Origin of the sequence: Mycobacterium sp. 5-140-3-2 (genome assembly GCF_035666375.1) — a bacterium.
Classification (GTDB): domain Bacteria; phylum Actinomycetota; class Actinomycetes; order Mycobacteriales; family Mycobacteriaceae; genus Mycobacterium; species Mycobacterium intracellulare.
The window spans coordinates 3,943,770-4,000,508 of record NZ_CP142025.1 but is presented as its reverse complement, the minus strand read 5'-3'; the positions used below and the strand labels follow the sequence as shown (position 1 = coordinate 4,000,508).

Below are 56,739 nucleotides of genomic sequence, written 5' to 3'. Positions count from 1 at the left end.
GCCACCGTGCGCCAAGTGCTCGACGTCCTCGACCCGGTGCCCGATCCCCTGCCCGAGGACCTGCGCGCGAAATTCGGCCTGGTCTCCGAGGATCAGGCGTTGCGCGACATCCACCTCGCCGAAAGCGAGCCCCGCCGTCAGCGGGCACGCGAGCGCCTGACCTTCGACGAGGCCGTCGGGCTGCAGTGGGCCCTGGTGGCCCGCCGGCACGGCGAGCTTTCGGAATCGGGGCCCCCGGCGCCGCCGCGTTCGGACGGTTTGGCCGCGGAACTGTTGGGGCGGTTGCCTTTCGAGCTGACCGCGGGGCAGCGTGACGTGCTCGGCGTGCTGTCCGAGGGGCTGGCGTCCAACCGCCCGCTGAACCGCCTGCTGCAGGGGGAGGTGGGCTCGGGTAAGACGATCGTGTCGGTGCTGGCGATGCTGCAGATGGTGGACGCCGGTTATCAGTGCGCGCTGCTGGCCCCGACGGAAGTGCTTGCCGCGCAACATCTTCGATCCATCCGCGACGTGCTCGGCCCGCTGGCGATGGCGGGACAGCTGGGCGGCGCCGATCGGGCCACCCGGGTGGCGCTACTCAGCGGTTCCATGACCGCCGCGCAGAAGAAGCAGATCCGGTCCGAGATCGCCGGCGGTGAGGTGGGCATCGTCGTCGGCACCCACGCGCTGCTGCAAGACGCGGTGGAGTTCGACAACCTGGGCATGGTGGTGGTCGACGAGCAGCACCGCTTCGGGGTCGAACAGCGAGATCAGTTGCGGGCCAAGGCCCGTCCCGGTGTCACCCCGCACCTGCTGGTGATGACGGCGACGCCGATCCCGCGCACCGTCGCGCTCACCGTCTACGGGGACCTGGAAACGTCGACGCTGCGCGAACTTCCGCGTGGACGCCAGCCGATCACCAGCAACGTCATCTTCGTCAAGGACAAGCCCACCTGGCTCGGCCGCGCCTGGCAGCGCATCAGCGAAGAGGTCGCCGCCGGCCGGCAGGCCTACGTGGTGGCGCCCCGCATCGACGAGGACGACGATCCGGGCGCGCAGGAACAGAACGCCAAGGCCCCCGAGACCGCCGAAGGCCTCTACGCCCGACTGCGTTCCGGCGAGCTGGCGCACCTGCGGCTGGGGCTGATGCACGGGCGGCTGTCCGGCGACGAGAAGGACGCGGTGATGGCGGCCTTCCGCGCCGGCGAGATCGACGTGCTGGTGTGCACCACCGTCATCGAGGTCGGCGTCGACGTCCCCAACGCCACCGTGATGCTGGTGATGGACGCCGACCGGTTCGGGATCAGCCAGTTGCATCAGCTGCGCGGCCGGATCGGCCGCGGCCGGCACCCGAGCCTGTGCCTGTTCGCCAGCTGGTCCGCGCCCGACTCGCCGGCCGGCCGACGGCTGCGCGCGGTGGCCGGGACGCTGGACGGCTTCGCCCTGGCCGACCTGGACCTCAAGGAGCGCCGCGAGGGAGATGTCTTGGGCCGCAACCAGTCCGGGCGGGCGATCACGCTGCGGTTGCTGTCCCTGGCCGACCACCTGGAGTACATCGAGGCGGCGCGGGAATTCTGCGTCCGAACCTATTCCGAGGACCCCTCCGATCCCGGATTGGCCGTGCTGGCGGCGCGATTCACCGACACCGACCGCATCGAATACCTGGACAAGAGTTGAACCGCAAGGTGCTGTTGTGGTTGGCCGCGGCGGCCGCGCTCGCGGTGGTGGTGGCCTACCAGACTGTCGGGACCTCGGCCTCCCGGCACTCCGCGGAATACGCTGCGCGCGCGGACGTTCCGACGGTGCTGCCCGGCGTCGACGTGCTCGCGGGCATCCCGGTCGTGCCGGTGCGGCTGCACCGCTACGACTACCTGCGGGCGGCGTTCGGCGACGCCTGGGATGACGACAACGACGCGCCGTTGGGGCACAACGGGTGCGACACCCGCGACGACATCCTCAACCGCGATCTCGTCGACAAGACGTACGTGTCGATCAAGCGGTGCCCGGACGCCGTGGCCACCGGCACGCTGCACGACCCGTACACCAACAAGACGATCGCCTTTGCGCGCGGCCCCAAGGTCGGCGAATCGGTGCAGATCGACCACATCGTGCCGCTCGCGTACGCCTGGGACATGGGCGCGTACGGCTGGCCGGCGCCCGAGCGGCTGCGCTTCGCCAACGATCCGGCCAACCTGCTGGCCGTCGACGGGCCGGCCAATCAGGACAAGGGCGATTCGGCGCCGGGCCAATGGATGCCACCCAACGGGGCGTTCGCCTGCCAGTACGCCATGCAATTCATCGCCGTGCTGCGCGGCTATGCGCTGCCGGTGGATGCGGCGTCGACCGGTGTTTTGCGTCAGGCCGCCGCGAGCTGCCCCGCGGGGTAGCCGTCGCTTATGAACCCTCGTAGGTGTCGGGGTCCGGGCGCAGCCGGGTGCCGTCGTTGAGCCCGTTGATCGCATCCATGTGCTCGGCGGCCAACTCGAAATCGAACACGTCCATGTTGGTCGCGATGTGCTCTTCCTTGGCCGAGCGGAAGACGACCGCGTTGCCCAGCTGCAGGTTCCACCGCAGCAGCACCTGCGAGGCGGTCTTGCCGTATTCGCCGGCGATCGAGCTCACGGTCGGGTTGTCGATCAACTTGCCCAGCGCCAGCGGCGTGTAGGACTGCGTGACGACGTTGTGCTCGGCGTTGGTCTTGCGCAACGCCTCCTGGTTGAGCAGCGGGTGCAGCTCGATCTGGTTGACCGCGGGAGTGACGAACGTGAGGTCGATGACCGTCGTCAGGTGTTCCTCGGTGAAGTTGGAGACGCCGATCGAGCGGGCCTGCCCGTCCCCGCGGGACTGGATCATTCCGCCGAAGGAGTTCACGTAGTTGCCCAGCGACGGGGCCGGCCAGTGAATCAGGTACAGGTCGACGTAATCCAGGCCCAGCCGTTCCAGGCTGGCGGTGCAGGCGTCCATCGCCCCCTTGAAACCCTGATCGGAGGTGGCCAGCTTGGTGGTCACGAACAGCTCGGCGCGCGGAATCCCGGAGGCGGCGATGGCGCGCCCGACGGCGGCCTCGTTGCCATAGGCCGCGGCGGTGTCGATGAGCCGGCAACCGATTTCCAGCGCCGCCGATACCGCGCGTTCGGTCTCGTCGTCCGACAATTCCGCGACGCCCAGGCCCAGGGCCGGCATCGTGTTTTCGTCGTTGAGAGCAATTGAGGGTGCGGCGGAGCCCGACTCGCCAGTCAATTCATTCACCTGCCTGTGAAATTAATGGTCCGAGATTGTGCACCGAGCCGGGTTCCGCCATCGCGCGAGAAGATCAACGGCGTTCGGCGCCGAGTTCGAGGCGCTGCGTTCGAAATCGAACACGTCGAAGTTGCTCGCAATCCGTGAGGCTTCATCGGCTTGGGGATCACGATATTACCGAGGGAGCAAATGCAACCTAATCAACACCTGGGCAGGTGTCCATCCGCGGCCTCCGGTACCCGGCGCGCCACCACGTACAGTTGGTCGCGCGGCACACCGGAATCGGCGGCCGCTCAGGGGTGAAATCACTTTCGTCGTCAAGCGGTGCCACGTTGTTTGAAAAGGGGGTTGCCCATGACCAAGCCTCTGTCTGCCGCGCCAGACGTGCACACCGCAGCGCAGCGCGCGTCGGTGCCCCTGGCCAGTCGCATCCAGGGCGCCGTCACCAGCGCCGGGGTCAAGGTCATCCCGTGGATCCCGACCGCGGTGCGACGAGGGCTGGTTCGCGGCCGATCGGTCATCATCGACGGCAACACCCTCGATCCCACCTTGCAGCTGATGTTGTCGGGCCTGCGCGCCGTCGGCATCGACGGGCTGGTCGTCGGCGACGACCCGGCGGCGTCCCGGGCGCAGATGCACGACTCGACCGTGGGTTTCCCCGGTCCGCAGATCCACGTCGAGGTCACCGAGTTGTCGCTGCCCGGCCCGGCCGGGGACATCGGCGCCCGGCACTATCGTCCGGCCGACGGCGCGGCGGCCCCGTTGCTGGTCTTCTACCACGGCGGCGGCTGGTCGATCGGTGACCTGGACACCCACGACGCGCTGTGCCGGCTGACCTGCCGTGACGCGGGCGTCCACGTGTTGTCGATCGACTACAGGCTGGCCCCCGAGCACCCGGCGCCGGCCGCGATCGAGGACGCGTACGCGGCGTTCACGTGGGCATACGAGCACGCCGGCGAGCTGGGCGCCGCGCCCGGCCGTATCGCGGTCGGCGGCGACAGTGCCGGGGGCAACCTCGCCGCCGTCGTCAGCCAACTGGCGCGCGACGAGGGCGGCCCCGCGCCGGTGTTGCAGTGGCTGATCTATCCGCGGACCGACTTCACCGCGAAGACCCGGTCTCTGAGCCTTTTCTCGCGGGGCTTCCTGCTGACCAAACGCGACATCGACTGGTTCGAGTCCCAATACCTGCGAAGTTCGGAGCTGGACCGCACGGACCCGCGCGTCTCGCCGGCCCTGGCCGAATCGCTGGCCGGACTGGCGCCGGCGCTGATCGCGGTTGCGGGCTTCGACCCGCTGCGCGACGAGGGCAAGGCCTACGCCGAGGCGCTGCGGGCCGCCGGGACGGCGGTCGACCTGCGTTACCTGGGCTCGCTGACCCACGGCTTCGCCAACATGTTCCAGCTGGGCGGCGACAGCATGGTCGCGACCAGCGAGCTGATCTCGGCCCTGCGCGCACACCTCAGCCGGGTCTGAGTCGCCCGGCGGCCCGCGCCGGTAATCTAGAGGCGCCTTGTCCGATCGCTTTGTCGGCAGACCGACAACTCGCCTACCGAAAGATCAGGGAACCTGTGGCCGACAAACCCAAACGCCCCCCACGATTCGACATGAAGTCGGCCTCCGGCGGTAAGTCCGGCCGGCTCGTCCAGATCGGCGGTACCGCGTTCGTCGTGATCTTCGCGGTCGTCCTCGTCTTCTACATCGTGACGTCGAACCACAAGAAGCCCGCCGCCACCGGCGCGGGCGACACGGTGCGGGTGACGTCGAGCAAGCTGGTCACCCAGCCCGGCACCAACAACCCCAAGGCCGTGGTGACGTTCTACGAGGACTTCCTGTGCCCGGCCTGCGGCAACTTCGAACGCACCTTCGGGCCGACGGTGTCGCGGCTCATCGACGTCGGGGCCATCGCGGCCGATTACTCCATGGTGTCGATCCTGGACAGCTCGCGGAACCACAACTATTCGTCGCGCGCGGCCAACGCGGCCCGCTGCGTCGCCGACGAATCCCTCGACGCCTTCCGCCGTTTCCATACCGCGCTGTTCACCACCGACATTCAGCCCAGCGAAACCGGCAAGAGCTTCCCGGACAACGCGCGGTTGATCGAACTCGCCCGTGAGGCCGGCGCCGCGGGCAAGGTGCCCGACTGCATCAACAGCGGCAAATACCTCGACAAGGTCACCGGCGAGGCCGCGGCCGCACAGATCAAGGCCACGCCGACGATCAAGATCAACGGCGAGGACTACGACCCGTCGACGCCCGACGCGCTGGTCAGCAAGATCAAAGAGATCGTGGGCAACATCCCGGGCATCGACGGCGCGGTCGCGCCGGCCGCCATGTGACCGGCGCGGTGTCGACCGAATCGGCCGATCCCAGCGCCGATCCCACCCCGGCCCCGGTGCCGGCGCCCAGCGCGTGGTGGCTGCTGATCGCCGGGGCGATCGGCCTGGTCGCGTCGATGACGCTGACGGTCGAGAAGATCGACATCCTGCTCGACCCGTCGTACGTGCCGTCCTGCAACATCAACCCGATCCTGTCGTGCGGCTCGGTGATGATGACGCCGCAGGCGTCGCTGCTGGGGTTCCCCAACCCGTTGCTCGGCCTGGTGGCCTTCACCGTGGTGATCGTCACCGGACTGCTGGCGTTGACGAAAGTTGTTCTGCCCCAATGGTATTGGCTGGGACTGACGGCCGGGGTGCTGGCCGGTGCGATGTTCGTGCACTGGCTGATCTTCCAGAGCCTGTATCGCATCGGCGCGTTGTGCCCGTACTGCATGGTGGTGTGGGTCATCACCATGTCGCTGCTGGTGGTGGTCGCCTCGATCGCGTATCGCCCTGCGCTGCAGGCCCGCCAAGCCGGCCCGGCGTGGGTGGTGTACCAATGGCGATGGTCGATCGCCGCGCTGTGGTTCACCGCGGTGTTTCTGCTGTGCATGGCGCGGTTCTGGGACTATTGGTCGACGCTGCTGTAGGAATCTGGACGTGACCCGGATCATCGGCGGCGTGGCCGGGGGCCGGCGCATCGCGGTCCCGCCGCGGGGCACGCGGCCCACTACCGACCGGGTCCGCGAGTCGCTGTTCAACATCCTGACCGCGCGCCGCGAGCTGCGCGGCCTGGCGGTTTTGGACCTCTACGCCGGCTCGGGCGCCCTGGGATTGGAGGCGCTCTCCCGCGGCGCCGCCAGCGCGCTCTTCGTGGAGTCCGACCCGCGCACCGCGTCGGTCATCGCGCGCAACATCGACACCCTGGGGCTGCCGGGCGCGACGCTGCGCCGGGGCGCGGTGGCGGCCGTGCTGTCGGCCGGGACCGCCTCTCCCGTCGACCTCGTCCTGGCCGACCCGCCGTACGACGTCGCCGCCGCCGAGGTCGAGGCCGTGCTGGCGGCGCTGATCGCGCACGGGTGGGTGCGCGAGGGCGCCGTCGCGGTCGTCGAGCGCGCGGCCGGCGGCGCGCCGCTGCGCTGGCCGGCCGGCTGGTCGGTGTGGCCGCAACGCGTTTACGGCGACACCCGTTTGGAGCTCGCCGAGCGGGTATGAGCGGGCGTGTACCGTCATTTGCCATGGCGCCGCTCCTCCGCATCGCTTCGCTCTGCATCGTCTCGGCGCGCGCCATGGCGCCGCTCCTCATTGCTTGCTCTGCATCGTCGCCGGCGCACCACGTGGGCGCCGCTCCTCCGCATCGCTTCGCTCTGCATCGTCGTCGGCGCGGGCTATGAGCGGCGCGGTATGCCCGGGCTCGTTTGACCCGGTGACGTTGGGCCACATCGACGTCTTCGAGCGCGCGTCGGCTCAGTTCGACGAGGTGGTGGTGGCGATCCTGACCAACCCCGCCAAGAAGGGCATGTTCGACCTCGACGAGCGGATCGCGATGATCAACGAATCGACGACGCACCTGCCCAATCTGCGGGTGGAGGCCGGGCAGGGCCTGGTGGTCGATTTCGTGCGGTCGCGGGGGATGACCGCCATCGTGAAGGGGCTGCGCACCGGCACCGACTTCGAATACGAGCTGCAGATGGCGCAGATGAACAAGCACGTCGCCGGTGTCGACACCTTTTTCGTCGCGACCGCGCCCCGGTATTCGTTCGTGTCGTCGTCGTTGGCCAAGGAGGTCGCCATGCTCGGTGGCGACGTGTCGGAGCTGCTGCCCGAAGCGGTCAACCGTCGCTTGCGCGAAAAGCGTGCCGGTCGGTCCTGAGCGACACCGTCTGCCGCCGAAGGCGTTGGGCGGCAACGTCGTTGACGAGACGGCAACGGTGTGGAGTAGCCGGGCGCTGCGCGGGTACCCGATGGCTCCGAGCGCGCAACGCCACGCCCAGCGAGCGGAACGGGTCAATTACGCCACGGCGGAACGTATCTTGAAGATCTGATCCGAAGAAGAGGGGGGTTCGCGCGGTCGCCGACGTCAAAGGAGAACGGCAGCCATGACGGTAGACAATCTTTTCGACGTTCCCGAGGCCGCGACCAACCTGATCGCCCTGCTGGCCGACGAGGGAGTCGCGCACTTCTTCATCAACCCCGGAACCGACTCCGCCCCGATCCAGGAAGCGCTGGCGGCGGCGCGCGCGGCCGGCACGCCGAGCCCGCGGGCGGTGCTGTGTGTCCACGAGAGCGTCGCGTTGGCGGCGGCTATCGGACACCACATGGCCAGCGGCCGTCCGCAGGCGGTCATGGTGCACGTCGATGCCGGGACGCTGAACCTGGGCTGCCAGCTGCACAACGCCCAGCGCAACGGGACGCCGGTGGTGATGTTCGCCGGGCGCACCCCCTACAGTTCGGCGCCGGAGGTCCGCGGCCACCGCGACGCCTACATCCATTGGCAGCAGGAGCAACTCGACCAGCCGGCCGTCGTGCGCAACTACGCCAAATGGCACATGGAGGTTCCCCGCGGGCGAGAGTTGGCCCCCATCGTCCGGCGGGCATTCCAGGTCGCCCAGTCCAGCCCGTCCGGACCCGCCTACGTCATGCTGCCGCGAGAAGCCCTGATGGAGCCCGGCAGCCGTGTGTTGCCGCGCCGGCTGCCGCCGGCCATACCGCCCGGCCCGGACCCCGGGGCCCTGGGCCGGCTGGCCGGGATCCTGGTCGCCGGGCAGCGGGTCGTCATCGTCGCGTGCCGGACCGCGGCGGAACCCGGGGCCGCGGTCGTGTTGGCCCGCATCGCCGAGCTGCTCGGTGCGCCGGTGATCGACCAGGGCGACCGCGCCAACCTGCCGTTCGGGCACCCCCTGCACGTGGTGGGCGACGCGGGCCCGCTGGAAACCGCCGACACCGTGCTGCTGCTGGACTCCGAAGTGCCCTGGGTGCCCGCACAGCTGGCCCCGCCCGCGGATGCCCACGTGGTGCAGATCGACGCGGACCCCGTCAAGGCCGGCATGCCGCTGTGGTCCTATCCGGTCGAGATCGCGCTGACCGCCGACACGCGGGTGACGCTGGTGCTGCTCGAGCAGACCCTGCTGCGGCTGGCCACCGACGAGCTGCGCGAGAAGTGGAGCGCGCGGCGGCGGGCGGCCGAATCCGATGTCGCGCAACGCCGCCGGGAGGCGGCGCGCCGTGCCGCGTCCGACCGGCCGGCCGATGCGCCCGACGCGATGCTGGCCGCGCTGGGCGCCGCGCTGCCGCACGACGCCGTGGTGGTCCAGGAGGCGGTGACCAACCGGCCCGCCGTGGCCCGGCAGGTCCAGCGGCCGCCGGGGCAGTTCTTCGACACGGGCGCACCGGCGTTGGGCTGGGCGCTCGGCGGGGCCTTCGGGGTCAAACTGGCCAGGCCGCAGGCGCCCGTCGTCGCGATCTGCGGTGACGGTTCGTTCAACTTCGGTGTGCCCACGGCCGCGTTGTGGTCGGCGCATCGCCATGACGCGCCGTTCGTGACGGTGGTCTTGAACAACCACTCGTACCTGGCCTCGAAGCTGCCGGTGATGGAGCTCTATCGGCCGGGAATATCGATGCGGGAGAACGACTTTCCCGAGACCCGGCTCACGCCGGACACCGACTACGCCGCCCTGGCGCGCGCGTGCGGGGGAAGCGGACGCAGCGTGACCACGCCGGCGGAGATGCGCGAGGCCATCGGGTGGGCGCTCGCCGAGGCGGACGAGGGCCGGTGCACGGTGCTCGATGTGCAGTTGCCGCAACCGTGACGCGGATCAATGCGCGTGGCCGGAGCGGTCGGCGTCGGGGGAGCCGCCCATCATGCGCAGCATCGGCAGGCCCCCTGAGGTGATGAACCGGGCGACGAGGACGATCGCGAGCACGCCGAAGGCGATGTTGAGCAAGGTCGTGTAGTTCCACGAGATAGAGGCCTCCAGCACGGTCGCGTTGCGTTGCGCCGGGATGAGATGCGTTGTGCCGAAGATCAATTCGACCAGGTATCCGGCGACCACCATCGCGGCGTAGAAGGTGCCCAGCAGGGTCAGCATCATCTTGGTGCCGTAGTACTTGCGGTAGATGTTCAGGATCGGGAGGATCAACAGGTCGGCGTAGATGAACGCGATGACGCCCCCGAAGCTGATCCCCCCGTTCCACAACACCGCGGCCAGCGGGACGTTGCCGATCGAGCACACGAAGGACACGATCGCCACGACGGGGCCCACGAGCGGACCCCACAGCGCCGACCAGACCGGGTGATCCACCAAAAAGAAGCTCTGCCAGAACTTCTCGGGAACCCACGCCGCGACGGCCCCCGCGATCAACAGGCCCAGGATAAGGTCGCGCAGGATCGCCAGCCACTCCATCACGAACACGTGCGAGACCGAGGTGAAGCCGGCCGGGGAGAACAGCCGCCGCCAGAACGAGCCTTCTCCTTTGACCGACATGTCCATGGCGGCATGGCCTTCCATCGATCCGGCGATTCCCTTTTCGGCCTGCTCGCGGGCGGCGTCGACGAGTCGCGAGCGCACGAACAGCCGGAACAAGGCGGCGAGCACCACGATCATCAACGGGCCGCCGACGAATTCGGCGGCGGTGAACTGCCAGCCCATCAGCAGCGCCAGGATGATGCCCAACTCCGCCACGAGGTTGGTCGAACCGATCTCGAACGCCATCGCGGCGGTGAAGTCGGCGCCCTTGCGGAACAGCGATCGCGCCAGGGCCACCGCGGCGTACGAGCACGACGACGACGCCGCCCCCAGCCCGGCGGACACCGCCAGGGTGCGGGGGCGGTCATCGCCCATCAGCGCCACGATCGTCGAGCGCCGCACCACCGCCTGCACCACCGCCGAGAGGGTGAAGCCGACGATCAGCGCCCACAGGATTTCCCATGTCATCGAACCCGCGAGCGTCAGGGCGTGCCCGATCGCCGATAGCACCGTCATCACTGAAACCTCCTGCGGTGAGCCGCCGGCGCGAGGTGAGTCTGTTCCGACGGATCGGACTATACCCCTTGGGGGTATAAGGGCACAGGGCCCGATCGTCCGGCGGTTCCTCGGACCCTAGAATCGCTGGCAAATAGCCGGGTCCGGGCGCGTCGACGCAAAACCCACACCGGGGCAAAGGCCGCAGCGGCGCGGCCCGGCGACGAATATGGACGAACCACCGCGCGCGGCCGTCGCCGCCGCGAAAACAGCGTGAACGGGCGCTTTCGCATGAAACTCACTGACCACGCCCACGCCGGCACCGGCTCGCCGGGGCGTTTAGGACACCGGGAACGGGCAAATACCCGACACACCGGTGTCGCCACCGCTGTCACAGAGACAACACCAGGCACACTGGTAACAACAGTTTTGCAGACGCCAGGAGGGTACGGCCGTGTATCGAGTGTTTGAAGCGCTGGATGAATTGAGCGCCATCGTCGAAGAAGCCCGCGGCGTCCCGATGACGGCCGGCTGCGTGGTGCCCCGCGGCGACGTGCTGGAGCTGATCGATGACATCAAGGACGCGATTCCGGGCGAGCTGGACGACGCCCAGGACGTGCTGGACGCGCGCGATTCCATGCTGCAGGACGCCAAGACGCACTCCGAGTCCATGGTCGAATCGGCGACCACCGAGTCGGAGTCCATGCTCAACCACGCCCGCGCGGAGGCCGACCGGCTGCTGTCGGACGCGAAGGCGCAGGCCGACCGGATGGTGAGCGAAGCCCGCCAGCACAGCGAGCGCATGGTCGGCGAGGCCCGCGAGGAGTCGATGCGCATCGCCACCGCGGCCAAACGCGACTACGAGGCCAGCGTCGGGCGCGCCCAGGCCGAGGCCGACCGGCTGCTCGAAAACGGCAACATCTCCTACGAGAAGGCCGTGCAAGAGGGCATCAAGGAACAGCAGCGCCTGGTGTCGCAGAACAGCGTGGTCGAGGCGGCCAACGCCGAGGCCACCCGGCTCATCGACTCGGCGCACGCCGAGGCCGACCGGCTGCGGGGCGAATGCGACATCTACGTCGACAACAAGCTCGCCGAGTTCGAGGAATTTCTCAACGGCACCCTGCGGTCGGTGGGCCGCGGCCGCCACCAACTGCGGACGGCGGCCGGGACGCACGACTACGCCGTGCGCTAGCGTTTCGCCGCCCGCCCAGCGGGCGGGCGAGCCCTGGAATTGTGCGGCCGGCGCCGTAGGATTTCCGATATGACGCGCCAGCACACCACCTCATCGACGCGCGGCGGTGCGCCTCGGCTATCTGGGCCGATGACGTTCGACATCACCCGGCTCGGGCGGCGGCCCGGCGCGATGGTGACCGTGCGCAACACCGTGCCTAGCCGGGCCCGCATCGGGCTGGACATGATCGCGATCGAGGCCGGCGCCCCCCTGGAACTGGACCTACAGGTCCAGTCGGTGTCCGAGGGCGTCCTGGTGACCGGGACGGTGACCGCGCCCACCGCCGGCGAATGCGCGCGGTGCCTGACCCCGCTCGACGGGACCGTGCAGGTGCGGTTGACCGAACTGTTCGCCTACCCGGACAGCACCACGGAGGCGACCACCGAGGAGGACGAGGTCGGCCACATCGTCGACGACACCATCGACCTCGAGCAGTCCATCGTCGACGCGGTGGGGCTCGAACTCCCGTTCTCGCCGGTGTGCACGCCGGATTGCCCGGGGCTGTGCCCCGAATGCGGGGTGCCGCTGGCCGCCGAGCCGGGCCATCAGCACGACCGCATCGACCCGCGCTGGGCCAAGCTGGCGGGCATGTTCGACCCCGAGGCGGACGAATCGCGGGGTGAGCGGTGAGCTCACGGCAGGCTCTGCTCGACGCCCTCGGGGTTGAGCTGCCCGACGAACTGCTGTCCTTGGCGCTGACGCACCGCAGCTACGCCTACGAACACGGCGGGCTGCCGACCAACGAGCGGCTGGAGTTTCTCGGCGACGCCGTGCTGGGCCTGACCATCACCGACGAGCTCTACCACCGCCATCCCGATCGCAGCGAGGGGGACCTGGCCAAGCTGCGGGCCAGCGTCGTCAACACCCAGGCGCTGGCCGACGTCGGGCGAAAGCTCTGCGACGGGGGCCTCGGGGTGCACCTGCTGCTGGGGCGCGGGGAGGCGAACACGGGCGGGGCGGACAAGTCGAGCATCCTGGCCGACGGCATGGAATCGCTGCTGGGTGCGATCTACCTCGAGCACGGGATCGACGTTGCGCGCGAGGTGATCCTGCGGTTGTTCGGCCCGCTGCTGGACGCCGCGCCGACGCTGGGGGCCGGGCTGGACTGGAAGACCAGCCTGCAGGAGCTGACCGCGGCCCGCAGCATGGGCGCGCCGTCCTACGTCGTCACCTCGACCGGCCCCGACCACGACAAGGAATTCACCGCCGTGGTCGTGGTGGCCGACACCGAATACGGCTCGGGCGTGGGCCGCTCCAAGAAGGAAGCCGAACAGAAGGCCGCGGCGGCGACCTGGAAGGCGCTGGAAGCGCTGGACACCGTTCCCGGCAGCTGAATCGATGCCCGAACTGCCCGAAGTCGAGGTGGTGCGCCGCGGCCTGCACGCCCATGTGGTGGGAAAGACGATCACGGCCGTCCGGGTGCACCACCCGCGCGCGGTCCGACGCCACGAGGCGGGGGCCGCGGACCTGACCGCCCGGCTCCTCACCGACCGGATCACCGGCACCGACCGGCGCGGTAAGTACCTGTGGCTGCTGCTCGACAGCGACGCGGCGCTCGTCGTGCACCTCGGCATGAGCGGGCAGATGCTGCTCGGCGCGGTGCCGCGCGCCGACCACGTCCGGATCTCCGCCCTGCTCGACGACGGGACCGTGCTGAGCTTCGCCGATCAGCGCACCTTCGGCGGGTGGATGCTCGCCGACCTGGTCGAGGTGGACGGCAGCGTGGTGCCCGAACCCGTCGCGCACCTGGCGCGTGACCCGCTGGACCCCCGGTTCGACGCCGACGCCGTCGTAAAGGTCTTGCGGCGCAAGCACTCCGAAATCAAGCGCCAGCTGCTCGACCAGCAGGTGGTGTCGGGCATCGGCAACATCTATGCCGACGAGGCGCTGTGGCGGGCCAAGGTGCACGGGGCGCGGATCGCCGACGCGCTGACCCGCAAGCAGTTGACCGCCGTGCTCGACGCGGCCGCCGACGTGATGCGTGACGCGCTGGCCAAGGGCGGGACCTCGTTCGATTCGCTGTACGTCAACGTCAACGGCGAATCCGGATACTTCGACCGCTCACTGGACGCCTACGGCCGCGAAGGCCAGGGCTGCCGCCGCTGCGGCGCGGTGATGCGCAGGGAGAAGTTCATGAACCGCTCGTCGTTCTATTGCCCGAAATGCCAACCGCGCCCGCGTGTTTGAGTGTGAAGACTTGGCTTTGACGGTGACCACACGGTTGCGACACGCCGAGGGTGGGTGACCGGCTTTCACACGGGACGCCCCGCGTTCACACTCGACTACGCAAAAGGTGCATCACTCGAAGATGTCACGGCGCAGCGTCCCCGTGGGCAGCGCCGGATCCACAAACCACTCGTGGCTGAACAGCGCGCCGAACACCTGGGGCGGCAACCGCATCAGGAGCCCGAACAGGCGCGCGCCCAGGCCCGAACTGCCGATCTGGGAACGGTGCGCGGCAAAAGCGTCCCGCTTCTGGCGGGCGAAGCGGAACACGTTGACCCGGTGGGTGATGGTCGCGCGCGGGGCATACGCGCCCCGGACGATGTCACGTTCGTACGGTCCGGGCAGCCGCAGCAGGTGCGCGAGATCGCTGACGCGAAGCAGCATTTCGCGCGGCATCGTCACCTCGAGCACCCGGGGAATCGCGGCGAGCTCGGCGGCTCGCTTGCCGACGTGGTGCACCTGCACATGATCGCGGTGGCCGTAGCCGCCGTTGGGCTGGTAGCTGAGCAGCAGATCGGCGCGCTCATCGCGAAGGATGGTGGCCAGCCGCCCCGCCGCCTCGTCGAGGTCCGCCCGCCCGAATCGGGTGCGCCCGGGCGGATCGGGGTAGAACAGCGGGCCGTAGCCGCTGTCGGCGTAGCCGAGGCACTCCACCCGCTGGGCCCCGAGAATGCTTGCGCTCGACCGCAATTCGCCCAGCCTGTTGCCGTCCTCGTTGTGCACTCGCCCGTCGGTCGCCGTGACCACGACGACGCGATGCCCGGCCGCGGACGCGCGCGCAAGCGTGCCGCCGGTGAGGACCACCTCGTCGTCGGGGTGCGCGTGGAACGCGACGACGGTGGCCATGCCAAACAGTATGCCCGCGCGTCACGGCGCGGCCGGCCGGTAGAAATGAGCCATGGCCGAACTATGGGTGGAACGCACCGGAACTCGCCGCTACACGGGATACAGCTCGCGGGGAGCGCAGGTGCTCGTCGGCTCCGAGGACGTCGACGGCGTGTTCACTCCCGGCGAGCTGCTCAAGATCGCGCTCGCGGCCTGCAGCGGGATGTCCAGCGATATGCCGCTGGCCCGCCGGCTGGGCGACGACTACAAGGCGGTCGTCAGGGTCTCCGGCGCGGCCGACCGCGAGCAGGAACGCTATCCGCTGCTCGAGGAGACGCTGGAGCTGGATCTGTCGGGGTTGGCCGAGGACGAGAAGGAGCGCCTGCGCGTCGTGGTCAACCGGGCCATCGACCAGGTCTGCACGGTCGGGCGCACCCTGCAGTCCGGCACCACCGTCAACTTCGAGGTGAGCGATGTCGGATCCTGACGCCCGGCTCACCGCCTGGGTGCACGGGAACGTCCAGGGGGTGGGTTTCCGCTGGTGGACGCGGTGCCGGGCGTTGGAGCTGGGCCTCACCGGCTACGCCGCGAACCAGGCCGACGGCCGGGTGCTGGTGGTCGCCCAGGGGCCGCGGGAGGCCGGCGAGAAGCTGCTGGAGCTGCTGCGGGGCGGCGCGTCCTGGCCCGCCCAGCCCGGACGCGTCGACAAGGTCGTCGCCGACTGGTCGCAGCCCCAGGAGCGTTTCGAGGGGTTCGTCGAGCGGTGACGGCGCCTGCTTCTCGTGGCTGATGTGACCACTGTGACCAGTGCGTCGCCCCGCGACGCCGCCGGCAGATTTCGGCCCGGCCGACACCCCTCGGTGAGCCTGTCCGGGATGGTTTGAGCGGTAGTCTGGCTCGCCGTGTACCTCAAGAGTCTGACGCTGAAGGGCTTCAAGTCCTTTGCCTCGCCGACGACTCTGCGTTTCGAGCCGGGCATCACCGCGGTGGTCGGGCCCAACGGTTCGGGCAAGTCCAACGTCGTCGACGCGCTGGCCTGGGTCATGGGCGAGCAGGGCGCCAAGACGCTGCGCGGCGGGAAGATGGAGGACGTCATCTTCGCCGGGACCTCGTCGCGCGCCCCGCTGGGCCGCGCCGAGGTCACCGTCACCATCGACAACTCCGACAACGCGCTGCCCATCGAGTACTCCGAGGTCTCGATCACCCGGCGGATGTTCCGCGACGGCGCCAGCGAATACGAAATCAACGGCAGCAGTTGCCGTTTGATGGACGTTCAGGAACTGCTGAGCGACTCCGGGATCGGCCGGGAGATGCACGTCATCGTCGGGCAGGGCAAGCTCGACGAGATCCTGCAGTCGCGGCCCGAGGACCGTCGCGCGTTCATCGAGGAAGCCGCGGGCGTGCTCAAGCACCGCAAGCGCAAGGAGAAGGCCCTCCGCAAGCTCGACGCGATGTCGGCGAACCTGGCCCGGCTCACCGACCTGACCACCGAGCTGCGCCGCCAGCTCAAACCGTTGGGCCGCCAGGCCGAGGTGGCCCGCCGCGCCCAGACGATCCAGGCCGACCTGCGTGACGCGCGGCTGCGGCTGGCCGCCGACGACCTGGTCAACCGCAAGGGCGAGCGCGAGGCCATCTTCGAGGCCGAGGCCGCCATGCGGCGCGAGCACGACGAGGCCTCCGCGCGGCTGGCCGTCGCGTCCGAGGAGCTCACCGCGCACGAGACCGCCGTCGGCGAGCTCTCCGGGCGCGCCGAATCGGTGCAGCACACCTGGTTCGCGCTGTCCGCGCTGGCCGAACGGGTGGCCGCCACGGTGCGCATCGCCAGCGAGCGGGCCCAGCACCTCGACGTGGAGCCGGTGGCGGCGGGCGACACCGACCCCGACGCTTTGGAAGCCGAGGCCGAGCAGGTCGCGATCGCCGAGCAGCGGCTGCTGGCGGAGTTGGCCGCGGCGCGCACCCGGCTCGACGGCGCGCGCGCCGAGTTGGCCGAGCGCGAGCGCGAGGCCGCCGAGGCCGACCGGGCGCACATGGCGGCGGTGCGCGCCGAGGCGGATCGGCGCGAAGGGCTGGCGCGGCTGGCCGGTCAGGTGGAGACGATGCGGGCGCGTGTCGAGTCGATCGACGACAGCGTCGCGCGGCTGTCCGAACGCATCGAAGCCGCCGCCGCCCGCGCCCAGCAGGCCAAGGCCGAATTCGAAACCGTGCAGGGTCGCGTCGGGGAACTCGACCAGGGCGAGATGGGACTCGACGAGCACCACGAGCGCACCGTGGCCGCGCTGCGGTTGGCCGACGCGCGGGTCGCCGAACTGCAGTCCGCCGAGCGGGACGCCGAACGCCAGGTGGCCTCGCTGCGCGCCCGCATCGACGCGCTCGCCGTCGGCCTCGAACGCAAGGACGGCGCCGCCTGGCTTACCCAAAACCATTCCGGCACAGGTCTTTTGGGTCCGATGGCCAAGCTGGTCAAGGTCCGCTCCGGCTACGAGGCGGCGCTGGCCGCGGTGCTGGGATCGGCGGCCGACGCGCTGGCCGCCGAGAGCTTCGGCGCGGCCCGGTCCGCGGTCGCCGCGCTCAAACAGGCCGACGGCGGCCGGGCCGCGCTGGTGCTCGGAGACTGGCCCGCCGATCACCCCGCCCCGCAGGCCGCCCCGGCGGGCGCGCTGTGGGCGCTCGACCTGATCGACGCTCCCGAGCGGCTGCGCGGCGCGATCACGGCGATGCTCTCGGGCGTCGCGGTGGTCGACGACCTGGACCGGGCGCTGGCCCTGGTGGCCGAGCATCCCCGGTTGCGCGCGGTCACCCTCGACGGCGACCTGGTGGGCGCCGGCTGGGTGAGTGGGGGCTCCGATCGCAAGCTGTCCACGCTCGAGGTGACCTCCGAGATCGACAAGGCCGGCGACGAGCTGACCGCCGCGGAGGCCCAGGTGGCCCAGCTGAGCGCGGCGCTGTCCGGCGCGCTGACCGAGCAGGCCGCCCGCCAGGACTCCGCCGAGCAGGCGCTGGCCGCCCTCAACGAATCCGACAGCGCCATCTCGGGAATGTACGAACAGCTCGGCCGGCTCGGCCAGGAAGCCCGCACGTCCGAGGACGAGTGGAGCAGGCTGCTGCGGCAACGCGAGGAGCTCGAAGCGGGCCGGACCCAGACCGTCGCCGAAGTCACCGAACTGGAAACCCGGCTGCGCAACGCCCAGGAGACCCAGCAGGCGCCGGCGGAGGAACCGGTGGACCGCCAGCAGATCGCCGCCGCCACCGAGAACGCGCGCAGCGTCGAAGTGGAGGCCCGGCTCGCGGTGCGCACCGCCGAGGAGCGCGCGAACGCGGTGCGCGGGCGGGCGGATTCGTTGCGCCGCGCGGCCGCCGCCGAACGCGAAGCCCGGGTGCGGGCCCAGCAAGCACGTGAGGCGCGGCTGCGGGCGGCCGCGGTGGCCGCGGCGGTGGCCGACTCCGGCCGGCTGCTGGCGCAGCGGTTGAACGGGGTCGTCGACTCGGCGTCCAAGATCCGCGACGCCCTGGCCGCCGAACGCCAGCAGCGCGCGACGGCGATGGCGGCGGTGCGCGACGAGGTGAACGCGCTGGGCGCCCGGGTGGCCGCCCTGACCGACTCGCTGCACCGCGACGAGGTGGCCAACGCCCAGGCTGCGCTGCGGATCGAGCAGCTCGAGCAGATGGTGCTCGAGCAGTTCGGCATGGCGCCCGAGGATTTGATCGCCGAGTACGGCCCGCAGAACGAGCTGCCGCCGACCGACCTGGAAATGGCCGAATACGAGCAGGCCAAGGAGCGCGGCGAGCAGGTCTTCGCGCCGGCCCCCATTCCCTACGACCGCGCCACCCAGGAGCGCCGGGCCAAGCGGGCCGAGCGCGAACTGGCCGAACTCGGCAGGGTCAACCCGCTGGCGCTGGAGGAGTTCGCCGCGCTCGAGGAGCGCTACAACTTCCTGTCCACCCAGCTCGAGGACGTCAAGGCCGCCCGCAAGGACCTGCTCGGGGTGGTCGACGAGGTCGACGCCCGCATCCTGCAGGTGTTCAGCGAGGCCTATGCCGACGTGGAGCGCGAATTCACCGAGGTCTTCACCGTGCTGTTCCCCGGCGGCGAGGGCCGGCTGCGGCTGACCGATCCGGGCGACATGCTCACCACGGGCATCGAGGTGGAGGCCCGTCCGCCGGGCAAGAAGGTCACCCGGCTCTCCCTGCTGTCCGGTGGCGAGAAGGCGCTGACCGCGGTGGCGATGCTGGTGGCGATCTTCCGGGCCCGCCCGTCGCCGTTCTACATCATGGACGAGGTGGAGGCCGCCCTCGACGACACCAACCTGCGGCGCCTGATCTCGCTGTTCGAGCTGCTGCGGGCGCGCTCGCAGCTCATCATCATCACCCACCAGAAGCCGACCATGGAGGTCGCCGACGCGCTCTACGGCGTGACCATGCAGGGCGACGGCATCACCGCGGTGATCTCCCAGCGGATGCGCGGCCAGCAGGTGGAGCAGTTGGTCACGACCTGATCGGCGGGCCGGGGCACGCCCCGGTGACCGACCGGCACCGGACCGCTTGAAACAATGTCAGCGTGTCCCAAGGTCTTTGGATCGCGCTCGCGGTCCTGATAGCTCTCGTCGTCCTGGTCGCGCTGGTCTTGGGCCTGCTGCGGTATCGCCGGCGGCGGATCAGCTTCTCGACGCGCGCCGAACCCGGGGCGATCGACCGCTCCGGCGGATACACCGCGTCGTCCGGGATCACCTTCAGCCAGACTCCGACCGTGGCGCCGCCCGAGCGGCTCGACACCACCGGGCTGCCCGGGGTGGGCGACGACGCCACCATCCCGCGCGACGCGCCGCGGCGCACCATCTCCGACGTCGACCTCCCCGAACCGGAGACCGTCGCGCCGCCACCGATCCCCGCCGCGCCACCCGAACCCGCAACCCCGGCGCCCGAGACCCCGGCGCCCGAAACGCCGGCCGCCCCCGAGATCGAGGAGATCGCGCCGCCCGAGGGCCGCCTGGAACGGCTGCGCGGCCGGCTGGCCCGTTCGCAAAGCGCCTTCGGCCGCAGCATGCTGGGCCTGATCGGCGGCGGCGACCTCGACGAAGACGCCTGGCAGGACGTCGAGGACACGCTGCTCGTCGCCGACCTGGGCCCCGTGGTCGCCGAATCGGTCATCGCCCAGCTGCGCGCCCGGCTGGCCGGCAGCGACGTGCGCACCGAGGCCGACGCGAAGGCCGTGCTGCGCGACGTGCTGATCAAGGAGCTGCAGCCCGGCATGGACCGGTCGATCCGGGCGCTGCCGCACGCCGACCATCCCTCGGTGCTGCTGGTCGTCGGCGTGAACGGCACCGGGAAGACCACCACGGTCGGCAAGCTGGCCCGCGTCCTGGTCGCCGACGGGCGGCGCGTCGTCCTGGGCGCCGCCGACACCTTCCGGGCCGCGGCCGCCGATCAGCTGCAGACCTGGGCGTCGCGGGTGGGCGCCGAGGTGGTGCGCGGGGCCGAAGGCGCCGACCCGGCGTCGGTGGCGTTCGACGCCGTCGACAAGGGCATCGCCGCCGGCGTCGACGTCGTGCTCATCGACACCGCGGGCCGGTTGCACACCAAGGTCGGGCTGATGGACGAACTCGACAAGGTCAAGCGCGTGGTGACCCGGCGCGCCGCGGTCGACGAGGTGCTGCTGGTGCTCGACGCCACCATCGGGCAGAACGGCCTGGCCCAGGCCCGGGTGTTCGCCGAGGTCGTCGAGATCACCGGGGCCGTCCTGACCAAGCTGGACGGAACGGCCAAGGGCGGCATCGTCTTTAGGGTCCAGCAGGAGCTCGGCGTGCCGGTCAAGCTGGTCGGGCTCGGTGAGGGCCCCGACGACCTCGCGCCATTCGAACCGGCCGCGTTCGTCGACGCGCTGCTCGGCTGACACCACCGCAGCGGCGCGCGCGACGTTAATCCCGCCGAAACACGACGGCACCATCGCCGAAACAACCATTGCGCAATCTTCTCGCAGGTCATCGGACGCATGTCCGACGTCCCATTGCGGCCCGACCGGAGGAGATTGCGAGTGACATACCCGATGCTGGGCCAGCCCAACACCGGCGATACCGCCTGGATGCTGGCCAGTTCCGCGCTGGTGCTGTTGATGACGCCGGGTCTGGCGTTCTTCTACGGCGGTATGGTGCGCGCCCGAAGCGTGCTGAACATGCTCATGATGAGCATCAGCGCGATGGGCGTGGTCACCGTGCTGTGGGTGCTCTACGGCTATTCGATCGCCTTCGGCGACGACGTCGGCAACTTCATGGGCAAGCCGACGTCCTATTGGGGCCTCAAGGGCCTCATCGGCGTCAACGCGGTGGCCGCCGACCCCAGCAAAGGCACTGCGGCAACGGACATTCCGCTCGCCGGCACCCTGCCCGCCACGGTGTTCGTGGCGTTCCAGCTGATGTTCGCGATCATCACCGTCGCGCTGATCTCCGGCGCGGTGTCCGACCGCCTGAAGTTCGGCGCCTGGCTGGTGTTCGCCGGCCTGTGGGCCACGTTCGTCTACTTCCCGGTCGCCCACTGGGTTTTCGCGTTCGACGGCTTCGCCTCCGAGCACGGCGGCTGGATCGCCAACAAGCTGCACGCGATCGACTTCGCCGGCGGGACCGCCGTCCACATCAACTCCGGTGTGGCGGGCCTGATGCTGGCCATCGTGCTGGGGAAGCGGCGCGGCTGGCCCACCACGTTGTTCCGCCCGCACAACCTGCCGTTCGTGATGCTCGGCGCCGGGTTGCTGTGGTTCGGCTGGTACGGGTTCAACGCCGGGTCGGCCACCAGCTCCAACGGCGTCGCCGGGACGACGTTCGTCACCACCACGGTCGCGACGGCCACCGCGATGCTGGGCTGGATGCTGACCGAACGCATCCGCGACGGCAAGGCGACGACGCTGGGGGCCGCGTCGGGCATCGTCGCGGGCCTGGTCGCCATCACCCCGTCCTGCTCGTCGGTCAACGTCCTGGGCGCGCTGGTCGTGGGCCTGGTCGCCGGGGTGCTGTGCGCGCTGGCCGTCGGCCTGAAATTCAAACTCGGCTTCGACGACTCGCTCGACGTGGTCGGGGTGCACCTTGTCGGCGGCCTGGCCGGCACGCTGCTGGTGGGCCTGCTCGCCGCCCCGGAAAGCCCGGCGATCAACGGCGTGGTCGGGGTGTCGAAGGGATTGTTCTACGGCGGCGGCTGGGCTCAGCTCGAGCGGCAGGCGATCGGCGCGTTCAGCGTCCTCGCCTACTCCGGTGTGGTTACGCTGATTCTGGCTTTGATCCTGAAGTACACCATCGGGCTTCGCCTCAACCCGGAAGCGGAAGCCACGGGTATCGACGAGGCCGAGCACGCCGAGAGTGGTTACGATTTCGCGGTGGCTACCGGCTCGGTGCTCCCGCCCCGGGTCGCTGTCGCGGACACCCGCAACGGCGTGAAGGAGGACCGAGTGGGCGACAAAGTGGAGGCAGAGCAGTCATGAAGCTGATCACCGCGATCGTGAAGCCGTTCACGCTCGATGACGTGAAGACCAGTCTCGAGGACGCGGGCGTCCTGGGGATGACGGTCAGCGAAATCCAGGGCTACGGGCGGCAGAAGGGGCACACCGAGGTCTACCGCGGTGCCGAATACTCCGTCGACTTCGTGCCCAAGGTGCGGATCGAGGTCGTCGTCGACGACTCCATCGTCGACAAGGTCGTGGACAGCATCGTCCGGGCGGCGCGCACCGGCAAGATCGGCGACGGCAAAGTGTGGGTCAGTCCCGTGGAAACCATTGTGCGCGTGCGCACCGGCGAGCGCGGAACCGATGCGCTATGACGCATTCCGTCAATTGCTGATTCGCCCCGGGCGGGCCGCGAGGGCATGACCCCGAACGGCTCCGATCCGCCCGGGCACCAAGCGGGGACAGGAAGCGCCGGCGGGGCAGTCGATTTGGCCGCCTCGCGGCGCCAACTGCTGTCCGAGGGCAGCAAGCTACACGCCGCCGAACTGCGGCACGCCTGGCTGGATCTGCACGAATCATGGTTGATGGCCAAGGCCGCCGAGATCGGGATCGACGACGACAGCGGCTTCGCGATCGTCGGCATCGGCGGGTTGGGCCGCCACGAGCTGCTGCCATATTCCGACCTGGACCTGATGCTGTTGCACGACAACAAGTCCGACGACGTGCTGGGCAAGGTCGCCGACGGGTTGTGGTATCCGTTGTGGGACGCCAACGTTCGCCTCGACCACAGCGTGCGGACCGTGTCCGGCGCCCTGGGTGTGGCCAATGCCGACATGATCGCGGCCCTGGGCATGCTGGACGCACGCCACATCGCCGGCGACGCGCGGCTGTCCGAGGAACTGATCGCGGGCGCGCGACGCCAGTGGCGCAGCGCAATTCGCTCCCGGATGGACGAGCTCGTCGCGATGACGCAGGCCCGCTGGGAGCGCTGCGGGCGGATCGCGCAGCGGGCCGAACCGGACCTGAAATCGGGCCGTGGCGCCCTGCGCGATGTGCAGTTGCTCGACGCGCTCGGCGTGGCCCAGCTCATCGACCGCCACGGCATGGCCCGCCCGGAGTCGCCGGGCGGCTCGCTGGACGACGCCCACCTGACGCTGCTCGACGTGCGCACCGAGCTGCACCGCGTGTCCGGGCGCGGACGCGATCAGCTGCTGGCCCAATACGGCGACGAACTCAGCGCCGCGCTGCACATCGGTGACCGATTCGACTTGGCCCGCAAGCTATCCGACGCCGGGCGCACCATCGCCTACCACGCCGAGACGGGGCTGCGCACCGCCGAGAACGCCCTGCCGCGCCGCGGCGTCTCGGCGTTGGTGCGCCGGCCCAAGCGCCGCCCCCTCGACGAGGGCGTCGTCGAATACGGCGGAGAGATCGTGCTCGCCCGCGACGCGCGACCCGACACCGACGTGGGCTTGGTGCTGCGGGTGGCCGCCGCGTCCGCCGACACCGGGTTGCCGATCGGCGCCGCCACGCTGAGCCGCCTGGCCGCCGGCGCGCCCGAGATGCCGGTGCCCTGGCCGCGGGAAGCGTTGGACGACTTACTGGTTGTGCTGTCCGCCGGCCCGACGACCGTGGCCACCATCGAGGCGCTCGACCGCACCGGGCTGTGGGGCCGGCTGCTGCCCGAATGGGACGCGATCCGCGACCTGCCGCCGCGCGACGTCGCGCACAAATGGACGGTGGACCGGCACGTCATCGAGACGGCCGTCAACGCCGCGCCGCTGGCGACGCGCGTGGCGCGGCCCGACCTGCTCGCGCTCGGCGCGCTGCTGCACGACATCGGCAAGGGCCGCGGCGTCGACCACAGCGTGCTCGGCGCGGGCCTGGCCCTGGATATCGGGCCGCGACTGGGGATCTCGCCCGCCGACTCCGAGACGCTCGCGCAGCTGGTCCGCCACCACCTGCTGCTGCCGGTCGTGGCGACCCGCAGCGACCTGAACGACCCCAAAACCATTGAGCGCGTGTCGAAGTCGCTCGGCGGCGATCCGCTGCTGCTCGAAGTGCTGCATGCGCTCACCGAAGCCGACTCCAAGGCCACCGGGCCGGGGGTGTGGAGCGAATGGAAGGCGTCCCTGATCGAGGAGTTGGTTCGGCGCTGCCGGCTGGTGATGGCGGGGGAGCCGCTTCCGGAGGCCGAACCGACTGCACCCCAATATCTTTCGTTGGCCGCTCAACGCGCGGTCCACGTGGAGATCAAGCCCAGTGGCGGTGAGCGGCTGGACGTGGTGATGGCCGCCCCGGATCAGCGGGGGCTCGTGTCCAAGGCCGCGGCGGTGCTGGCGCTGAACTCGCTGCGCATCCATTCGGCGTCGGCCAGCACCGACGCGGGTTTCGCGGTCGTCGAATTCGTGGTGTCGCCGCTGTTCGGTTCGCCGCCGGAGGCGGGCCTGCTGCGCCAGCAGTTCACCGGCGCGCTCGCCGGTGACGTCGACGTGCTGGGCACGCTGGAGAAACGCGATAGCGACGCCGCCGGCGCGGCGTCCACGCGGGCCGGTGAGGTTCAGGTCGGGGTGCCGGTGACGCGCTCGACCGCCCCGCCGCGCATCCTGTGGGTCGATACGGGCACCGCCGGCCAGCTGATCGTCGAGGTCCGCGCCATGGATCGCCTGGGGCTGCTCGCGATGCTGACCCGGGCGCTGGAGCGGGCCGGAACCGACATCGTCTGGGCCAAGGTCAACACGTTCGGGTCGACGGCGGCCGACGTCTTTTGCGTGACGGCCGCCTCCGGCGGGCAAGCCGGGCGGGACGCGGTCGAGCAGAGCCTGCTCGCCGCGCTCGGCGGGCCGGCGGTCGAGGTGCTCGAGGAACCCGTCGGCGACTAACCCCGATGACGCCGGCGATCACCGCAACTTCTGGGCGAATTCGATGACGTGGCCGTCCGGGTCGGCGATGTGGAGCGTCCTTTCACGCCAGGGCCGGTCCACCGGTCCGGTGAGGATCTCGGCACCGAGGTGCCGCAACCGTTCCGCCTCGCTGTCCACGTCGTCAACCAGGAAACCGATCTCGCCGCACGGCGGGTTGCCGCCCTCGCGGCCGATGAGCTCCGGCAGCTTCGACCGCTCGAAAAGCGAGAACTTGGTGTTGGCCGTCTCGAACTCGACGTAGCCGTCGCCTTCGATCCGTACCTGCAGCCCGATCACGTCGCGGTAGAACGTCACCGACCTCGTGAGCGACTCCACGTAGTGGATGACGTAGTCCACGCGACGCATGAAACACCTCGGCGCGTGCTAGCTCACCGGTCGCCGTCGGCCCGAGCCGTATCGAGGCGAACGACGCGCAATTCGCCGTGCGCGAGGCAGGCAGCATAACCGTGGTGCTTGCTGTAGAGCTCCCACGCGATGGCGTTGTCGTTGGACGGCACGTCGATCTGGTGATAGTCGGAGAACTCGAGATGGAGATCTCCGGTGTCGGACCAGACGGCACTCGTGCAGCTCGATCCGGCGAAATCGAAGAGCGGACGCAGTTGACCCGCCGGGTGGTTCGGGTCGATGGCGATCACTTCGGCGGGTGAGGTTTCGATGGCCGGCAGGGTCAGACGCATCGGTGCCGTGATCACCAGCTCGTTGTAGTCCTCGAAATTCAGCACCAGACCGTCGCGGAACATGATCCGCTGAACCGCACAGCCCTCGAGCCACTGCTCGATCACTTTCTGTTCGGTCATAGATTCCACTCTGGCCCCAATTTGGCACATGCACAACCGTGGTGGGCCATGCCGTACCGGCTCACGACGTCTCGGCGTTGAGCCGGCGGACGGCGTCGATGCGCGCCCGCAGCTGTTCGCGGCTCGCGGCGGCGATCGGGGGGCCGCCGCAGCGGCGCCGCAATTCGTTGTGGATCCAGCCGTGCGGCTTGCCCGTCCGGTGATGGGCGATCGAGACGAGCGCGTTGAGCTCGCGGCGCAGCTCGCGAAGCTGGCCGTGCACCGTGGCCGACGGGGTTTCGACGGCACCCGGCGATCCGGTCTCCTGGTGCAGCCGGGCCCGCCGCTGCAGCTGTTCGTCCTGGCGCTGGTGCAGCAGCGCACGCATCTGCTCGGCGTCGAGCAGGCCCGGGATGCCGAGGTAGTCGGCCTCCTCGTCGCTGCCCGCCGGCGCGGCGGTGCCGAACGATGATCCGTCGAAGATGAGCTGATCGAGCTCCGCGTCGGCGCCCAGCGAGGTGAACCCCTTGTCGAGGTCGCTCTTCTCGTCCTGCGTCTTGGTTGCGGGATCGCCGTCGAGGGGATCGCCCTCGGATTCCCGGTGCGGCTCGCCGAGCACGTGGTTGCGCTGCGCCTCCAGCTCGCTGGCCAGCTGCAGCAGGTTGGGCACCGACGGCACGAAGATGCTGGCGATCTCGCCCGGGCGCCGCGACCGCACGAACCGGCCGATGGCCTGGGCGAAGAACAGCGGGGTCGAGGCGCTGGTGGCGTAGATCCCGACCGACAGCCGCGGCACGTCGACGCCCTCGGAGACCATGCGCACCGCGACGAGCCAGCGGCTGGTGCTCGCCGCGAACTCGCTGATGCGCGCCGACGAGCCGGGGTCGTCGGAGAGCACCAGCGTCGGCGCCTCGCCGGTCAGCTTCGTCAGCAGGGTGGCATAGGCGCGGGCCGCGGTCTGATCGGAGGCGATGATCATGCCGCCGGCGTCGGGCACGTGCGTGCGCAGCTGGCGCAGCCGCAGGTCCGCGGCGGTGATCACCGCGGGCATCCACTCGCCGGCGGGATCCAGCGCCGTGCGCCACGCCCGCGCGGTCTGCTCGGCGGACAGCGGCTCACCCAGTCGGGCGGCGTGCTCCTCGCCGGCGCTGTCGCGCCACCGGGCCTCCCCGGAGTAGGCGAGGAAGACCACGGGCCGGACCACGCCGTCGGCCAGGGCGTCGGTGTAGCCGTAGGTGTGATCGGCCTGCGACCGCCGTATCCCGTCGGGACCGGCCTCGTAGGTCACGAACGGGATGGGGCTGTCGTCGCTGCGGAAGGGCGTGCCCGTCAGTGCGAGCCGGCGGGTGGCGTCGTCGAACGCCTCGCGGATGGCGTCGCCCCAGGTCTTGGCGTCCCCGCCGTGATGGATCTCGTCGAAGACGACCAGTGTCTTGCGCTGCTCGGTGCGGACCCGGTGCAGCGTGGGATGCGCGGCGACCTGCGCGTAGGTGACCATGACGCCGTGATACTCCGGCGCGATCCGCGGGTTGGCGTTGGAGAATCTCGGGTCCAGGGCGATGCCGTGCCGCGCCGCGGCCTGCGCCCACTGCACCTTGAGGTGCTCGGTGGGCACCACGACGGTGACCTGCTCGACCGCGCGCTGGCCGAGGAGTTCGGCCGCCACCCGCAGCGCGAACGTCGTCTTGCCGGACCCGGGGGTGGCTACCGCCAGGAAGTCGCGCGGCTGGCCGGCGAGATATTTGACGAGCGCCCTGCGCTGCCAGCCGCGCAGCACGGCGGTGCCGCTGTCGTCGCCCTGGTCGGTGTCGGTCCGCGCTTGGATGCTGCTGGCCGGCATCGACACAGGCCCCCCAATCGTTGCTGTTCGACACGGCCAGCTCGGTTGAGTGGCGGCTGTGAAATCTAGCACGCCAACGCTTTTCGATGTTGGAGCGACTCGACTCGCTATCGTGCGTGGGTCACCGCTTCGTGGGTCTGCAGCCAGTCGCGGATGCGTTCGGCGACGTCGGCCCAGCCCGGCTCGAGCATCATGTTGTGGCCCATGGAAAAGAATTCCGGCTCGGTGCCGTAGGCCCGCGCGGTGGCGCGCACGTCGCCGGGGCTGACGAAGCCGTCGTGCTCGGCGCCCAGGACCAGGATCGGCGTCGTCACCCGCCGGGTCCGGACGCGGCGGACCATCGGATCGGTCATGGCGGCGCGCACGCTCTCGGCCCCGGCCTGTTGCCGGCAGGCCTCGACGATGTCCTCGGGTGTGTCGGCGCAGAAGAGGTACTCGCGGGCCAGCGCCGGGGTGGCCAAAAATTTCAGCAGCGTGGGATCGTTCCAGGCTTCCATGGTCATCGACGGCCGGCGGCGCCAGACGCGCAACGCCATTTTGAGCACGCCCTGCGGCGGCACCGAGCCCACCAGCACCGCGGCCGGGGCGCTGCGCTCTTCGAGGTAGCGCTGGATCACGAACCCGCCCAGGGAGTGCCCGATCAGGATCGGCGCGCCACCGAGGTCGTCGGCCACCGAGCGGACGTCCTCGATGTAGTCGGCGATGGACACCTTGCGCAACGGCTTCGCGGTGGGGCTGGTGCCGTGCCCGCGCAGGCTCACCGCGACCGTGCGGTAGCCGGCGTCGGCGAAGAAGTCCTGGAAGTGTTCCCAGCACCACGCGCCGTGCCACCCGCCGTGGACGAAGAGCAGGGGCACCGGGTGCTCGGCAGTGCAGGACCCTTTGTCGATCAGCTCGAGCATCAGGTCATTCCCTTCGCTAGTCCCTGCCGAAACATAAGCCACGCCGACGCGTGTCCGGGGCGGATTCGTGCCGACGGGGGCGGCCGAGTGTGCGGCCGCGCGCGCACTCGCGGCCGAATGGGCGGCGGGCCGTACACTCGTCGTCCGCGCGGCAAGCTGCGCCCGGCGGCGTGGGTCGCGCTTGCGGTGCCACTAGGCTGGCGGGGTGTTTGAATCGCTGTCCGACCGATTGACCGGCGCCCTCGCGGGGCTACGTGGCAAGGGTCGACTGACCGACGCCGATATCGAGGCCACCACCCGCGAGATCCGGCTGGCGCTGCTGGAAGCCGACGTGTCGTTGCCCGTCGTGCGCGCCTTCGTCACCCGGATCAAGGACCGCGCCAAGGGCGCCGAGGTCTCGGGTGCCCTCAACCCGGCGCAGCAGGTCGTCAAGATCGTCAACGAAGAACTCATCGGCATCCTGGGCGGACAGACCCGCCAGCTGGCGTTCGCGAAGACGCCGCCGACCGTGGTGATGCTCGCCGGCCTGCAGGGTTCCGGTAAGACGTCGCTGGCCGGCAAGCTGGCGGCCTGGCTGCGCGGGCAGGGCCACACCCCGCTGCTGGTGGCGTGCGACCTGCAGCGCCCGGCCGCGGTCAACCAGCTGCAGGTGGTCGGCGAGCGGGCCGGGGTGCCGGTGTTCGCGCCGCACCCGGGTGAATCCCCGGGGTCCGGACCCGGCGACCCGGTCGCGGTCGCCGCGGCGGGAATCGCCGAGGCCAACGCCAAGCACTTCGACGTCGTCATCGTCGACACCGCCGGCCGGCTCGGCATCGACGACGAACTGATGGCGCAGGCCGCGGCCATCCGCGACGCCATCGACCCCGACGAGGTGCTCTTCGTCCTGGACGCGATGATCGGTCAGGACGCCGTCACCACCGCCGAGGCGTTCCGCGAGGGCGTCGGCTTCACCGGGGTGGTGCTCACCAAGCTCGACGGCGACGCCCGCGGTGGCGCGGCGCTCTCGGTCCGCGAAGTGACCGGTGTCCCAATCCTTTTCGCCTCCACCGGCGAGAAGCTGGAGGACTTCGACGTCTTCCATCCCGACCGGATGTCCAGCCGCATCCTGGGCATGGGCGACGTGCTGAGCCTGATCGAGCAGGCCGAGCAGGTCTTCGACGCCGAACAGGCAGAGGCCGCCGCGGTCAAGATCGGCACCGGCGAGCTCACGCTCGAGGACTTCCTGGAACAGATGCTCGCCATCCGCAAGATGGGCCCGATCGGCAACCTGCTGGGCATGCTGCCCGGGGCCGGGCAGATGAAGGACGCGCTGGCCCAGGTCGACGACCGCCAACTCGACCGCCTGCAGGCCATCATCCGCGGTATGACCCCCGCCGAGCGCGCCGACCCGAAGATCATCAACGCGTCGCGGCGGCTGCGCATCGCCAACGGTTCGGGCGTCACGGTCTCGGAGGTCAACCAGCTGGTCGACCGCTTCTTCGAGGCCCGCAAGATGATGTCGTCCATGCTCGGCGGCATGGGCATCCCCGGGATGGGCCGCAAGTCCGCGACGCGAAAGTCCAAGGGCGCCAAGGGCAAGGCGGGCAAGAAGGCCAAGAAGGGCGGGCGGGGCCCGACGCCACCCAAGGCGAGAAACCCGCTGGCCGCCGGCATGCCGGCCGGGTTCCCCGACCTGTCGCAGATGCCCGAGGGTCTCAACGAGCTGCCGCCCGGGCTGGCCGACTTCGATCTGTCCAAGCTGAAGTTCCCGGGCAAGTCGTGACCGGAAGAAACTAGCCGCCGTGCGCCTGCACGTGCGGGGCGTGGGACTGCCCGACGAGACCGAGATCCAACTGTGGATCGTCGACGGCCGCATCAGCACCGAACCCATCGCCGGCGCCGACACCGTCTTCGACGGCGGATGGATCGTGCCCGGGCTGGTGGACGCGCACTGCCACGTCGGCCTGGGCCATCACGGCGAGATCCCGCTCGACGAGGCGATCGCCCAGGCCGAGACGGAACGCGACGTCGGGGCGTTGTTGTTGCGGGACTGCGGATCGCCCACTGACACGCGCAGCCTCGACGACCGCGACGACATGCCCCGCATCATCCGCGCCGGCAGGCATCTGGCCAGACCCAAGCGCTACGCGGCGGGGTTCTCGCGCGAACTGGAGGACGAGTGGCAGCTGCCGGACGCGGTCGCCGAGGAGGCGCGCCGCGGCGACGGCTGGATCAAGCTCGTCGGCGACTGGATCGACCGCGGCGCCGGCGACCTCGCGCCACTGTGGTCCGACGACGTCCTGGCGGCCGCGATCGAGGCCGCCCACGCCCACGGCGCCCGGGTCACCGCGCACGTCTTCAGCGAGGACGCGCTGCCCGGCCTGATCAACGCCGGCATTGACTGCATCGAACACGGCACCGGCCTGGACGACGACACCATCGAGCTGATGGCCTCCCGCGGCACCGTGCTGGTTCCCACGCTGGTCAACGTCCTCGAGAATTTCCCCGGCATCGCCGAGGCCGCCGCGAAGTATCCGGCCTACGCCGCCCACATGCGCGACCTGCACGCGCGCGGCCCGTCGCGTATCGCCGCGGCGCGGGAAGCCGGCGTGCAGATATATGCCGGAAGTGACGCCGGCACCATGGTCGCGCACGGTCGCATCGCCGACGAGGTCGAAGCGCTCAAGGGCATCGGCATGAGCCCGACGCAGGCGCTGGGGGCGGCCTGCTGGGACGCGCGCCGCTGGCTCGGCCGCCCCGGCCTCGACCACGGCGCCTCGGCGGACCTGCTGTGCTTCGCCCGCGACCCGCGGTCGGGGCCCGCCGTGCTGAACAATCCCGATCTGATCATGTTGCGCGGCAAGATCTTCCGTTCACCGGCGTAGCCGGCGCGTCGCGGTCGCCGCGGCCGCTCGGTGACGCAGACTAACCAGCGCTTCCGGGCACCGCCACGCTGCGCCGAAGAAAGATTGCGAGTGCTTGCTATCTATGTTAGCGTTCGGCAACGATGACCGGAAGGACGCCATGGCCTACGACGTGATCATTCGCGACGGATTGTGGTTCGACGGCACCGGCGCCGCGCCGCTCACCCGCACACTGGGCATCCGCGACGGTGTCGTGGTCGCCGTCTCGGCCGAGGCGCTGGACGAGACCGGTTGCCCCGAGGTGATCGAGGCGGCCGGCAAATGGGTCGTGCCCGGCTTCCTCGACGTGCACACCCACTACGACGCCGAAGTGCTGCTGGACCCCGGCCTGCGCGAGTCGGTGCGCCACGGTGTCACCACCGTGCTGCTGGGCAACTGCTCGTTGTCGACCGTCTATGCCGATTCCGAGGACGCCGCCGATCTGTTCAGCCGAGTGGAGGCGGTTCCGCGCGAATACGTCTTCGGCGCGCTGAGTTCGGGCCGGACGTGGTCGACGGCGGCGGAATACGTCAAGGCGATCGACGCCCTGCCGCTGGGCCCCAATGTCGGTTCGCTGCTTGGTCATTCGGACCTGCGCACCGCGGTGCTCGGACTGGAACGGGCCACCGACCCGACGATTCGGCCCACCGACGACGAGCTGAAAAAGATGGCGGCGCTGCTCGACGAGGCGCTGGACGCCGGGCTGCTCGGCATGTCCGGGATGGACGCGGCCATCGACAAACTCGACGGCGAACGTTTCCGGTCCCGCGCGCTGCCGTCCACCTTCGCGACCTGGCGGGAACGGCGCAAACTCATCAAAGTCCTGCGCAAGCGCGGCCGGATCCTGCAGAGCGCGCCGAATCTTCAGAACCCGATCCTGTCGCTGATGTTCTTCTTGACCAGCAGCCGAATCTTCGGGCGCGGCAAGGGAGTCCGGATGAGCATGCTGGTCTCCGCGGACGCCAAGTCGATGCCGCTCGCCGTGCACACCTTCGGGCTCGGCACCCGGGTGCTCAACACCTTGCTGCGGTCCAGCGTGCGGTTCCAGCACCTGCCGGTGCCGTTCGAATTGTATTCCGACGGAATCGATCTGCCGGTGTTCGAGGAGTTCGGGGCGGGCACCGCAGCGCTGCACCTGCGGGATCAGTTGCAGCGCAACGAACTTCTGGCCGACGAGGCCTATCGTCGTCGGTTCCGCCGCGAGTTCGACCGCATCAAGCTAGGACCGTCGCTGTGGCACCGCGACTTTCACGACGCGGTCATCGTCGAATGCCCCGACGCGTCGTTGATCGGCAAGAGCTTCGGTGCGATCGCCGACGAGCGTGGCCTGCACCCACTGGACGCGTTCCTCGACGTGCTCGTCGAAAACGGCGAGCGCAACGTCCGGTGGACCACCATCGTGGCCAACCACCGGCCCAAGCAGCTCGACAAGCTCGCCGCCGACCCCAGCATCCACATGGGTTTCTCCGACGCCGGCGCGCACCTGCGCAACATGGCGTTCTACAACTTTGCACTGCGCATGCTCAAGCGCACCCAGGACGCGCACCGGGCCGGGGCGCCCTTCCTGTCGATACAGCAGGCGGTGCACCGGCTCACCGGCGAACTGGCCGAGTGGTTCGGCATCGACGCCGGCACGCTGCGGGTCGGCGACCGCGCGGACTTCGTGGTCATCGACCCGGCCGGTCTCGACGAATCCGTCGACCGCTACCACGAGGAAGCGGTGCCGTTCTACGGTGGCCTGCGCCGCATGGTCAACCGTAACGACCACGCCGTCGTCGCGACCGGCGTGGGCGGCGTCGTCGTGTTCGGCGGGGGCCGATTCCGCGACGGCTACGGGCAAACCGTGACGTCGGGCCGCTACCTGCGGGCCGGCGAGCGCGCCCGCCGACCACAGGGCGCCCTGACCCAGAGCGCCTGACATGGCCAGAACCCAGCAACAGCGCCGCCAGGAAACCGTCGGGCGGCTGCTCGACGCCTGCATCGCCACCATCATCGAGGTCGGCTACGCCCGGGCGTCCGCCGCGGTGATCACCAAGCGGGCCGGGGTGTCGGTGGGCGCGCTGTTCCGGCACTTCGACACTATGGGCGATTTCATGGCGGCGACGGCGTCGGAGGTGCTGCGCCGCCAGCTGGAGTCGTTCACCAAGGGGGTCGCCGAGATACCCGCCGACCGGCCGGCCCTGGAGGCGGCCCTGGGGATCCTGCGTGACATCACCAGCGGTCCGGCCAACGCCGTCATCTATGAACTGCTGGTGGCCGCCCGCACCGACGAAAAGCTCAGGGAGACTTTGCAACACGAGCTGGGTCAGTACGCGGCGAAGATCCACGACGCCGCCCGGGCGCTCCCGGGCGCCGAACGGTTCCCCGAGGACACCTTCCCGGTGTTCGTGGCGCTGATGACCAACGTGTTCGACGGCGCCGCCGTGGTGGAAGGCGTGCTGCCGCAACCGGACATCGCGGCCCAGCGGATCCCGGTGCTGATGGCGCTGCTGACCGCCGCGCTGCCGGATTGAGCTGCGCGAGCGGCGATTACAGCGAGCCGATGCCGGCCTGCGGGCTTTGCGCGAATCCCCAGTCGAACAACGTCGCCGCCTGATCCCAATACGACGGCCCGCCCTCTTTCACCAACCCGTACATCATGGCGATCACCAGCCGGCGGCCACCGCGCGCGGCGGCGCCGACGAAGGTCTTGCGGGCGGCGTTGGTGAACCCTGTCTTGCCGCCGATCGCGCCGGGGTAGCGCTGCAGCAGTTCGTCCTGGTTGGTGATGAGGCGGTCGCCGTTATCGCCGGGGAACATCGCCGACGGCTCGGCGGTGATCTGCGCGAACACCGGGTTGGCCATCGCCGCGCGGAAGATCACGGCCAGGTCGTGCGCCGTGGACGAGCCCGACCCGCCCGGGCCGTCCAGGCCGGACGGCGTCGCCGCGTGCGTGTTGGTGGCGCCCAGCGAGGCCGCCTTCGCGTTCATCTTGGCGACGGTGACGTCGGGGCCGCCCAGCATGTGGGCCAACGTGTTGGCGGCGTCGTTGCCCGAGACCAGCAGCAGGCCGTCGAGGAGCTGGCGCGCGGTGTAGGTGCGGCCCGGTTTGATGCCGACGCAGTTGCATTCGACCTGGGTGTCGGCGACGTCGGCGACCACCGTGGAATCCAGGCTCACCGAATCCAGGACCACCTGGGCCAGCAGCGTCTTGATCGTGCTCGCCGGCGGGTGGGCCACGTTCTGGTCGCGGCCGGCGAGCACCTGACCGCTGTCCAGATCGGCGATGATCCACGTCTGCGCCGGGCCGTCGGGGATGGGGATCGAGCCGATCGGTTGGCTGCTGTCGGCGCGCGAGAGGGGGACAGGGGCACCGAACGCGACGACGGCGAGCAGCGCCGCGGCCATCCCGGACACCGAGCCCACGAGCTTCCGCATGGGCCGAGAGTCTAACTTCCGGCCCTTGTCGCCGCGGATTTTCGTCTACTGTCCGATGCATGTTGAGCCTGGCCGAGATATCCGACCGCCTTGAGATCCAGCAGCTTCTGGTGGATTACTCCACCGCCATCGACAATCGCCGCTTCGACGACCTGGACCGGGTGTTCACCCCCGACGCCTACATCGACTACACGGCGCTGGGCGGCATCGAGGGGCACTATCCCGAGGTCAAGAAGTGGCTGGCCGAGGTGCTGCCCAACTTCCCGGTGTATGCCCACATGCTCGGCAATTTCTCGGTACGCATCGACGGGGACACGGCGTCGTCGCGGGTGATCTGCTTCAACCCGATGGTGCTCGGTGGCGATAACGAGCAGGTGCTGTTCTGCGGCCTCTGGTACGACGACGAGTTCGCGCGCACCCCCGAGGGCTGGCGGATGACCCGGCGCGTGGAGACCAAGGTCTTCCAGAAGGTGATGTGAGGCTCGACCGGATGGTGGCGACCCGCCGCGCCCGGCTGCGCCGCGCTTGCGATCGCCACAATTTCTGATCGCCGCCCCTGGTCTGGCACAATAGGCGGCTGTCCGCCGAGCGATCACGCATCGCCGGCCGGTCAGAAACGCGAGGCAAAACCGGATCCGGGCATTCCCGCCCCGATCGCTGAATTGCAGCGTGACACACACAGGAGAAGTCGCTTAACCATGGCTGTCAAGATCAAGCTCACCCGGCTTGGCAAGATCCGCAATCCCCAGTACCGCATCGCCGTCGCCGACGCGCGGACCCGGCGCGACGGTCGCTCCATCGAGGTCATCGGCCGGTATCACCCGAAGGAAGACCCGAGCTTCATCGAGATCGACTCCGAGCGCGCCCAGTACTGGCTGTCCGTGGGTGCCCAGCCCACCGAGCCCGTCCTCAAGCTGCTGAAGATCACCGGCGACTGGCAGAAGTTCAAGGGCCTGCCCGGGGCCGAGGGCCGCCTGAAGGTCAAGCCCGCCAAGCCCAGCAAGCTGGAGCTGTTCAACGCCGCGCTGGCCGAGGCCGAGGGCGGACCGACCACCGAGGCCGCGAAGCCGAAGAAGAAGTCCCCGGCGAAGAAGACCGCGAAGGCCGCCGAGGGCGAGTCCAAGGCCGAGTCCGAGGGCGCCGCGCAGACCGCCGAGACGAAGCCGGCCGAGGCGCCCGCCGAGGGCGGCGAGCAGGCCGAGTCGACCACCGAGAGCTGACCCCGGCGATGAGTACGGTTGTCGTTGACGCTGTTGAGCACCTGGTTCGCGGGATCGTTGACAACCCCGACGACGTCCGGGTCGACATGGTGACCAGCCGCCGGGGGCGGACGGTCGAGGTTCACGTCCACCCCGACGACTTGGGCAAGGTGATCGGCCGCGGCGGTCGCACGGCGACCGCGCTGCGCACGCTGGTCGCCGGTATCGGCGGTCGCGGCATCCGCGTCGACGTGGTGGACACCGACCAGTAGAGAACCCCGGTGGAATTGACCGTCGGGCGCGTCGTCAAAGCGCACGGGATCGGCGGCGAAATCGTCGTCGAAATCCGCACCGACGACCCGGACGCCAGGTTCGCGCCGGGTAATACGTTGCGCGGCAAGGCGTCTCGCGGCGGTGGGGAGCGGGATTTCGTCGTCGAGAGCGCGCGTGAACACGGCGGACGGCTGCTGGTGCGGCTGGCCGGCGTCACCGACCGCGACGCCGCCGACGCGCTGCGCGGCACCCTGTTCGTCGTCGATTCCGACGATTTGCCGCCGATCGACGAGGCCGACACCTACTACGATCACGAACTCGAAGGCCTGCACGTGCGGACGATCACGGGCCACGACGTCGGTGTCGTCGCCGAGGTCCTGCACACCGCCGCGGGGGAGTTGTTGGCGGTGCGGCGCGAATCCGGGGAGGCGTTGGTGCCGTTCGTGACCGCGATCGTGACGTCGGTGTCGCTGGACGACGGCACCATCGAGATCGATCCGCCCGAAGGCCTCCTGGATCTGTAGGGCCTTCGAGATGAGAATCGACGTCGTCACGATCTTTCCCGCCTACCTGGACCCGCTGCGGCAATCGTTGCCGGGCAAGGCGATTCAGTCCGGGCTGGTCGATTTGGCGGTACACGACCTGCGGCGGTGGACGCACGACGTGCACCGCTCGGTCGACGACGCCCCCTACGGCGGCGGTCCGGGGATGGTGATGAAGGCGCCGGTGTGGGGTGATGCCCTCGACGAGATCTGCTCCGGCGAAACGCTTTTGGTGGTCCCGACGCCGGCCGGGGCCCTGTTCACGCAGGCCACCGCCGCGCGCTGGAGCGCCGAGAAGCACCTGGCGTTCGCGTGCGGCCGCTACGAGGGCATCGACCAGCGGGTCATCGAGGACGCCGGGCGGCGGATGCGGGTGGAAGAGGTCTCCATCGGCGACTACGTGTTGCCGGGCGGGGAGTCGGCGGCCGTCGTGATGATCGAGGCCGTGCTGCGGCTCCTCGACGGCGTCCTGGGCAATCCCGCGTCGCGCCAAGATGATTCGCACTCGCCGGCGCTGGACCGCCGCCTGGAGGGGCCGAGCTATACCCGTCCGCCGACCTGGCGGGGGCTGCAGGTCCCCGAGGTGCTGCTCTCCGGTGACCATGCGCGAATCGCCGCGTGGCGACGGGAGATCTCGCTGCAGCGCACCCGCGAACGCCGCCCGGAGCTGCTTGACCCGGAAGACTAGAGGCCGCGCGCCACCGCGTCGATGCGGCCCTCGGGAAAGATCGTCTTGACCGCCCGGGTGATGGTGTCCCGCGCGGTGGCGTCGTCGGAGGCCTGCAGGGACTGCACCACCATGATGTAGCGGCGGTCGGCCCCGATCACGCCCGTCGACAGGTGCATCCAGTCGCTGCCGATGCAGCACATCCAACCCTGCTTGACGGCGACCGGTTCGGCGTACAGGCCGTCCGGGATGCCGAACCGCTGCGGGTAGCCGTCGACGCCGTTGGGGGTGGACTGGGCCAGGTCGTTGACGATGATCTTGGCCTGGTCGGCGGGCAGGCCCCCGGAGCCGTCCAGCAGCATCTCGTAGTAGCGGATCAGGTCGGTCACCGAGCTCATCGTGTTCCACCAGCGCCCGTCGCTGGGCGGGGTGGTGGACGCCAGGCCGTAGCGGGCGGCCACCTCGGAGATGATGGCGGACCCGCCGCCCTGCCCCCAGAACCGCTCGGCGGCGCCGTCGTCGGAGGATTGCAGCATGATGTCGAGCGCCTGGCGGTCCTCGGCGCTCAGGGCGGCCTTGCCCTCGGCCTGGTGCAGCAACAGGTCGTCGGCGATGAACAGCTTCGCCACCGACGCGGTGCCCACGACCTGGCCGTTGCCGTTGGAAACCAGCTGGTGGGTACGGCGATCGAGGATGGCCACCGACAGCGCGGCGCCGCTCGCGGCGGCCTCCTCGGTGGCCTGCTGGACGCGGGCCTGCAGCGGGGCGGACCCCGCGCCCGGCAGCGCCTGGGGCGGCTGGGGCTCCTGCGGCGGTGTGGCGGCCTCGAGCATCAGCGCCGCCGACTGCGGTGGTGCGGGTGCCGGCCGCTGCGGGATGACCCGAACGGGCGCGTTGATAGGCAGGCTGTACACCTTGGCCTGAACCAGCGCCTCGGAACCGGCGGCAACCAGCAACGTCACCGCCGCGGTGGCGGTGAGCAGCGTCAGTGGCCGTACCCGCATTCCACTCCTTCGGCGCGACTTCGGACGTGACTTGGACACAGTGCAGCGGTGCGGACCCTCGCGCGCCACCCGTACCGGCCGTCACGCAATGGTGCGGGTAGCGCGTTCCGACCCCAGTCATATGTACCATTCACCAGCGCATTCGGCTCGCCGCGAACCGCCGACTTCGTGTGATTTTCGCGGCACGCGCACCGTCTGGCACAATTGACCAGTTGTCTCCAGCGGCTGCAGGCCGCCTGCGCCATTTCCCGCCCGCTGCGAGATACGCCAGAAAGCCCATCGGCTCGGCGACCGCCTCACACCTACGTGTGGGTAGCTGCCGTCGGCCGCGACCTCAAGGAAGTGTCTCTCAGATGAACCGGCTGGACTTCGTCGATCAGGCGTCGCTGCGCGACGACATCCCGGTTTTCGGCCCGGGCGACACCATCAACGTGCACGTCAAGGTCATCGAGGGCGCCAAGGAGCGCATCCAGGTGTTCAAGGGCGTGGTGATCCGCCGCCAGGGCGGTGGCATCCGCGAGACCTTCACCGTCCGCAAGGAAAGCTATGGCGTCGGCGTCGAGCGGACCTTCCCGGTGCACTCGCCCAACATCGACCACATCGAGGTCGTGACCCGTGGTGATGTCCGCCGCGCCAAGCTGTACTACCTGCGGGAGCTTCGCGGCAAGAAGGCCAAGATCAAGGAGAAGCGCTGAGCCGGGACGCCTTGGCGGCGCTGGTGATTCGCCTTACGGGTTTCCGGAGCGGATCACTCGCCGGCTTGCCGGGCGACAACCTGTGCTGGCTACGCTGATCACGTGACCGACACCGCGGATTCATCTAACCCCCAGTCCCACGCTGGCGATTCAGATCCGAAGGTCTCTACGCGCAATCCGGAGACGCGCCCCGACGACGCCGCGGCGGCCGACGGGCCGGTTCCCGAACCAGGCCCCGCGGACCAGGCGTCCGAACCCGCCGCCGCCAAGCACTCCACGCTGCGCGAATTCGCCCTGCTGGCGGTCATCGCCGTCGTGCTCTACTACGTCATGTTGACCTTCGTGGCGCGGCCCTACCTGATCCCGTCGGAATCCATGGAGCCCACGCTGCACGGCTGCACCGGCTGCGTCGGCGACCGGATCATGGTGGACAAGATCAGCTACCGGTTCAGCGCCCCGAGCCCCGGCGACGTCATCGTCTTCAAGGGGCCGCCGCCCTGGAACCTCGGCTACAAGTCGATCCGGTCGAACAACACCGTGCTGCGCTGGATGCAGAACGCGCTGTCGTTCATCGGCTTCGTCCCGCCGGACGAAAACGACCTGGTGAAGCGGGTTATCGCGGTCGGCGGGCAGACGGTGGCGTGCCGGGCGGAGACCGGGTTGACGGTCGACGGCAAGCCGCTGAAGGAGCCGTACCTGGATCGCAACACCATGGCGGCCGACCCGTCGGTCTACCCGTGTCTGGGCAGTGAGTTCGGGCCGGTCGCCGTCCCGGCCGGGCGGCTGTGGGTGATGGGCGACAACCGGACGCACTCGGCGGATTCGCGCGCCCACTGCACCAGCGTGCCCGCCGAGGCGCTCAAGGGCGTGCTGTGCACGGGCGACCCCACCACGGGGACCGTGCCGGTGTCCAATGTGATCGGCAAGGCCAGGTTCATCGTGTGGCCGCCGTCCCGTTGGGGTGGCGTGGAGTCGGTGAACCCGCAGCAGACTCGGTAGCCATGGCCACGACGTGGCCGCCGCGCACGGTGATCCGGAAGTCGTCAGGGTTGCGCACCCTGGAGTCGGCGCTGTACCGCAACGGGCTGGGCCCGGTGGCCGGCGTCGACGAGGTCGGCCGCGGCGCCTGCGCGGGCCCGCTGGTGGTGGCCGCCTGTGTGCTCGGCCCGGGCCGAATGGAAAGCCTTGCCGCGCTTGATGATTCCAAGAAGCTCACCGAGGCCGCCCGCGAGAAGTTGTTCCCCCTGATCCGTCGCTACGCGTTGGCCTACCACGTGGTGTTCATCCCGCCCGCCGAGGTGGACCGCCGCGGTGTGCACGTCGCCAACATCGAGGGGATGCGCCGCGCCGTCGCCGGGCTGTCCGTGCGGCCGGGCTATGTGCTCAGCGACGGTTTCCGGGTGCCCGGCCTGGCGGTCCCGTCGCTGCCGGTCATCGGTGGTGACGCGGTCGCGGCGTGCATCGCGGCGGCCAGCGTGCTGGCGAAGGTCAGCCGGGACCGGCTGATGGTGGCCATGGAGGCCGATCATCCCGGCTACGGGTTCGCCCTGCACAAGGGCTACAGCACGCCGGCGCACAGCACGGCGCTGGCGCGGCTGGGCCCGTGTCCGGAGCACCGCTATTCGTTCATCAACGTGCGGCGCGTCGCGAACGGATCGGGCACCAGGCTGGTGGCCGACTGCGATCCGGACCCACCGCTGCAGCGCGACGGATATCGGTGAGGAAAGATGGGACCAGGGTCCCGGGGACAGCATGTGGGAGAAGGACGTCTGAGCGGATGAGTGGCAGATGAGCGCAGAAGATCTCGAAAAGTACGAAACCGAGATGGAGCTCTCGCTGTACCGCGAATACAAGGACATCGTCGGCCAGTTCAGCTACGTCGTGGAAACCGAACGGCGCTTCTACCTGGCCAACAGCGTGGAGATGACGCCGCGCAACGCCGACGGCGAGGTCTACTTCGAGCTGCGGCTGTCCGACGCGTGGGTGTGGGACATGTACCGCCCGGCGCGTTTCGTCAAGCAGGTGCGGGTGGTCACCTTCAAGGACGTCAACATCGAAGAGGTCGAGAAGCCCGAGCTGCGGCTCCCCGAATAACCGCCGGTCAGGCGTTCGGGGGCAGCTGGTTTTCCGCGAGGGCGGGCAGCTGGCCGCGTTGCTCGATCACCGCGCGGGCGACCTCGGCCAGCTTGATGTTCAGCGCCTGGGAATGGCGGCGCAGCAGGTCGAAGGCGTCGTCCTCGCTCATGTCGTGCAGCAGCATCAGCATGCCGACCGCCTTGCCGATCTCGCGGTTGCTGAGCAGTCCCCGGCGCAGGCTGGCGGCGTCTTCCCCCTTGGCGACCGCGTTGATGGCGACGCTCGCGAAGGCCGCCAGCACCGCCGCCCGCCCGGCGGACTCGGCGTCGAACATGTTCGGGGTATCGCTGAACAGGTTGAGCGCCGCGCCTTTGCGTTTGTCGACCAGGAGGCGAAATCCCATCGCCCCCCGCACCGGTGTCTCCGCGACCAGCACCGCCGCCAGCTTGGGCCACAGCGACGGCGTGGTGAGGTCGGGATCGATCTGGGGCGTCTCCTCCTCGATCGCATCGATGCACGGGCCGTCGCCGGCGCGGCGTTCCAACTCGTCGACCTGCTGCGCCAGCCGGTCGCTGGCGCCGACGGTGACGTACCGGTCGTTCTCGCGCACCATCAGGCTGGCGTGGTCGCAGCCGCGGATGGCCAGGGTGGCGGCGACACAGATGGCCGCGTACATCTCGTTGGCATCCGAGCCCCGATAGATGATTTCGGCCAGAGCTGCGAAAACCGTCGAGGGGTCGGCTTTCTCCCCGCCAGTCGGGGGCGCGACCGCACGGGCTTTCGCGTTGTCCGCCATGCTGTGCCTCGTTTCCTGCGGTGTTGGCGCTGTGACCTTTCGGTCGCCGTAGATTATCGGTCGCCGGCCCCACCCTTACACGCGGTTTGGCCCGGTCGCAGCGAATCGGTGAGCGACCCGTCCGTCGCCTTTGACCGCGGTGGCGTTTCCGCGCAGGGTTTCGGTTGGGAACGGGAGGGAAGGACGTCTAGATGGGTGTGACCGTCGCGGTGACCGGGCCCACCGGGGAGATCGGCATCTCCGCGGTGACGGCGCTCGAGCGCGAACCGGCCGTCGACGCCATCATCGGGATGGCGCGCCGCCCGTTCGACCCGTCCTCACGCGGCTGGCTCAAGACTACCTATCAGCGGGGCGACATCTTGGACCGCGAGGCCGTCGACGCCGTGGTCGCGCAGGCCGACGTGGTGATCCACCTGGCCTTCATCATCATGGGCTCGCGCGACGAGAGCGCCCGCGTCAACCTGCAGGGCACCCGCAACGTCTTCGAGGCGACGGTGGCCGCCGAGCGGCCGCGGCGCCTGGTCTACACCTCGTCGGTGGCGGCCTACGGCTATCACGCCGACAACCCGGTCCCGCTGACCGAGGACGTGCCGGTGCGCGGGTCCGCCGAGCATTACTACTCCGCGCAGAAGGCCGCGTGCGAGGCGATGCTCGCCGACATCACCCGGGATTCGCCGCTGGAGGTCTTCGTCCTGCGGCCGTGCGTGGTCGCCGGGCCCAACGCCACCGCCCTGGCCGACGCCATGCCGTGGAACCAGCTGCCCGGCCCGATACGCGCCGTCGTCAAGGCGCTCAAGGCCGTTCCCCTGCTGAAACCGGTGGTGCCGGATCCGGGTGTCGGGCTGCAGCTGGTTCACCACGACGACGTCGCCTCCGCGATCGCGCTGGCGGCCACCGCACCGGCGCCGCCGGGCGCGTACAACATCGCCGGCGACGGCGTGGTGTCGGTGGCCGACGTGGCCAAGGCCCTGGGCGCGCGGTCGGTCCGGGTTCCCGCCGTCGCGGCCTCGGCGGCCTCGGCGGCGATTTCGCGCGTTCCGCTGATGCCGGCGATGCTGGAATGGCTGCACACCGCGCGCACGTCGATGGTCATGGACACCACCAAGGCCAAGACCCAACTGGGCTGGCGGCCGCTCTACTCCTCGGCGCAGGCCCTGGCGGCGCTGGCTTCCGCGGTCTGAACGGTCTGAGGGGTCTGAGGCCCCCGCCAAGCGGTAATTTGATGCTGTGAGGTCTCACCGCTCGGCCGTGTCCGGGCCTGCCGCCGTCGACTACGACGAACACGCGGTCACCGTCACGCCCCGCAAGCGCGAGGCGGCGGGCGTTCGGGCGGTGATGGTCTCGCTGCAACGCGGGTTCGAGCAGATGGGCGCGCTGCGCACCGCGGCGGTGCTGGCCCGGCTCAACCAACGCAACGGCTTCGACTGCCCCGGGTGCGCGTGGCCCGAGGAGCACGGCGGTCGCAAGCTGGCCGAGTTCTGCGAGAACGGCGCCAAGGCCGTCGCCGAGGAGGCCACGAAGCGCACCGTCACACCGGAGTTCTTCGCCCGGCACTCGGTCGCCGAGCTGTCCGCGAAGCCCGAGTATTGGCTGTCCCAGCAGGGCAGGCTCACCCACCCCATGGTGTTGCGTCCCGGTGACGACCACTACCGGCCGATCGGCTGGGACGCCGCCTACCGGCTGATCGCCGACCAGCTCGGCGCCCTGGACAGCCCCGATGAGGCGGTGTTCTACACGTCGGGCCGCACCAGCAACGAGGCCGCGTTCTGCTACCAGCTGCTGGTCCGGTCGTTCGGCACGAACAACCTGCCCGACTGCTCCAACATGTGCCACGAGTCCTCGGGCTCGGCGCTCACCGAGTCGATCGGCATCGGCAAGGGTTCGGTCACCGTCGAGGACGTCGAGCTGGCCGACCTGATCGTCATCGCCGGACAAAACCCGGGCACCAACCACCCGCGGATGCTGTCGGTGTTGGAAAAGGCAAAGGCCAACGGCGCCAACATCATTGCGGTGAACCCGCTGCCCGAGGCCGGGCTGATCCGGTTCAAGGACCCGCAGAAGGTGCATGGCGTCGTCGGGCACGGCATCCCGATCGCCGACGAATTCGTGCAGATCCGCCTGGGCGGTGACATGGCGCTGTTCGCCGGGCTGGGCAGGCTGCTGCTGGAGGCCGACGACCGCGCCCCGGGGACCGTCATCGACACCGCGTTCGTCGACGCGCATTGCGCCGGGTTCGACGAATACCGGCGCCGAACCCTCGACATCGACCTCGACGACGTGTTCGCCGCCACCGGCATCGAACGCCGACAGCTCGACCGCGTCGCCGACATGCTGATGGCGTCGCGGCGGACGGTGGTGTGCTGGGCGATGGGCCTGACGCAGCACGCGCACGCGGTGGCCACCATCGGCGAGATCACCAACCTGCTGCTGCTGCGGGGCATGATCGGCAAGCCGGGCGCCGGGGTGTGCCCGGTGCGCGGACATTCGAACGTGCAGGGCGACCGCACGATGGGCATCTGGGAGCAGATGCCCGAGGAGTTTCTGGCCGCCCTGGATGATCGGTTCGGCATCGCCACTCCCCGCAAGCACGGGTATGACACCGTGGCCGCGATCCGGGCGATGCGCGACGGGCGGGCGAAGGTGTTCGTGGGTATGGGCGGCAACTTCGCCTCGGCCACCCCCGACACCGTCGTCACCGAGGCCGCCCTGCGCAATTGCGCGCTGACCGTGCAGATCTCGACCAAACTCAACCGCAGCCATCTCGTGCACGGGAATACGGCGCTGATCCTGCCCACCCTCGGCCGCACCGACCGCGACGTTCGAGGTGGGCGCAAACAGGTTGTCTCGGTTGAGGATTCGATGTCGATGGTGCACCTGTCCCGCGGCAGCCTGCACCCGCCCAGCGACCAGGTGCGCAGCGAGGTGGAAATCGTGTGCCGGCTGGCCCGCACGCTTCTCGGTGCGGCGCACCCGGTTCCGTGGGAGAGCTTCGCCGCCGACTACGACACCATCCGCGACGCGATCGCCGCGGTGGTCCCCGGCTGCGCCGATTACAACCGCAAGGTGCGTGCGCCCGACGGATTCCAGCTGCCGCACCCGCCGCGTGACACGCGCGAATTCCACACCAGCACGGGGCGGGCCAACTTCGCCGTCAACCCGCTGCAATGGGTGCCGGTGCCCGAGGGCCGGCTGGTGCTGCAGACCATACGCAGCCACGACCAGTACAACACCACGATCTACGGCCTCGACGACCGTTATCGCGGGGTGAAGGGCGGGCGCCGCGTGGTGTTCATCAACCCCGCCGACATCGACGCGCTGGGCCTGACCCCGGGAGGGCGCGTCGATCTGGTGTCGGAGTGGACGGACGCCGAGGGCCGGCTTCAGGAACGGCGCGCGAAAGACTTTCTGGTGGTTGCGTATTCGACTCCCGTCGGCAACGCCGCGTCCTACTATCCCGAGACCAACCCGCTGGTTCCGCTCGATCACACTGCGGCGAAGTCGAACACCCCGGTGTCGAAGGCCGTCGTCATCCGGGTGGAGCCCGCCGCCGGCGGTGAAACCGCGTAGTGGGGCACGTAACGTCACGCCGGCGGGTCACGCATCTGACCGCCGAGAAGGCGATCACCCGGCCGGAGACCCTGGTCGTCGAGGAGCCCTTGGAGATCCGGGTCGACGGCGCGGCGGTCACCGTGACGATGCGCACGCCGGGCGCGGACATCGAACTCGCCCAAGGCTTTCTGCTCACCGAAGGGGTCATCGGCGGCCGCGACGACATCCACAGCATCCGTTACTGCGCCGGGCGTGACGACGACGGCGCCAACACCTACAACGTGCTGGACGTGACGCTGGCGCCCGGGGTGCCCAAACCCGACCTCGACGTCACCCGCAACTTCTACACCACCTCGTCGTGCGGGGTCTGCGGCAAGGCGTCCCTGGATGCGGTGCGGTTGAGCAGCCGGTTCACCCCGGGTGCCGATCCCGCGACCGTAGCCCCGGCCACGCTGAAGGCGATGCCGGACCAACTACGTTCCGCGCAAAAGGTTTTCGAGAGCACCGGCGGGTTGCACGCGGCCGCGCTGTTCGGCGTCGACGGCACGATGCTGGTGGTGCGCGAGGACGTAGGCAGGCACAACGCCGTCGACAAGGTGATCGGCTGGGCGCTGGAGCATCGGCGGGTGCCGCTGGCAGCCTCGGTGTTGCTGGTCAGCGGGCGGGCATCCTTCGAGTTGACGCAGAAGGCCGTAATGGCTGGGATTCCGGTGCTGGCGGCCGTCTCCGCGCCGTCATCGCTGGCGGTCTCGCTGGCCGAGGAGTCCGGCATCACGCTGGTGGCGTTCCTGCGCGAGGACTCGATGAACATCTACACCAGGGCCGACCGCATCGCGTGACCCAGTGTTGCCCGGCCTCCTGTGGATGGAGGCCGCACTGGGGATAACCCGCGGGCGCGGGCGGCCGCGGCCCGCGACGGCGGCCCGACCCGTCGGCCCCGGCGGGCACCGTGGCCCGCATGACAACCGAAACGACGATGACCCGGATCCAACTGGGGGCCATGGGCGAGGCGCTCGCCGTGGACCACCTGACGCGGGCGGGATTGCGGATCCTGCACCGCAACTGGCGCTGCCGCTACGGCGAACTCGACATCATCGCCTGCGACCGCGCCGGCACGGCGGTGTTCGTCGAGGTCAAGACCCGCACCGGCGACGGCTACGGGGGACTGGCGCACGCGGTGACCCCGCGCAAGGTCCGGCGGCTGCGCAGGCTGGCCGGGCTGTGGCTGGCCGGCCAGGACCGGCGGTGGGCGGCGATCCGCATCGACGTGATCGGCGTGCGGGTCGGACGCCGGCGCACCCCGGAGATCACCCACCTGCAAGGCGTCGGCTGATGGCGCTGGGGCGCGCGTTCTCCGTCGCGGTGCGCGGCGTGGACGGCGAGATCGTGGAGATCGAAGCCGACATCACGTCCGGACTGCCGGGCGTGCACCTGGTGGGTCTGCCCGACGCCGCGCTGCAGGAGTCGCGCGACCGGGTCCGGGCCGCGGTCACCAATTGCGGCAACGACTGGCCCATGGCGCGGCTCACGCTGGCGTTGTCGCCGGCGACGCTGCCGAAAATGGGCAGCGTGTACGACATCGCCCTGGCCGCGGCGGTGCTCTCGGCGCAGCGAAAAAACCCGTGGGACCGGCTGGAGAAGACCGTGCTGCTGGGCGAGCTTTCGCTGGACGGGCGGGTCCGGCCGGTGCGCGGGGTGCTGCCCGCCGTGCTCGCCGCCAAGCGCGACGGATGGCCGGCCGTGGTGGTCCCGGCGGACAACCTCGCCGAGGCCAGCCTGGTGGACGGCATCGACGTGTGGGGCGTGCGGACCCTGGGGCAGCTGAAGAAATGGCTCGGCGGCACCGGCGCCCTGCACAACCGGGTCAATCCGGACCGCACGCCGGAGGAGCCGGTGGTGGACCTGGTCGACGTGGTCGGCCAGACGCAGGCGCGCTTCGCGGTGGAGGTGGCCGCCGCCGGCGCGCACCACCTCATGCTCACCGGGCCGCCCGGTGTGGGCAAAACGATGCTGGCGCAACGCCTTCCGGGCCTGCTACCGCCGCTGTCGGAGAGCGAGTCGCTGGAGGTCACCGCGATCCACTCGGTGGCCGGGCTGCTGTCGGGGGACACACCGTTGATCACCCGGGCGCCGTTCGTGGCGCCCCACCACAGTTCCAGCGTGGCGGCCCTGGTCGGCGGGGGCTCCGGGATGGCGCGACCGGGCGCCGTCAGCCGGGCCCACCGCGGGGTGCTGTTCCTCGACGAGTGCGCCGAGATCCGGGTCAGCGCGTTAGAGGCCTTGCGAACACCGTTGGAGGACGGCGAGATTCGCCTCGCCCGCCGCGACGGGGTGGCGTGCTATCCGGCCCGGTTCCAGCTGGTGCTGGCCGCCAACCTGTGCCCGTGCGCGCCGGCCGATCCGCGGGACTGCATGTGCCCGGCGGCGACCAAACGCCGCTACCTGGGCAAGTTGTCCGGGCCGTTGCTGGACCGCGTGGACCTGCGGGTGCAGATGGATCCGGTGCGGGCGACGGCGTTCTCGGGTCGCGACGGCGAATCCACGGCACAGGTGCGTCAGCGGGTGGCGGCCGCCCGTGCGGCCGCCGCGCAGCGCTGGCAGCCGCACGGTTTTCGCACCAATGCCGAAGTCAGCGGGACCCTGCTGCGCCGAAAGTTCCGCCCCAGCAAAGCGGCGATGGAGCCGCTGCAAAGGGCGCTGGATCGCGGCCTGATCAGCATCCGGGGCCTCGACCGCACGTTGCGGGTCGCGTGGAGCCTGGCCGACCTGGCGGGCCGCACGTCGCCCGGGCTCGACGAGGTCGCCGCCGCACTGAGCTTTCGCCAGCCGGGGACGCAGCGGTGAGCGCCCCGACCGGCCGGCAGCGCGCGCTGCGGGCGTGGGCGTATCTGTCCCGGGTGGCCGAACCGCCCTGCGCCGGGCTCGCCGCCCTGGCGCGGCGTGTCGGCCCGGTCGAGGCGGCCGAGCGGGTCCGGCGGGGCGCGGTCGACGACGTCCTGGCCCGGCACACCGAGGCCAGGCGCGACATCGACACGTCGGCGGCCGATCTCGAGGCGATCGCCCGGCGGGGCGGCCGGTTGATCACGCCCGACGACGACGAGTGGCCGGTGCTGGCGTTCGCCGCGTTCGGCGGCGCCGAAGCACGGCGGCGCGGCGGCCCGCCGATGGTGTTGTGGGCGCAGGGGCCCGCCCGACTCGACGAGGTCGCGCAGCGGGCCGCCGCCGTGGTGGGGACGCGCGCCTCGACGGCCTATGGCGAGCAGATGGCCGCCGAACTCGCCGCCGACCTGGCGCAACGCGACGTGGCCGTCGTCTCGGGCGGTGCCTACGGCATCGACGGCGCCGCCCACCGGGCCGTGCTGGATTGCGACGGGATCACCGTGGCGGTCCTCGCGGGCGGGCTCGACGTCCCCTACCCGGCCGGTCACACCGCGCTGCTGCACCGCATCGGCCAGCACGGGCTGTTGTTCACCGAATACGCCCCCGGCGTCCGCCCGGCCCGTCACCGGTTCCTGACCCGCAATCGCCTGGTGGCCGCCGTCTCCGGCGCGGCGGTGGTGGTGGAAGCGGGCCTGCGCAGCGGCGCGGCGAACACCGCGGCCTGGGCGCGGGCGCTGGGGCGGGTGGTGGCCGCGGTGCCCGGACCCGTGACCTCGTCGGCGTCGGCGGGTTGCCACGCGCTGCTGCGCGACGGCGCCGAGCTGGTCACCCGCGCCGAGCACATCGTCGAGCTGATCGGCCACATCGGCGAACTGGCGCCGGACGAGCCGCGGCCGGTCACGCCGTTGGACGGCCTGAGCGAGGCCGAGCGCCGGGTATACGAGGCGTTGCCGGGCCGCGGCGCCGCCACGGTCGACGAGATCGCGGTCGCGTCGGGGCTGGTGCCCGAGCAGGTGCTGGGGCCGCTGGCGATGCTCGAGCTGGCCGGGTTGGTGCAGCGCCAGGACGGGCTGTGGCGAATCGTCCGGGCGACCGCGGGCCACGCTGCGTCAACGCCGCGGCTCGTATAGTCGAGGCGGGTCGGGCGTCGGACAGGAGGACACGTGGCAGGTCGACCGCTGCAATGCTTCGAAGTTGTCGGTACCGAGCAGCTCACCCCGCACATGGTGCGGGTGGTGCTGCGGGGCAAGAATTTTGACGCCTTCGTGCCCAGCAAGTTCACCGACTCCTACGTCAAGCTGGCGTTCGTCGCCGACGACGTGGACGTCGCCGGTCTTCCCGAGCCGCTCACCCTCGACAGCTTCGCCGGTCTGCCCCCGGAGAAGAGGCCCACGGTGCGCACCCTCACCGTCCGGCACGTCGACGTCGAGGCCCGCCAGATCGCGCTGGACATCGTCGTGCACGGCGAGCACGGGACGGCCGGCCAGTGGGCGGCCACCGCCCAGCCCGGCCAGCCGATCTACCTGATGGGCCCCGGCGGCGCCTACACGCCGGACCCCGCCGCCGACTGGCACCTGCTGGCCGGCGACGAATCGGCGCTGCCGGCCATCGCCGCGGCCCTGGAGGCGTTGCCGCCCAGCGCGGTCGGGAAGGCGTTCATCGAGGTGGCGGGGCCGGAGGACGAGATCCCGCTGACCGCACCGGATGGCGTCGAGGTGCACTGGGTGTATCGCGGCGGACGCGCCGACCTGGTGCCCGAGGACCGCGCCGGCGATCACGCCCCGCTGATCGAGGCCGTCACCAGCGCCCCGTGGCTGCCGGGGCAGGTGCACGTGTTCATCCACGGCGAGGCGCAGGCGGTCATGCACAACCTGCGGCCCTACATCCGCAAGGAGCGGGGCGTGGACGCGAAATGGGCGTCGTCCATCTCGGGTTACTGGCGCCGCGGCCGCACCGAAGAGACGTTCCGCCAGTGGAAGAAAGAACTCGCCCAGTCAGAATCCGAGGCGGAGGCGGCGAACTCGTCCGCCTGACGGCTCGACTGGCATTCTCTTTTCCATGGCATTCGCGGACTACCAGAACGAGATCTACTTCAAGGGCCTGGGCGGAATCGCGCCCGCGCTGCCGATGGCCTTCGCGGAGTTGGAGGCCCGCGCCGAGCGGGCGATGTCGCCGTCGGTGTGGTCGTACGTCGCCGGCGGCGCCGGTGACGAACGCACGCAGCGGGCCAACCGGGAGGCGTTCGATCGCTGGGGCCTGATCCCGCGCATGTTCGTCGGCGCCGCCGACCGCGACCTGTCGGTCCAGATGTTCGGCCTGACCTTGCCGTCGCCGGTGTTCATGGCGCCGATCGGCGTCATCGGCATCTGCGCCCAAGACGGCCACGGCGACCTGGCCACCGCGCGCGCGGCCGCGAAAACCGGTGTGCCGATGGTGGTTTCGACGCTGACCGCCGACCCGATGGAAGACGTCGCCGCCCAGTTCGGCGATACCCCCGGCTTCTTCCAGCTGTACACGCCGAAGGATCGTGACCTGGCCGCCAGCCTCGTGCGGCGGGCCGAAGCCGCCGGCTTCCAGGGCATCATCGTCACCCTCGACACCTGGATTCCCGGGTGGCGCCCGCGCGACCTGTCCACGGCCAACTTCCCCCAATTGCGGGGGCTCTGCCTGAGCAACTACACCAGCGATCCGATCTTCCGCGCCGGCCTGCAGCGCCCGCCCGAGGAGGACCCGCAAGGCACCGTGCTGCAGTGGATCACGACCTTCGGAAACCCGTTGACCTGGGACGACCTCGAATGGCTGCGGTCGCTGACCGACCTGCCGCTGATCATCAAGGGCATCTGCCATCCCGACGACGCCCGGCGGGCCAAGGACGGCGGCGTCGACGGCATCTACTGCTCCACCCACGGTGGGCGCCAGGCCAACGGCGGCCTGCCCGCGCTGGACTGCCTGCCGGGCGTGGTCGAGGCGGCCGACGGGCTGCCCGTGCTGTTCGATTCGGGCGTGCGCAGCGGGGCCGACGTCGTCAAGGCGCTCGCGCTGGGCGCGACGGCCGTGGGTATCGGCCGGCCCTACGCCTACGGCCTGGCGCTCGGCGGCGACGACGGCATCGTGCACGTGCTGCGCTCGATCCTCGCCGAGGCGGACCTCATCATGGCCGTCGACGGCTATCCCACGCTCAAAGATCTCACCCCGGACACGCTGCGGCGCGTCGGCTAGAGCGCCCCGGCCGGCCCTGCGACCGTGGGGGAGTGCAGGCGATCCTCGAGGAGTTCGACGAATACCTGGATTTGCAGTGCCTGCGTTCGGCGCACACCCGCCGCGCCTACCTGGGCGACCTGCGCTCGCTGCTCGCGTTCGCGGCGGAGCGCGGCGTCGGCCTGGACGGGTTGAGCCTGCCGCTGCTGCGCTCGTGGTTGTCCGCCGCGGCCGCGGCCGGCGTCGCCCGCACGACACTGGCCCGGCGCACCTCGGCGGTCAAGGCGTTCACCGCCTGGGCCGTCCGGCGTGGCCTGCTGGACACGGATCCGGCCGCGCGGCTTCAGGTTCCCAAGGCGCACCGCACCCTGCCCGCGGTGCTGCGCCAGGACCAGGCCCTCGACGCCCTGGCCGCCGCCAAATCCGGTGCGCAGCAAGGTGAGCCGATGGCCCTGCGGGACCGGCTCATCGTCGAGATGCTGTATGCCACCGGGATCCGCGTCAGCGAGCTGTGCGGCCTGGACATCGACGACGTGGACACCCGGCATCGGCTGGTCCGCGTCCTGGGCAAGGGCAACAAGCAGCGCAGCGTGCCGTTCGGGGCGCCGGCCGCCGAGGCGCTCGACGCGTGGCTGGCCGACGGGCGTCCCGCCCTGGTGAACGCCGACTCAGGCCCGGCGCTGCTGCTGGGCGCGCGGGGACGCCGGATCGACGTCCGCCAGGCCCGCACGGTGGTGCACCAGACCGTCGCCGCGGTGGACGGCGCGCCGGACATAGGTCCGCACGGCCTGCGGCACAGTGCGGCCACACACCTCCTCGAAGGGGGCGCCGACCTGCGCGTCGTCCAGGAGCTGCTCGGCCATTCCAGCCTGGCGACCACGCAGCTCTACACCCACGTCGCGGTGTCCCGGCTGCGCGCCGTGCACGACCAAGCCCACCCCCGCGCCTGAGCGCCGCCGCGGCCCGGGCGACGGGCCGGCGTCGTCACACGTCGCGTCGCACCAGTCCCATCGGCCACACCAGGCGCTGGCGGAGGGCGCACTGCGAGTGCCCACCTCCGAGCGACAACACGTTTTCGCAGGTCATGGGCCCGCCCGAGATTGTCGCTCGGAGGTGGGCGCAACGCCTGTCCACCCGCGCAGCGACGCGTGTGGCGCCTGTTACCCATGTTGCGCGGCGTCGCCCGGCGGCCGCAGCGGCTTGAGCCGGATCGGCGTCGACCTCAGCAGGCCCAGCGGATCGACATAGTGGGCCCCCGACGCCGGACCCCACATCGCGCCCCAGTGCAAACACGCCGCGACCCGGCACCCCGGGTGGCCGGCCATCAACGTCCCGATCACGGTCCCGGCCGCCACCGACTGCCCGGCCCGCACGGCCGCCCGCACCGGCTCGTAGCTGGTGCGCAAGCCCCCGGGATGCGCCAGCGACACCACCGGCCGCCCCACCAGCAGCCCGGCGAAGACCACGGTGGCCGCGCCCGCCGCGTACACCGGCTGACCGGCGGCGCCGGCCAGGTCCACACCGCGGTGGCCGGGATGCCAATCCTGCACGGGGGCATCGAACGCCCGGGTGACGGCCGGCGGCGGGCGCAACGGCCAGTCCAGGCGATCGTCGTCGGCCGCCGCCGGCGCCGCGCTGACCAGGGCCGCACCCAACGTCAGCGCCATCCACCGCATCCAGGCAGTTCAGCGCGGCCCGCCCGGCCACGCCACCCGGCCGCACCGGCACTGTGGACGGCGACGCCGCCTGGGGAAGCGTGGCAAAAGCACCCGCCGAACCGGTGTAAACTGCTGGTCGCAGCTCGTCCGCGGGCTGACTTCGCGCGTCCGCATCGCGTCTCCGGTTCCACGAGGAGAACGCAATCGCGTGCCGGGCGGTCCCGACCGGATTTTCCGGACGGGTCCGGCATCGCAGCAGGCGCCAGGGCCCGGCTTCACCCGATGCCAGGCGACAACCGACACAAGTAAGGCACAACCATGGCCGTCGTAACCATGAAGCAGCTGCTCGACAGCGGCACCCACTTCGGGCACCAGACCCGCCGGTGGAATCCCAAGATGAAGCGGTTCATCTTCACCGACCGCAACGGCATCTACATCATCGACCTGCAGCAGACGCTGACCTTCATCGACCAGGCGTACGAGTTCGTCAAGGAGACCGTCGCCCACGGCGGCACCGTCCTGTTCGTCGGCACCAAGAAGCAGGCGCAGGAATCCGTCGCCGCCGAGGCGACCCGCGTCGGCATGCCCTACGTCAACCAGCGCTGGCTGGGCGGCATGCTGACCAACTTCTCCACCGTGCACAAGCGGCTGCAGCGCCTCAAGGAGCTCGAGGCGATGGAGCAGACCGGTGGCTTCGAGGGCCGCACCAAGAAGGAAATCTTGATGCTGACCCGCGAGAAGAACAAGCTGGACCGCAGCCTTGGCGGTATCCGCGACATGGCCAAGGTGCCGTCGGCCATCTGGGTCGTCGACACCAACAAGGAGCACATCGCCGTCGGCGAGGCCCGCAAGCTCGGCATCCCGGTCATCGCGATCCTGGACACCAACTGCGACCCCGACGAGGTCGACTACCCGATCCCGGGCAACGACGACGCGATCCGGTCGGCCGCGTTGCTGACCAAGGTCATCGCCTCCGCCGTCGCCGAGGGCCTGCAGGCCCGCGCCGGGGTCGGCCGCGGCGACGGCAAGCCCGAGGCCGAGGCCGCCGAGCCGCTGCCCGAATGGGAGCAGGAACTGCTCGCCTCCGCCGCTGCCAGCGCCCCCACCGACGCCGCTGCGGGCACCCCCGAACCAACCACCACTGAATCCTCCTAGGAAGGCTGAACATTGGCGAACTTCACCGCTGCCGACGTCAAGCGGCTTCGGGAACTCACCGGTGCCGGCATGCTCGACTGCAAGAACGCGCTGGCCGAAAGCGACGGCGACTTCGACAAGGCCGTCGAGGCGCTCCGGATCAAGGGCGCCAAGGACGTCGGCAAGCGCGCCGAGCGGGCGACGGCCGAGGGTCTGGTCGCCACCCAGGGCGGCGCGCTCATCGAGTTGAACAGCGAGACCGACTTCGTGGCCAAGAACGCGGAGTTCCAGGCGCTGGCCGACCAGATCGTGGCCGCGGCCGTGTCGTCGAAGGCCGCCGACGTCGACGCGCTCAAGGCTTCTTCTATTGACCAAACCTCGGGTACCAAGACCGTCGAGCAGGCGATCGCCGAGCTGTCGGCCAAGATCGGCGAGAAGTTGGAGCTGCGCCGGGTCGCGAACTTCGACGGCACCGTCGAGGCGTACCTGCACCGGCGGGCGGCGGACCTGCCCCCGGCGGTGGGCGTGCTGGTCGAGTACCAGGGCTCCGACAAGGAGGCCGCGCACGCGGTCGCCCTGCAGATCGCCGCGCTCAAGGCCCGCTACCTGTCCCGCGACGACGTGCCCGAGGACGTGGTGGCCAGCGAGCGCCGCATCGCCGAGGAAACCGCCAAGGCGGAGGGCAAGCCGGAGCAGGCCCTGCCCAAGATCGTCGAGGGCCGGTTGAACGGCTTCTTCAAGGACGCCGTGCTGCTCGAGCAGCCGTCGGTGTCCGACAGCAAGAAGACGGTCAAGGCCCTGCTCGACGACGCCGGTGTGACGGTGACGCGGTTCGTGCGCTTCGAGGTGGGTCAGGCGTAGCCGGCGCGCGTGAGCGGCTAGCGTCACTGCTATGCGGCACGTGCACGCGTTCGGCGACGACGCCCTCGGCGATCTCGACGCGGTCGGGCTCGCCGAGGCCATCCGCTCCGGACGCGTCGGCAGGGCCGAGGCGGTCGAGGCGGCGATCGCCCGCACCGAAGCCGTCGACCCGGCCCTGAACGGGTTGGCGTACGCGGGTTTTCGGCAAGCGCGTGCGGCCGCCGAGCAGGCGGCCGACGGCTATTTTTCCGGCGTCCCGACGTTCATCAAGGACAACGTCGACGTCGCCGGGCAGCCCACGATGCACGGCACCGACGCGTGGACACGCCGCGACGCCGTCGCCGACAGCGTGTTCACGAAGCTGTACCTGGCCACCGGGATGACCTCGCTGGGCAAGACGCAGCTCTCGGAATTCGGTTTCAGCGCGTCGGCCGAACACCCGCGGCTGGGCCCGGTCCGCAACCCGTGGGACACCGAATACAGCGCCGGCGCATCCTCATCGGGGTCGGGCGCCTTCGTCGCCGCCGGTGTGGTGCCGATCGCGCACGCCAACGACGGCGGCGGCTCGATCCGCATCCCGGCGTCCTGCAACGGGCTCGTCGGCCTCAAACCGTCGCGCGGGCGGTTGCCCCTGGACGCGGTGCTGCGCCGGATGCCGGTCGGCGTCGTCGTCAACGGCGTGGTGACCCGTTCGGTGCGCGACACCGCGGCGTTCTACCGGGAGGCCGAGCGGATCTGGCGTAACCCCAAGCTGGCCCCGGTCGGGGACGTCACCGGGCCCGGCCGGCAGCGGCTGCGGATCGCGGTGTTGACCCGCTCGATCCAGCGCGAGTGCAGCCCCGCGGTGCGGGAGCTGACGCTGAAATCCGCGGGCCTGCTCGAAGAGCTGGGCCACCGCGTCGAACACGTCGACGAACCGCCGGTGGCGGCCAGTTTCGTCGACGACTTCGTGCTGTATTGGGGATTTTTGGCGCTGGCCCAGGTGCGCGGCGGACGGCACATGTTCGGCGAGACGTTCGACCGCGCCAAGCTCGACTGCCTGACGCTGGGCCTCATGCGACACACCGGCCGCCACCTGCACCGGCTCCCGGCGGCGATCATGCGCCTGCGCGGGGCGCGGCGGCGCACCGCGCGGTTCTACGGCACCTACGACGCGGTGCTCACGCCGACCCTGGCCGACGAGACGCCCCGCATCGGGTTCCTGGCGCCGACCGACTATCAGCAGGTCATCAACCGGCTGATCGAGTGGGTGTCGTTCACCCCGCTGCA

At 70.3% G+C, this 56,739-nt stretch carries 53 protein-coding genes and 2 pseudogenes (2 of these 55 running past the window's edge); 44 read left to right on the top strand and 11 right to left on the bottom strand.

The genetic code is table 11. The features are described 5' to 3' along the window. Together recG and P6281_RS18495 are read left to right on the top strand one after the other, a co-directional pair. Positions 1–1,653: the 3' portion of an ATP-dependent DNA helicase RecG gene (recG, locus tag P6281_RS18500; RefSeq protein WP_324738466.1), read on the top strand. 567 nt of this gene lie to the left of the window's left edge; 1,653 of the gene's 2,220 nt are visible here — the last part of the coding sequence; its start codon lies off the left edge, out of view; its stop codon occupies positions 1,651–1,653. Then, complete coding sequence (locus P6281_RS18495) at positions 1,650–2,363, top strand: HNH endonuclease family protein (protein WP_014382993.1); 714 nt, start codon at positions 1,650–1,652, stop codon at positions 2,361–2,363. Before recG ends, P6281_RS18495 begins: the two co-directional genes overlap by 4 nt. Positions 2,364–2,370: 7 nt before the next feature. Here the strand turns inward: P6281_RS18495 and P6281_RS18490 are convergent, their stop codons facing one another. Then, on the bottom strand, positions 2,371–3,216 hold the full coding sequence (locus P6281_RS18490; protein WP_161807802.1) for an aldo/keto reductase: 846 nt from the start codon (positions 3,214–3,216) through the stop codon (positions 2,371–2,373). 354 nt (positions 3,217–3,570) lie between these two features. On the opposite strand from P6281_RS18490, the gene P6281_RS18485 reads away from it, so the two are divergent. The 6 genes from P6281_RS18485 (at position 3,571) to P6281_RS18460 (ending at position 9,340) form a co-directional block, all read left to right on the top strand. Then, positions 3,571–4,689 carry an alpha/beta hydrolase gene (locus P6281_RS18485; RefSeq protein WP_202378356.1) on the top strand — a complete coding sequence of 373 codons (1,119 nt, stop codon included), beginning with the start codon at positions 3,571–3,573 and terminating at the stop codon, positions 4,687–4,689. A gap of 95 nt (positions 4,690–4,784) precedes the next feature. Then, complete coding sequence (locus tag P6281_RS18480; protein ID WP_014382991.1) at positions 4,785–5,552, top strand: DsbA family protein; 768 nt, start codon at positions 4,785–4,787, stop codon at positions 5,550–5,552. Continuing rightward, positions 5,549–6,181 carry a vitamin K epoxide reductase family protein gene (locus tag P6281_RS18475; protein ID WP_014942650.1) on the top strand — a complete coding sequence of 211 codons (633 nt, stop codon included), beginning with the start codon at positions 5,549–5,551 and terminating at the stop codon, positions 6,179–6,181. The genes P6281_RS18480 and P6281_RS18475 overlap by 4 nt, the downstream gene beginning before the upstream one ends. Positions 6,182–6,191: 10 nt before the next feature. Then, positions 6,192–6,746 (top strand): 16S rRNA (guanine(966)-N(2))-methyltransferase RsmD, encoded by a 555-nt coding sequence (gene rsmD, locus P6281_RS18470; protein WP_008258961.1) that lies wholly within the window; start codon positions 6,192–6,194, stop codon positions 6,744–6,746. 175 nt (positions 6,747–6,921) lie between these two features. Then, the gene (gene coaD / locus P6281_RS18465) at positions 6,922–7,404 is read left to right on the top strand and encodes a pantetheine-phosphate adenylyltransferase (RefSeq protein ID WP_009953984.1); all 483 of its coding nucleotides are present in this window, start codon (positions 6,922–6,924) and stop codon (positions 7,402–7,404) included. A gap of 226 nt (positions 7,405–7,630) precedes the next feature. Then, positions 7,631–9,340 (top strand): thiamine pyrophosphate-requiring protein, encoded by a 1,710-nt coding sequence (locus P6281_RS18460; protein WP_014385472.1) that lies wholly within the window; start codon positions 7,631–7,633, stop codon positions 9,338–9,340. Between the two features lie 6 nt (positions 9,341–9,346). Here the strand turns inward: P6281_RS18460 and P6281_RS18455 are convergent, their stop codons facing one another. After that, complete coding sequence (locus P6281_RS18455) at positions 9,347–10,513, bottom strand: permease (protein WP_041785127.1); 1,167 nt, start codon at positions 10,511–10,513, stop codon at positions 9,347–9,349. A gap of 433 nt (positions 10,514–10,946) precedes the next feature. On the opposite strand from P6281_RS18455, the gene sepIVA reads away from it, so the two are divergent. From sepIVA to mutM, 4 genes are all read left to right on the top strand, one after another. Continuing rightward, entirely contained in the window at positions 10,947–11,684 is a 738-nt protein-coding gene (gene sepIVA / locus P6281_RS18450; RefSeq protein WP_009956333.1) for a cell division protein SepIVA, read from the top strand. A 69-nt stretch (positions 11,685–11,753) separates the two neighbouring features. Continuing rightward, entirely contained in the window at positions 11,754–12,353 is a 600-nt protein-coding gene (locus P6281_RS18445; protein ID WP_179293497.1) for a YceD family protein, read from the top strand. After that, entirely contained in the window at positions 12,350–13,057 is a 708-nt protein-coding gene (gene rnc, locus P6281_RS18440) for a ribonuclease III (RefSeq protein WP_014942648.1), read from the top strand. The genes P6281_RS18445 and rnc overlap by 4 nt, the downstream gene beginning before the upstream one ends. A 4-nt stretch (positions 13,058–13,061) precedes the next feature. Continuing rightward, on the top strand, positions 13,062–13,910 hold the full coding sequence (mutM, locus tag P6281_RS18435) for a DNA-formamidopyrimidine glycosylase (RefSeq protein WP_014942647.1): 849 nt from the start codon (positions 13,062–13,064) through the stop codon (positions 13,908–13,910). 111 nt (positions 13,911–14,021) lie between these two features. On the opposite strand, the gene P6281_RS18430 is transcribed toward mutM, so the two are convergent. Further along, positions 14,022–14,795: a PIG-L deacetylase family protein gene (locus P6281_RS18430; protein ID WP_008258941.1), complete on the bottom strand. Its 774-nt coding sequence runs from the start codon at positions 14,793–14,795 to the stop codon at positions 14,022–14,024. Positions 14,796–14,847: 52 nt separating this feature from the next. Here P6281_RS18430 and P6281_RS18425 point away from each other — a divergent pair, with 52 nt between their 5' ends. The 7 genes from P6281_RS18425 to P6281_RS18395 all read left to right on the top strand — a co-directional run bounded on the left by P6281_RS18425 (position 14,848) and on the right by P6281_RS18395 (position 25,079). Continuing rightward, positions 14,848–15,261, top strand: coding sequence for an OsmC family protein (locus P6281_RS18425; RefSeq protein ID WP_008258940.1), 414 nt, complete (start codon positions 14,848–14,850; stop codon positions 15,259–15,261). Beyond that, entirely contained in the window at positions 15,248–15,541 is a 294-nt protein-coding gene (locus tag P6281_RS18420) for an acylphosphatase (RefSeq protein WP_008258938.1), read from the top strand. Before P6281_RS18425 ends, P6281_RS18420 begins: the two co-directional genes overlap by 14 nt. A 135-nt stretch (positions 15,542–15,676) precedes the next feature. Next, entirely contained in the window at positions 15,677–19,267 is a 3,591-nt protein-coding gene (gene smc / locus P6281_RS18415; RefSeq protein ID WP_008258935.1) for a chromosome segregation protein SMC, read from the top strand. A gap of 62 nt (positions 19,268–19,329) precedes the next feature. After that, on the top strand, positions 19,330–20,661 hold the full coding sequence (gene ftsY, locus P6281_RS18410; RefSeq protein WP_095795715.1) for a signal recognition particle-docking protein FtsY: 1,332 nt from the start codon (positions 19,330–19,332) through the stop codon (positions 20,659–20,661). A gap of 153 nt (positions 20,662–20,814) precedes the next feature. Continuing rightward, a complete protein-coding gene (locus P6281_RS18405) occupies positions 20,815–22,236 on the top strand; it encodes an ammonium transporter (RefSeq protein WP_009955175.1) in 1,422 nt (473 codons plus the stop codon). Beyond that, the gene (gene glnB, locus P6281_RS18400; protein WP_003878721.1) at positions 22,233–22,571 is read left to right on the top strand and encodes a nitrogen regulatory protein P-II; all 339 of its coding nucleotides are present in this window, start codon (positions 22,233–22,235) and stop codon (positions 22,569–22,571) included. The genes P6281_RS18405 and glnB overlap by 4 nt, the downstream gene beginning before the upstream one ends. Before the next feature lie 45 nt (positions 22,572–22,616). Further along, positions 22,617–25,079, top strand: a complete 2,463-nt coding sequence (locus P6281_RS18395) for a [protein-PII] uridylyltransferase (protein ID WP_081614499.1) — start codon at positions 22,617–22,619, stop codon at positions 25,077–25,079. Between the two features lie 18 nt (positions 25,080–25,097). On the opposite strand, the gene P6281_RS18390 is transcribed toward P6281_RS18395, so the two are convergent. The 4 genes from P6281_RS18390 to P6281_RS18375 form a co-directional block, all read right to left on the bottom strand. Next, positions 25,098–25,466 carry a VOC family protein gene (locus P6281_RS18390; RefSeq protein WP_036429395.1) on the bottom strand — a complete coding sequence of 123 codons (369 nt, stop codon included), beginning with the start codon at positions 25,464–25,466 and terminating at the stop codon, positions 25,098–25,100. 23 nt (positions 25,467–25,489) lie between these two features. After that, entirely contained in the window at positions 25,490–25,918 is a 429-nt protein-coding gene (locus P6281_RS18385; RefSeq protein WP_008258924.1) for a DUF6188 family protein, read from the bottom strand. A gap of 61 nt (positions 25,919–25,979) precedes the next feature. Beyond that, a complete protein-coding gene (locus tag P6281_RS18380; RefSeq protein WP_014942644.1) occupies positions 25,980–27,743 on the bottom strand; it encodes a DEAD/DEAH box helicase in 1,764 nt (587 codons plus the stop codon). A gap of 101 nt (positions 27,744–27,844) precedes the next feature. After that, positions 27,845–28,639, bottom strand: coding sequence for an alpha/beta hydrolase (locus P6281_RS18375; protein WP_009955181.1), 795 nt, complete (start codon positions 28,637–28,639; stop codon positions 27,845–27,847). A 205-nt stretch (positions 28,640–28,844) separates the two neighbouring features. Here P6281_RS18375 and ffh point away from each other — a divergent pair, with 205 nt between their 5' ends. The 4 genes from ffh (at position 28,845) to P6281_RS18355 (ending at position 34,034) form a co-directional block, all read left to right on the top strand. Continuing rightward, complete coding sequence (ffh, locus tag P6281_RS18370; RefSeq protein WP_009955183.1) at positions 28,845–30,401, top strand: signal recognition particle protein; 1,557 nt, start codon at positions 28,845–28,847, stop codon at positions 30,399–30,401. 19 nt (positions 30,402–30,420) lie between these two features. After that, positions 30,421–31,503: an amidohydrolase family protein gene (locus P6281_RS18365; protein WP_014385467.1), complete on the top strand. Its 1,083-nt coding sequence runs from the start codon at positions 30,421–30,423 to the stop codon at positions 31,501–31,503. A gap of 103 nt (positions 31,504–31,606) precedes the next feature. Next, positions 31,607–33,439, top strand: coding sequence for an N-acyl-D-amino-acid deacylase family protein (locus tag P6281_RS18360; RefSeq protein WP_020188524.1), 1,833 nt, complete (start codon positions 31,607–31,609; stop codon positions 33,437–33,439). 1 nt (position 33,440) lies between these two features. After that, a complete protein-coding gene (locus P6281_RS18355) occupies positions 33,441–34,034 on the top strand; it encodes a TetR/AcrR family transcriptional regulator (protein ID WP_014385466.1) in 594 nt (197 codons plus the stop codon). A 16-nt stretch (positions 34,035–34,050) separates the two neighbouring features. On the opposite strand, the gene P6281_RS18350 is transcribed toward P6281_RS18355, so the two are convergent. After that, positions 34,051–34,938 (bottom strand): D-alanyl-D-alanine carboxypeptidase family protein, encoded by an 888-nt coding sequence (locus P6281_RS18350; RefSeq protein ID WP_009955186.1) that lies wholly within the window; start codon positions 34,936–34,938, stop codon positions 34,051–34,053. A gap of 59 nt (positions 34,939–34,997) precedes the next feature. Between P6281_RS18350 and P6281_RS18345 the strand changes: the two genes are divergently transcribed. From P6281_RS18345 to trmD, 5 genes are all read left to right on the top strand, one after another. Beyond that, positions 34,998–35,417 carry a nuclear transport factor 2 family protein gene (locus tag P6281_RS18345; RefSeq protein WP_009955187.1) on the top strand — a complete coding sequence of 140 codons (420 nt, stop codon included), beginning with the start codon at positions 34,998–35,000 and terminating at the stop codon, positions 35,415–35,417. Positions 35,418–35,636: 219 nt separating this feature from the next. Further along, entirely contained in the window at positions 35,637–36,158 is a 522-nt protein-coding gene (gene rpsP, locus P6281_RS18340) for a 30S ribosomal protein S16 (RefSeq protein ID WP_014382972.1), read from the top strand. Positions 36,159–36,166: 8 nt separating this feature from the next. Then, complete coding sequence (locus P6281_RS18335; protein WP_003878715.1) at positions 36,167–36,409, top strand: RNA-binding protein; 243 nt, start codon at positions 36,167–36,169, stop codon at positions 36,407–36,409. Between the two features lie 9 nt (positions 36,410–36,418). Continuing rightward, the gene (gene rimM / locus P6281_RS18330) at positions 36,419–36,934 is read left to right on the top strand and encodes a ribosome maturation factor RimM (protein ID WP_014385465.1); all 516 of its coding nucleotides are present in this window, start codon (positions 36,419–36,421) and stop codon (positions 36,932–36,934) included. A 10-nt stretch (positions 36,935–36,944) separates the two neighbouring features. After that, positions 36,945–37,640 carry a tRNA (guanosine(37)-N1)-methyltransferase TrmD gene (gene trmD, locus P6281_RS18325; protein ID WP_014385464.1) on the top strand — a complete coding sequence of 232 codons (696 nt, stop codon included), beginning with the start codon at positions 36,945–36,947 and terminating at the stop codon, positions 37,638–37,640. On the opposite strand, the gene P6281_RS18320 is transcribed toward trmD, so the two are convergent. Continuing rightward, positions 37,637–38,623, bottom strand: coding sequence for a hypothetical protein (locus P6281_RS18320; RefSeq protein WP_225324860.1), 987 nt, complete (start codon positions 38,621–38,623; stop codon positions 37,637–37,639). The genes trmD and P6281_RS18320 overlap by 4 nt on opposite strands. 353 nt (positions 38,624–38,976) lie before the next feature. Between P6281_RS18320 and rplS the strand changes: the two genes are divergently transcribed. The 4 genes and pseudogenes from rplS to P6281_RS18300 all read left to right on the top strand — a co-directional run bounded on the left by rplS (position 38,977) and on the right by P6281_RS18300 (position 41,412). Beyond that, positions 38,977–39,318 carry a 50S ribosomal protein L19 gene (rplS, locus tag P6281_RS18315; protein WP_007775353.1) on the top strand — a complete coding sequence of 114 codons (342 nt, stop codon included), beginning with the start codon at positions 38,977–38,979 and terminating at the stop codon, positions 39,316–39,318. Between the two features lie 102 nt (positions 39,319–39,420). Beyond that, positions 39,421–40,317, top strand: coding sequence for a signal peptidase I (lepB, locus tag P6281_RS18310; RefSeq protein WP_009955193.1), 897 nt, complete (start codon positions 39,421–39,423; stop codon positions 40,315–40,317). 2 nt (positions 40,318–40,319) lie between these two features. Continuing rightward, positions 40,320–41,091: pseudogene (locus tag P6281_RS18305) on the top strand (ribonuclease HII). Between the two features lie 15 nt (positions 41,092–41,106). Further along, positions 41,107–41,412, top strand: a complete 306-nt coding sequence (locus P6281_RS18300) for a DUF2469 domain-containing protein (RefSeq protein ID WP_003875077.1) — start codon at positions 41,107–41,109, stop codon at positions 41,410–41,412. Positions 41,413–41,419: 7 nt separating this feature from the next. On the opposite strand, the gene P6281_RS18295 is transcribed toward P6281_RS18300, so the two are convergent. After that, positions 41,420–42,190, bottom strand: a complete 771-nt coding sequence (locus P6281_RS18295; RefSeq protein ID WP_009955198.1) for a GAF and ANTAR domain-containing protein — start codon at positions 42,188–42,190, stop codon at positions 41,420–41,422. Between the two features lie 191 nt (positions 42,191–42,381). Between P6281_RS18295 and P6281_RS18290 the strand changes: the two genes are divergently transcribed. From P6281_RS18290 to P6281_RS18250, 9 genes are all read left to right on the top strand, one after another. Beyond that, positions 42,382–43,371, top strand: coding sequence for an NAD-dependent epimerase/dehydratase family protein (locus P6281_RS18290; RefSeq protein ID WP_014942639.1), 990 nt, complete (start codon positions 42,382–42,384; stop codon positions 43,369–43,371). A gap of 46 nt (positions 43,372–43,417) precedes the next feature. Next, positions 43,418–45,757 carry an FdhF/YdeP family oxidoreductase gene (locus tag P6281_RS18285; RefSeq protein WP_029384859.1) on the top strand — a complete coding sequence of 780 codons (2,340 nt, stop codon included), beginning with the start codon at positions 43,418–43,420 and terminating at the stop codon, positions 45,755–45,757. Further along, positions 45,757–46,578, top strand: a complete 822-nt coding sequence (fdhD, locus tag P6281_RS18280) for a formate dehydrogenase accessory sulfurtransferase FdhD (protein WP_009955202.1) — start codon at positions 45,757–45,759, stop codon at positions 46,576–46,578. Before P6281_RS18285 ends, fdhD begins: the two co-directional genes overlap by 1 nt. Before the next feature lie 119 nt (positions 46,579–46,697). Further along, complete coding sequence (locus P6281_RS18275; RefSeq protein ID WP_043955203.1) at positions 46,698–47,072, top strand: YraN family protein; 375 nt, start codon at positions 46,698–46,700, stop codon at positions 47,070–47,072. Next, the gene (locus tag P6281_RS18270; RefSeq protein ID WP_014380692.1) at positions 47,072–48,583 is read left to right on the top strand and encodes a YifB family Mg chelatase-like AAA ATPase; all 1,512 of its coding nucleotides are present in this window, start codon (positions 47,072–47,074) and stop codon (positions 48,581–48,583) included. The genes P6281_RS18275 and P6281_RS18270 overlap by 1 nt, the downstream gene beginning before the upstream one ends. Before the next feature lie 26 nt (positions 48,584–48,609). Further along, the gene (gene dprA, locus P6281_RS18265; RefSeq protein WP_179960104.1) at positions 48,610–49,749 is read left to right on the top strand and encodes a DNA-processing protein DprA; all 1,140 of its coding nucleotides are present in this window, start codon (positions 48,610–48,612) and stop codon (positions 49,747–49,749) included. A 33-nt stretch (positions 49,750–49,782) separates the two neighbouring features. Then, positions 49,783–50,652, top strand: a complete 870-nt coding sequence (locus tag P6281_RS18260) for a siderophore-interacting protein (RefSeq protein ID WP_008258817.1) — start codon at positions 49,783–49,785, stop codon at positions 50,650–50,652. Positions 50,653–50,677: 25 nt separating this feature from the next. Then, on the top strand, positions 50,678–51,838 hold the full coding sequence (locus P6281_RS18255; RefSeq protein ID WP_014385459.1) for a lactate 2-monooxygenase: 1,161 nt from the start codon (positions 50,678–50,680) through the stop codon (positions 51,836–51,838). Positions 51,839–51,870: 32 nt separating this feature from the next. Continuing rightward, positions 51,871–52,767 carry a tyrosine recombinase XerC gene (locus tag P6281_RS18250; RefSeq protein WP_014942634.1) on the top strand — a complete coding sequence of 299 codons (897 nt, stop codon included), beginning with the start codon at positions 51,871–51,873 and terminating at the stop codon, positions 52,765–52,767. A 231-nt stretch (positions 52,768–52,998) separates the two neighbouring features. Here P6281_RS18250 and P6281_RS18245 read toward each other — a convergent pair. Next, positions 52,999–53,460: pseudogene (locus tag P6281_RS18245) on the bottom strand (M23 family metallopeptidase); the annotation flags it as partial. A gap of 333 nt (positions 53,461–53,793) precedes the next feature. Here P6281_RS18245 and rpsB point away from each other — a divergent pair. The 3 genes in view from rpsB to P6281_RS18230 are tightly spaced (at most 31 nt apart) and all read left to right on the top strand, a layout consistent with a single transcriptional unit that may run on beyond the window. After that, entirely contained in the window at positions 53,794–54,630 is an 837-nt protein-coding gene (gene rpsB, locus P6281_RS18240; RefSeq protein ID WP_008258810.1) for a 30S ribosomal protein S2, read from the top strand. 12 nt (positions 54,631–54,642) lie between these two features. Further along, positions 54,643–55,470, top strand: a complete 828-nt coding sequence (gene tsf, locus P6281_RS18235; RefSeq protein ID WP_008258809.1) for a translation elongation factor Ts — start codon at positions 54,643–54,645, stop codon at positions 55,468–55,470. Between the two features lie 31 nt (positions 55,471–55,501). Continuing rightward, positions 55,502–56,739, top strand: the 5' portion of a protein-coding gene (locus P6281_RS18230) for an amidase (RefSeq protein WP_014382957.1). 166 nt of this gene lie beyond the right edge of the window; 1,238 of the gene's 1,404 nt are visible here — the first part of the coding sequence; it begins with the start codon at positions 55,502–55,504; its stop codon lies beyond the right edge, outside the window.

Excerpts from the sequence above, each read along its gene's own strand:
- P6281_RS18485 (WP_202378356.1), top strand. The coding sequence starts at position 3,571 with ATGACCAAGCCTCTGTCTGCCGCGCCAGACGTGCACACCGCAGCGCAG.
- coaD (WP_009953984.1), top strand. The coding sequence starts at position 6,922 with ATGAGCGGCGCGGTATGCCCGGGCTCGTTTGACCCGGTGACGTTGGGC.
- P6281_RS18460 (WP_014385472.1), top strand. The coding sequence starts at position 7,631 with ATGACGGTAGACAATCTTTTCGACGTTCCCGAGGCCGCGACCAACCTG.
- P6281_RS18455 (WP_041785127.1), bottom strand. The coding sequence starts at position 10,513 with ATGACGGTGCTATCGGCGATCGGGCACGCCCTGACGCTCGCGGGTTCG.
- P6281_RS18445 (WP_179293497.1), top strand. The coding sequence starts at position 11,754 with ATGACGCGCCAGCACACCACCTCATCGACGCGCGGCGGTGCGCCTCGG.
- mutM (WP_014942647.1), top strand. The coding sequence starts at position 13,062 with ATGCCCGAACTGCCCGAAGTCGAGGTGGTGCGCCGCGGCCTGCACGCC.
- P6281_RS18430 (WP_008258941.1), bottom strand. The coding sequence starts at position 14,795 with ATGGCCACCGTCGTCGCGTTCCACGCGCACCCCGACGACGAGGTGGTC.
- P6281_RS18425 (WP_008258940.1), top strand. The coding sequence starts at position 14,848 with ATGGCCGAACTATGGGTGGAACGCACCGGAACTCGCCGCTACACGGGA.
- P6281_RS18420 (WP_008258938.1), top strand. The coding sequence starts at position 15,248 with ATGTCGGATCCTGACGCCCGGCTCACCGCCTGGGTGCACGGGAACGTC.
- P6281_RS18405 (WP_009955175.1), top strand. The coding sequence starts at position 20,815 with ATGCTGGGCCAGCCCAACACCGGCGATACCGCCTGGATGCTGGCCAGT.
- glnB (WP_003878721.1), top strand. The coding sequence starts at position 22,233 with ATGAAGCTGATCACCGCGATCGTGAAGCCGTTCACGCTCGATGACGTG.
- P6281_RS18395 (WP_081614499.1), top strand. The coding sequence starts at position 22,617 with ATGACCCCGAACGGCTCCGATCCGCCCGGGCACCAAGCGGGGACAGGA.
- P6281_RS18390 (WP_036429395.1), bottom strand. The coding sequence starts at position 25,466 with ATGCGTCGCGTGGACTACGTCATCCACTACGTGGAGTCGCTCACGAGG.
- P6281_RS18385 (WP_008258924.1), bottom strand. The coding sequence starts at position 25,918 with ATGACCGAACAGAAAGTGATCGAGCAGTGGCTCGAGGGCTGTGCGGTT.
- P6281_RS18375 (WP_009955181.1), bottom strand. The coding sequence starts at position 28,639 with ATGCTCGAGCTGATCGACAAAGGGTCCTGCACTGCCGAGCACCCGGTG.
- P6281_RS18360 (WP_020188524.1), top strand. The coding sequence starts at position 31,607 with ATGTTAGCGTTCGGCAACGATGACCGGAAGGACGCCATGGCCTACGAC.
- P6281_RS18355 (WP_014385466.1), top strand. The coding sequence starts at position 33,441 with ATGGCCAGAACCCAGCAACAGCGCCGCCAGGAAACCGTCGGGCGGCTG.
- P6281_RS18350 (WP_009955186.1), bottom strand. The coding sequence starts at position 34,938 with ATGCGGAAGCTCGTGGGCTCGGTGTCCGGGATGGCCGCGGCGCTGCTC.
- P6281_RS18345 (WP_009955187.1), top strand. The coding sequence starts at position 34,998 with ATGTTGAGCCTGGCCGAGATATCCGACCGCCTTGAGATCCAGCAGCTT.
- rpsP (WP_014382972.1), top strand. The coding sequence starts at position 35,637 with ATGGCTGTCAAGATCAAGCTCACCCGGCTTGGCAAGATCCGCAATCCC.
- P6281_RS18335 (WP_003878715.1), top strand. The coding sequence starts at position 36,167 with ATGAGTACGGTTGTCGTTGACGCTGTTGAGCACCTGGTTCGCGGGATC.
- trmD (WP_014385464.1), top strand. The coding sequence starts at position 36,945 with ATGAGAATCGACGTCGTCACGATCTTTCCCGCCTACCTGGACCCGCTG.
- P6281_RS18320 (WP_225324860.1), bottom strand. The coding sequence starts at position 38,623 with ATGCGGGTACGGCCACTGACGCTGCTCACCGCCACCGCGGCGGTGACG.
- rplS (WP_007775353.1), top strand. The coding sequence starts at position 38,977 with ATGAACCGGCTGGACTTCGTCGATCAGGCGTCGCTGCGCGACGACATC.
- P6281_RS18300 (WP_003875077.1), top strand. The coding sequence starts at position 41,107 with ATGAGCGCAGAAGATCTCGAAAAGTACGAAACCGAGATGGAGCTCTCG.
- P6281_RS18295 (WP_009955198.1), bottom strand. The coding sequence starts at position 42,190 with ATGGCGGACAACGCGAAAGCCCGTGCGGTCGCGCCCCCGACTGGCGGG.
- P6281_RS18290 (WP_014942639.1), top strand. The coding sequence starts at position 42,382 with ATGGGTGTGACCGTCGCGGTGACCGGGCCCACCGGGGAGATCGGCATC.
- P6281_RS18275 (WP_043955203.1), top strand. The coding sequence starts at position 46,698 with ATGACAACCGAAACGACGATGACCCGGATCCAACTGGGGGCCATGGGC.
- P6281_RS18270 (WP_014380692.1), top strand. The coding sequence starts at position 47,072 with ATGGCGCTGGGGCGCGCGTTCTCCGTCGCGGTGCGCGGCGTGGACGGC.
- P6281_RS18255 (WP_014385459.1), top strand. The coding sequence starts at position 50,678 with ATGGCATTCGCGGACTACCAGAACGAGATCTACTTCAAGGGCCTGGGC.
- rpsB (WP_008258810.1), top strand. The coding sequence starts at position 53,794 with ATGGCCGTCGTAACCATGAAGCAGCTGCTCGACAGCGGCACCCACTTC.